The 57671-nt window shown below is 35.1% G+C and carries 58 protein-coding genes, 2 pseudogenes and 1 riboswitch (1 of these 61 running past the window's edge); of the genes and pseudogenes, 37 read left to right on the forward strand and 23 right to left on the reverse strand.

What is annotated here, in order from left to right; genetic code table 11:
* The first annotated feature begins 667 nt into the window (after positions 1–667).
* From ACTYBU_RS19410 to sufB, 10 genes are all read left to right on the forward strand, one after another.
* Positions 668–994 (forward strand): hypothetical protein, encoded by a 327-nt coding sequence (locus tag ACTYBU_RS19410; protein ID WP_445492296.1) that lies wholly within the window; start codon positions 668–670, stop codon positions 992–994.
* A 406-nt stretch (positions 995–1400) separates the two neighbouring features.
* Positions 1401–1508: riboswitch (SAM riboswitch) on the forward strand.
* 168 nt (positions 1509–1676) lie between these two features.
* Positions 1677–2699, forward strand: coding sequence for a methionine ABC transporter ATP-binding protein (locus ACTYBU_RS19415; RefSeq protein ID WP_445492298.1), 1023 nt, complete (start codon positions 1677–1679; stop codon positions 2697–2699).
* The gene (locus tag ACTYBU_RS19420) at positions 2696–3364 is read left to right on the forward strand and encodes a methionine ABC transporter permease (RefSeq protein ID WP_445492299.1); all 669 of its coding nucleotides are present in this window, start codon (positions 2696–2698) and stop codon (positions 3362–3364) included. The genes ACTYBU_RS19415 and ACTYBU_RS19420 overlap by 4 nt, the downstream gene beginning before the upstream one ends.
* 14 nt (positions 3365–3378) lie before the next feature.
* Positions 3379–4203, forward strand: a complete 825-nt coding sequence (locus ACTYBU_RS19425) for a MetQ/NlpA family ABC transporter substrate-binding protein (protein ID WP_445492300.1) — start codon at positions 3379–3381, stop codon at positions 4201–4203.
* A 120-nt stretch (positions 4204–4323) separates the two neighbouring features.
* Positions 4324–4689: a carboxymuconolactone decarboxylase family protein gene (locus ACTYBU_RS19430; RefSeq protein ID WP_445492302.1), complete on the forward strand. Its 366-nt coding sequence runs from the start codon at positions 4324–4326 to the stop codon at positions 4687–4689.
* Positions 4690–5310: 621 nt separating this feature from the next.
* Positions 5311–6096 carry a Fe-S cluster assembly ATPase SufC gene (gene sufC, locus ACTYBU_RS19435; protein ID WP_445492304.1) on the forward strand — a complete coding sequence of 262 codons (786 nt, stop codon included), beginning with the start codon at positions 5311–5313 and terminating at the stop codon, positions 6094–6096.
* Positions 6097–6113: 17 nt separating this feature from the next.
* Positions 6114–7421: a Fe-S cluster assembly protein SufD gene (gene sufD, locus ACTYBU_RS19440; RefSeq protein ID WP_445492305.1), complete on the forward strand. Its 1308-nt coding sequence runs from the start codon at positions 6114–6116 to the stop codon at positions 7419–7421.
* Positions 7421–8650 (forward strand): cysteine desulfurase, encoded by a 1230-nt coding sequence (locus ACTYBU_RS19445; protein WP_445492307.1) that lies wholly within the window; start codon positions 7421–7423, stop codon positions 8648–8650. Before sufD ends, ACTYBU_RS19445 begins: the two co-directional genes overlap by 1 nt.
* Positions 8640–9071, forward strand: a complete 432-nt coding sequence (gene sufU / locus ACTYBU_RS19450) for a Fe-S cluster assembly sulfur transfer protein SufU (protein ID WP_445492309.1) — start codon at positions 8640–8642, stop codon at positions 9069–9071. Before ACTYBU_RS19445 ends, sufU begins: the two co-directional genes overlap by 11 nt.
* Positions 9072–9139: 68 nt before the next feature.
* Positions 9140–10537 carry a Fe-S cluster assembly protein SufB gene (gene sufB, locus ACTYBU_RS19455; protein ID WP_445492310.1) on the forward strand — a complete coding sequence of 466 codons (1398 nt, stop codon included), beginning with the start codon at positions 9140–9142 and terminating at the stop codon, positions 10535–10537.
* A 173-nt stretch (positions 10538–10710) separates the two neighbouring features.
* Here sufB and ACTYBU_RS19460 read toward each other — a convergent pair whose 3' ends face one another.
* Positions 10711–10860 carry a tyrosine-type recombinase/integrase gene (locus tag ACTYBU_RS19460; RefSeq protein WP_445492457.1) on the reverse strand — a complete coding sequence of 50 codons (150 nt, stop codon included), beginning with the start codon at positions 10858–10860 and terminating at the stop codon, positions 10711–10713.
* Between the two features lie 293 nt (positions 10861–11153).
* On the opposite strand from ACTYBU_RS19460, the pseudogene ACTYBU_RS19465 reads away from it, so the two are divergent.
* From ACTYBU_RS19465 to yunB, 8 genes and pseudogenes are all read left to right on the forward strand, one after another.
* Positions 11154–11524, forward strand: a pseudogene (locus ACTYBU_RS19465) (iron chaperone).
* Positions 11525–11809: 285 nt separating this feature from the next.
* Entirely contained in the window at positions 11810–12001 is a 192-nt protein-coding gene (locus ACTYBU_RS19470; protein WP_445492459.1) for a GrpB family protein, read from the forward strand.
* A 182-nt stretch (positions 12002–12183) separates the two neighbouring features.
* Positions 12184–12840, forward strand: a complete 657-nt coding sequence (locus ACTYBU_RS19475; protein ID WP_445492312.1) for a DUF1801 domain-containing protein — start codon at positions 12184–12186, stop codon at positions 12838–12840.
* A gap of 545 nt (positions 12841–13385) precedes the next feature.
* Positions 13386–14231, forward strand: a complete 846-nt coding sequence (locus tag ACTYBU_RS19480; protein WP_445492460.1) for a DUF72 domain-containing protein — start codon at positions 13386–13388, stop codon at positions 14229–14231.
* A gap of 75 nt (positions 14232–14306) precedes the next feature.
* A complete protein-coding gene (locus tag ACTYBU_RS19485) occupies positions 14307–15668 on the forward strand; it encodes a bifunctional metallophosphatase/5'-nucleotidase (protein WP_445492314.1) in 1362 nt (453 codons plus the stop codon).
* A 57-nt stretch (positions 15669–15725) separates the two neighbouring features.
* The gene (locus ACTYBU_RS19490; RefSeq protein ID WP_445492316.1) at positions 15726–16028 is read left to right on the forward strand and encodes a YunC family protein; all 303 of its coding nucleotides are present in this window, start codon (positions 15726–15728) and stop codon (positions 16026–16028) included.
* Between the two features lie 186 nt (positions 16029–16214).
* Positions 16215–17300 carry an HD-GYP domain-containing protein gene (locus ACTYBU_RS19495; RefSeq protein WP_445492318.1) on the forward strand — a complete coding sequence of 362 codons (1086 nt, stop codon included), beginning with the start codon at positions 16215–16217 and terminating at the stop codon, positions 17298–17300.
* A gap of 69 nt (positions 17301–17369) precedes the next feature.
* Positions 17370–18122: a sporulation protein YunB gene (gene yunB / locus ACTYBU_RS19500; RefSeq protein WP_445492320.1), complete on the forward strand. Its 753-nt coding sequence runs from the start codon at positions 17370–17372 to the stop codon at positions 18120–18122.
* A 462-nt stretch (positions 18123–18584) separates the two neighbouring features.
* Here yunB and ACTYBU_RS19505 read toward each other — a convergent pair whose 3' ends face one another.
* Entirely contained in the window at positions 18585–19565 is a 981-nt protein-coding gene (locus ACTYBU_RS19505) for a M23 family metallopeptidase (RefSeq protein ID WP_445492322.1), read from the reverse strand.
* 273 nt (positions 19566–19838) lie between these two features.
* Between ACTYBU_RS19505 and lipA the strand changes: the two genes are divergently transcribed.
* The 5 genes from lipA (at position 19839) to ACTYBU_RS19530 (ending at position 24478) form a co-directional block, all read left to right on the forward strand.
* Positions 19839–20753, forward strand: a complete 915-nt coding sequence (gene lipA, locus ACTYBU_RS19510; protein ID WP_445492323.1) for a lipoyl synthase — start codon at positions 19839–19841, stop codon at positions 20751–20753.
* A gap of 590 nt (positions 20754–21343) precedes the next feature.
* Positions 21344–21622 (forward strand): YutD family protein, encoded by a 279-nt coding sequence (locus tag ACTYBU_RS19515; RefSeq protein ID WP_445492325.1) that lies wholly within the window; start codon positions 21344–21346, stop codon positions 21620–21622.
* Between the two features lie 280 nt (positions 21623–21902).
* Positions 21903–23192: an EAL domain-containing protein gene (locus ACTYBU_RS19520; RefSeq protein WP_445492327.1), complete on the forward strand. Its 1290-nt coding sequence runs from the start codon at positions 21903–21905 to the stop codon at positions 23190–23192.
* A gap of 19 nt (positions 23193–23211) precedes the next feature.
* The gene (locus tag ACTYBU_RS19525) at positions 23212–23649 is read left to right on the forward strand and encodes a DUF86 domain-containing protein (RefSeq protein WP_445492329.1); all 438 of its coding nucleotides are present in this window, start codon (positions 23212–23214) and stop codon (positions 23647–23649) included.
* Positions 23650–23701: 52 nt separating this feature from the next.
* Entirely contained in the window at positions 23702–24478 is a 777-nt protein-coding gene (locus tag ACTYBU_RS19530) for a TIGR01457 family HAD-type hydrolase (RefSeq protein ID WP_445492331.1), read from the forward strand.
* Positions 24479–24988: 510 nt separating this feature from the next.
* On the opposite strand, the gene ACTYBU_RS19535 is transcribed toward ACTYBU_RS19530, so the two are convergent.
* The gene (locus tag ACTYBU_RS19535; RefSeq protein WP_445492332.1) at positions 24989–25480 is read right to left on the reverse strand and encodes a phosphatidylglycerophosphatase A family protein; all 492 of its coding nucleotides are present in this window, start codon (positions 25478–25480) and stop codon (positions 24989–24991) included.
* Positions 25481–25862: 382 nt separating this feature from the next.
* Here ACTYBU_RS19535 and yutH point away from each other — a divergent pair, with 382 nt between their 5' ends.
* The 4 genes from yutH (at position 25863) to thrB (ending at position 31045) form a co-directional block, all read left to right on the forward strand.
* Positions 25863–26870, forward strand: coding sequence for a spore coat putative kinase YutH (gene yutH / locus ACTYBU_RS19540; protein WP_445492333.1), 1008 nt, complete (start codon positions 25863–25865; stop codon positions 26868–26870).
* Positions 26871–27783: 913 nt separating this feature from the next.
* Complete coding sequence (locus tag ACTYBU_RS19545) at positions 27784–29073, forward strand: homoserine dehydrogenase (RefSeq protein WP_445492335.1); 1290 nt, start codon at positions 27784–27786, stop codon at positions 29071–29073.
* Complete coding sequence (thrC, locus tag ACTYBU_RS19550; RefSeq protein WP_445492336.1) at positions 29073–30134, forward strand: threonine synthase; 1062 nt, start codon at positions 29073–29075, stop codon at positions 30132–30134. The genes ACTYBU_RS19545 and thrC overlap by 1 nt, the downstream gene beginning before the upstream one ends.
* Positions 30131–31045 (forward strand): homoserine kinase, encoded by a 915-nt coding sequence (thrB, locus tag ACTYBU_RS19555; RefSeq protein WP_445492338.1) that lies wholly within the window; start codon positions 30131–30133, stop codon positions 31043–31045. Before thrC ends, thrB begins: the two co-directional genes overlap by 4 nt.
* Positions 31046–31167: 122 nt before the next feature.
* Here the strand turns inward: thrB and ACTYBU_RS19560 are convergent.
* A pseudogene (locus ACTYBU_RS19560) lies at positions 31168–31496 on the reverse strand (NifU family protein).
* Between the two features lie 83 nt (positions 31497–31579).
* Between ACTYBU_RS19560 and ACTYBU_RS19565 the strand changes: the two are divergent.
* On the forward strand, positions 31580–31903 hold the full coding sequence (locus tag ACTYBU_RS19565; RefSeq protein ID WP_445492340.1) for a YuzD family protein: 324 nt from the start codon (positions 31580–31582) through the stop codon (positions 31901–31903).
* Between the two features lie 530 nt (positions 31904–32433).
* On the opposite strand, the gene ACTYBU_RS19570 is transcribed toward ACTYBU_RS19565, so the two are convergent.
* Positions 32434–33510: an NAD(P)/FAD-dependent oxidoreductase gene (locus ACTYBU_RS19570; RefSeq protein WP_445492341.1), complete on the reverse strand. Its 1077-nt coding sequence runs from the start codon at positions 33508–33510 to the stop codon at positions 32434–32436.
* 238 nt (positions 33511–33748) lie between these two features.
* On the opposite strand from ACTYBU_RS19570, the gene ACTYBU_RS19575 reads away from it, so the two are divergent.
* Positions 33749–33988 (forward strand): YuzB family protein, encoded by a 240-nt coding sequence (locus ACTYBU_RS19575; RefSeq protein ID WP_445492343.1) that lies wholly within the window; start codon positions 33749–33751, stop codon positions 33986–33988.
* Positions 33989–34184: 196 nt separating this feature from the next.
* On the opposite strand, the gene ACTYBU_RS19580 is transcribed toward ACTYBU_RS19575, so the two are convergent.
* On the reverse strand, positions 34185–34865 hold the full coding sequence (locus ACTYBU_RS19580; RefSeq protein ID WP_445492345.1) for a DUF2225 domain-containing protein: 681 nt from the start codon (positions 34863–34865) through the stop codon (positions 34185–34187).
* A 234-nt stretch (positions 34866–35099) separates the two neighbouring features.
* Here ACTYBU_RS19580 and ACTYBU_RS19585 point away from each other — a divergent pair, with 234 nt between their 5' ends.
* Together ACTYBU_RS19585 and ACTYBU_RS19590 are read left to right on the forward strand one after the other, a co-directional pair.
* A complete protein-coding gene (locus ACTYBU_RS19585; RefSeq protein ID WP_445492347.1) occupies positions 35100–35465 on the forward strand; it encodes a HesB/IscA family protein in 366 nt (121 codons plus the stop codon).
* A gap of 136 nt (positions 35466–35601) precedes the next feature.
* Positions 35602–36408 carry a hypothetical protein gene (locus tag ACTYBU_RS19590; RefSeq protein WP_445492349.1) on the forward strand — a complete coding sequence of 269 codons (807 nt, stop codon included), beginning with the start codon at positions 35602–35604 and terminating at the stop codon, positions 36406–36408.
* 498 nt (positions 36409–36906) lie between these two features.
* Here ACTYBU_RS19590 and ACTYBU_RS19595 read toward each other — a convergent pair whose 3' ends face one another.
* A complete protein-coding gene (locus tag ACTYBU_RS19595; protein WP_445492351.1) occupies positions 36907–37902 on the reverse strand; it encodes an NAD(P)/FAD-dependent oxidoreductase in 996 nt (331 codons plus the stop codon).
* A 333-nt stretch (positions 37903–38235) separates the two neighbouring features.
* Here ACTYBU_RS19595 and ACTYBU_RS19600 point away from each other — a divergent pair, with 333 nt between their 5' ends.
* Positions 38236–38937, forward strand: a complete 702-nt coding sequence (locus ACTYBU_RS19600) for a 3D domain-containing protein (protein WP_445492353.1) — start codon at positions 38236–38238, stop codon at positions 38935–38937.
* A 243-nt stretch (positions 38938–39180) separates the two neighbouring features.
* On the opposite strand, the gene ACTYBU_RS19605 is transcribed toward ACTYBU_RS19600, so the two are convergent.
* A complete protein-coding gene (locus ACTYBU_RS19605; RefSeq protein ID WP_445492355.1) occupies positions 39181–39660 on the reverse strand; it encodes a divergent PAP2 family protein in 480 nt (159 codons plus the stop codon).
* Positions 39661–40194: 534 nt separating this feature from the next.
* Here ACTYBU_RS19605 and ACTYBU_RS19610 point away from each other — a divergent pair.
* Positions 40195–41700, forward strand: coding sequence for a leucyl aminopeptidase (locus ACTYBU_RS19610; protein WP_445492357.1), 1506 nt, complete (start codon positions 40195–40197; stop codon positions 41698–41700).
* Between the two features lie 340 nt (positions 41701–42040).
* On the opposite strand, the gene ACTYBU_RS19615 is transcribed toward ACTYBU_RS19610, so the two are convergent.
* From ACTYBU_RS19615 to ACTYBU_RS19625, 3 genes are read right to left on the reverse strand one after another with little or no spacing between them, the layout of a single operon-like run.
* Entirely contained in the window at positions 42041–43057 is a 1017-nt protein-coding gene (locus tag ACTYBU_RS19615; RefSeq protein ID WP_445492359.1) for an alpha/beta fold hydrolase, read from the reverse strand.
* A 5-nt stretch (positions 43058–43062) separates the two neighbouring features.
* Positions 43063–43551: a hypothetical protein gene (locus ACTYBU_RS19620; protein ID WP_445492361.1), complete on the reverse strand. Its 489-nt coding sequence runs from the start codon at positions 43549–43551 to the stop codon at positions 43063–43065.
* Between the two features lie 29 nt (positions 43552–43580).
* Positions 43581–44354 (reverse strand): SDR family oxidoreductase, encoded by a 774-nt coding sequence (locus ACTYBU_RS19625; protein ID WP_445492462.1) that lies wholly within the window; start codon positions 44352–44354, stop codon positions 43581–43583.
* Positions 44355–44616: 262 nt separating this feature from the next.
* Here ACTYBU_RS19625 and ACTYBU_RS19630 point away from each other — a divergent pair, with 262 nt between their 5' ends.
* On the forward strand, positions 44617–44802 hold the full coding sequence (locus ACTYBU_RS19630) for a hypothetical protein (protein WP_445492363.1): 186 nt from the start codon (positions 44617–44619) through the stop codon (positions 44800–44802).
* A gap of 117 nt (positions 44803–44919) precedes the next feature.
* Here the strand turns inward: ACTYBU_RS19630 and ACTYBU_RS19635 are convergent, their stop codons facing one another.
* From ACTYBU_RS19635 to ACTYBU_RS19675, 9 genes are all read right to left on the reverse strand, one after another.
* On the reverse strand, positions 44920–45303 hold the full coding sequence (locus ACTYBU_RS19635; RefSeq protein WP_445492365.1) for a hypothetical protein: 384 nt from the start codon (positions 45301–45303) through the stop codon (positions 44920–44922).
* Positions 45304–45585: 282 nt separating this feature from the next.
* A complete protein-coding gene (locus tag ACTYBU_RS19640) occupies positions 45586–45768 on the reverse strand; it encodes an asparagine synthase (RefSeq protein ID WP_445492367.1) in 183 nt (60 codons plus the stop codon).
* Between the two features lie 219 nt (positions 45769–45987).
* Positions 45988–46350, reverse strand: a complete 363-nt coding sequence (gene mnhG / locus ACTYBU_RS19645) for a monovalent cation/H(+) antiporter subunit G (RefSeq protein WP_445492464.1) — start codon at positions 46348–46350, stop codon at positions 45988–45990.
* On the reverse strand, positions 46334–46621 hold the full coding sequence (locus ACTYBU_RS19650; protein ID WP_445492368.1) for a Na(+)/H(+) antiporter subunit F1: 288 nt from the start codon (positions 46619–46621) through the stop codon (positions 46334–46336). Before ACTYBU_RS19650 ends, mnhG begins: the two co-directional genes overlap by 17 nt.
* On the reverse strand, positions 46621–47097 hold the full coding sequence (locus ACTYBU_RS19655; RefSeq protein WP_445492370.1) for a Na+/H+ antiporter subunit E: 477 nt from the start codon (positions 47095–47097) through the stop codon (positions 46621–46623). Before ACTYBU_RS19655 ends, ACTYBU_RS19650 begins: the two co-directional genes overlap by 1 nt.
* A 5-nt stretch (positions 47098–47102) precedes the next feature.
* Positions 47103–48572 (reverse strand): Na+/H+ antiporter subunit D, encoded by a 1470-nt coding sequence (locus ACTYBU_RS19660; protein ID WP_445492372.1) that lies wholly within the window; start codon positions 48570–48572, stop codon positions 47103–47105.
* Positions 48565–48906 carry a Na(+)/H(+) antiporter subunit C gene (locus ACTYBU_RS19665; RefSeq protein ID WP_445492373.1) on the reverse strand — a complete coding sequence of 114 codons (342 nt, stop codon included), beginning with the start codon at positions 48904–48906 and terminating at the stop codon, positions 48565–48567. The genes ACTYBU_RS19660 and ACTYBU_RS19665 overlap by 8 nt, the downstream gene beginning before the upstream one ends.
* Complete coding sequence (locus tag ACTYBU_RS19670; protein ID WP_445492375.1) at positions 48906–49331, reverse strand: Na(+)/H(+) antiporter subunit B; 426 nt, start codon at positions 49329–49331, stop codon at positions 48906–48908. Before ACTYBU_RS19670 ends, ACTYBU_RS19665 begins: the two co-directional genes overlap by 1 nt.
* Complete coding sequence (locus tag ACTYBU_RS19675; protein WP_445492377.1) at positions 49318–51711, reverse strand: Na+/H+ antiporter subunit A; 2394 nt, start codon at positions 51709–51711, stop codon at positions 49318–49320. The genes ACTYBU_RS19670 and ACTYBU_RS19675 overlap by 14 nt, the downstream gene beginning before the upstream one ends.
* Positions 51712–52268: 557 nt before the next feature.
* Between ACTYBU_RS19675 and kapD the strand changes: the two genes are divergently transcribed.
* The gene (kapD, locus tag ACTYBU_RS19680) at positions 52269–52886 is read left to right on the forward strand and encodes a 3'-5' exonuclease KapD (RefSeq protein WP_445492379.1); all 618 of its coding nucleotides are present in this window, start codon (positions 52269–52271) and stop codon (positions 52884–52886) included.
* A 62-nt stretch (positions 52887–52948) separates the two neighbouring features.
* Here the strand turns inward: kapD and ACTYBU_RS19685 are convergent, their stop codons facing one another.
* On the reverse strand, positions 52949–53329 hold the full coding sequence (locus ACTYBU_RS19685; RefSeq protein ID WP_445492380.1) for a kinase-associated lipoprotein B: 381 nt from the start codon (positions 53327–53329) through the stop codon (positions 52949–52951).
* A gap of 135 nt (positions 53330–53464) precedes the next feature.
* Here ACTYBU_RS19685 and ACTYBU_RS19690 point away from each other — a divergent pair, with 135 nt between their 5' ends.
* A complete protein-coding gene (locus tag ACTYBU_RS19690; protein ID WP_445492382.1) occupies positions 53465–53977 on the forward strand; it encodes a superoxide dismutase family protein in 513 nt (170 codons plus the stop codon).
* Between the two features lie 184 nt (positions 53978–54161).
* On the opposite strand, the gene ACTYBU_RS19695 is transcribed toward ACTYBU_RS19690, so the two are convergent.
* Positions 54162–55433: an Nramp family divalent metal transporter gene (locus ACTYBU_RS19695; protein WP_445492384.1), complete on the reverse strand. Its 1272-nt coding sequence runs from the start codon at positions 55431–55433 to the stop codon at positions 54162–54164.
* 556 nt (positions 55434–55989) lie between these two features.
* Complete coding sequence (locus tag ACTYBU_RS19700; RefSeq protein ID WP_445492386.1) at positions 55990–57078, reverse strand: iron-containing alcohol dehydrogenase family protein; 1089 nt, start codon at positions 57076–57078, stop codon at positions 55990–55992.
* Positions 57079–57615: 537 nt separating this feature from the next.
* Between ACTYBU_RS19700 and ACTYBU_RS19705 the strand changes: the two genes are divergently transcribed.
* On the forward strand, positions 57616–57671 hold the start of the coding sequence (locus ACTYBU_RS19705) for a DUF1871 family protein (RefSeq protein WP_445492388.1). 205 nt of this gene lie beyond the right edge of the window; the window shows 56 of its 261 coding nt (coding positions 1–56); the start codon lies at positions 57616–57618; its stop codon lies beyond the right edge, outside the window.

Genomic DNA, 57671 nt, shown 5'->3' on the forward strand with positions numbered 1-57671 from the left:
ACTCGGCGCTCGCCCCGTGGAAAGCGAGCGGTAAGCCTCGGAGAACAGAACGAAAATCCTTACTTCCTATTCAGTTGCTAATTTTCCTTTTTTTGAAGTTTAGCTTGATAACATTGGGGTTCATCCCCCACTGATGGTTATTGAACTTATCGGATCTTTACGGGCAGTTATCCCCAATCTAGCTTCCTCGATTTCTCAGCAACTTGAGGTGGGGTTTTTACTGCCCGTTAAGTGTGGGATAAATATGATTAAGGGTTCCCTTATAAATTTTCTGAGATGAATAACATAAGTTGTTGATTTTGGAATCTTGACAAATGGAACCCTTTTTTTTGTTTATATAAATTATGAATATAAGTGCTTATATCTTCTTTATTATTTAAGAGGGTAATAGATAGAAAATGAATAATAGAAAAAAATCGACAAAGTTAGAACTATTATGACATTTCTCGGGAAATAATTGACGAATGAAAAATTAGGAGGTTTTTGTAAACAGAAAGGGTTTTAATAAGAAGAAAAGAATACATAATTTAGGGGAAAACAATTTTAGAAGAGACTTTCTGCATATTAGATAGAAGCCTTAATATGTTTGCCATGGCTGCACCTGGATTTAGTAGAGATTTTTTTAAAAGGGTAAATAAAGGAGCAAAGTTAGAAAGTAGGGAAAAGGATGCGGCAAGTTGTAATAGATTTATTAGATAATTTAAACAAAAGCAATGTTGTAAAACCTCTGATAAAAGATGAAACATTCATAATCAAAATAACATGTGACACAGAGGAATATTATATTGAATTAAAAGATATTCAATTTTTTCTATTAACAAAGGATCCACCAAAATCTGATATCGTTTTGGAAGGAAGCGAAAATTGCCTGCGATCCATTTTACTTGGGAAAACCCTGCTACGCAACGTAATCAGCGAAAAAAAAATAATTGTTCACTCTACTTTACGGAAATTATTGAAGTTGGAATCCCTGCTATATTTAGTAAATATATAAACGAAGTTATTTAAATGAGAAAAGGTTTTTACTAGCATATTTAGCCCCTTTCATAGAAATGAGGGCTTTTTTGCATCTTTCTATTAAAAAAGTTGAATAATCATTACAAAGTAAGAAACAGATGTCCCCATCAGAAGGAGACGATTCTTTATTAGGGATTGATGAGAAAAAAGCCGCTGATTTAGAGAACAACTAAAAAAACAGCTTGAAACGGTCAAATTCTACATAAAAATATACATTCCTACAGAAAGATACTACGTCAAAAAATCTGACAAAATTAACGAAAAATTCAGAAAAAATATTATATTAAAAATATAATATTAAGCATTGACACCTCGTTGATAGCCATGTTACATTACGTCTATCAACAATAACGACTTATTTATCCATAAATTTAAAATAGTTGCTCTTATCAAGAGAGGTGGAGGGATGTGCCCGATGAAACCCGGCAACCGTTAGTTTTATACTGACATGGTGCCAATTCACACAAAGCAGATGCTTTGATAGATGAGAGGAAGGTTCCGAATATTATTCAGCCTTTCTGCTCATGCGATGCAGAAAGGTTTTTTTGTACTTAAAATAAGTATGAATCTTATTATCTCTCCAAAAGATATAGGAGAATAATAAAATCAAGGTGGATTGTTACTAATAGAATCATTGAACAAAAAGCAGGTGAAGAAAATTGATTAACATAAATAATGCAAACAAAGTTTTTGCTTCAAAAAAAAGAAAAATTGTTGCAGTCGATAATGTAAATTTAACGATTGAACAAGGAGAAATATTTGGAGTAATCGGCTATAGTGGAGCAGGAAAAAGTACCTTAATCAGAATGCTGAATGGCCTTGAGATACCGAATGAAGGAAGTATAACGGTTGCAGGTTATGAGGTATCGAAAATAAAAGGAAGCAAACTCAGAAAAGCTCGCCAAGAAATCAGCATGATTTTTCAGCATTTTAACTTGCTTTGGTCTAGAACGGTTGAACAAAATATCAGCTTCCCCCTTGAAATAGCTGGAGTTAAAAAAGCAATGAGGGAAAAAAAAGTAGCTGAATTAATAAAGCTTGTGGGGCTGGAAGGAAGGGAACATGCCTATCCTTCCCAGTTAAGTGGAGGTCAAAAACAAAGAGTTGGAATAGCGAGAGCACTTGCTAATGAACCGAAAGTACTTCTATGTGATGAAGCAACCTCTGCCCTTGATCCTCAAACAACAGATGCAATACTTGATCTTTTAGTAGATATTAACAAGCGTCTAGGTTTAACGATTGTACTGATCACGCATGAAATGCATGTTATTCGAAAAATATGCCATCGTGTTGCAGTAATGGAAAGCGGAAAAGTGGTCGAAACGGGACCTGTAATAGATGTATTTAAGAAACCGCAGCAAGAGATAACAAAACGATTTGTGCAGCAGGTAATCGAACCAAATGAAGCAAAAGATACGATCGAACATATCGCTGCTCAATATACTTCAGGAAAAATCGTTGTTTTAGGATTTGTTGGTGAAAATGCAGAACAACCTGTAATAACGAAATTAATTCGTTCCTTTCCAATATCGGTAAATATTATTCAGGGGAAAATCAGTTCAACGCAAAATGGATCGTATGGCACTTTATACATCCATATCGACGGGGAAAAAGCGGAAACGGAAAAAGCCCTTCAATTTCTACAGTCACAAGAAATTAGCGTGGAGGTGATACAGCTATGATAACACGTTTTTTTCCAAATGTAGATTGGGACAAGATGTGGCTGGCAACACAAGAAACACTATATATGACAGCCTTCTCTGTAGTAGTTACATTTATTTTAGGAATAGTATTAGGAATTACCTTGTTTTTGACAGCAAAAGGCAATATGTGGAGCAACTCTTTCTTAAATAAGATTATTAGTGCAGTGGTGAACGTTTTTCGTTCTATTCCATTCATTATATTAATAGTTCTATTAATTCCATTTACAAAATTATTAGTTGGAAGCATGATAGGTGCAGAAGCAGCGCTGCCTGCCCTCATAATAGGAGCAGCTCCTTTTTATGCAAGACTTGTGGAAATAGGATTAAGAGAAGTGGACAAAGGGGTTGTGGAAGCAGCAAAATCAATGGGGGCAAAACCATTTACCATTATTTTCAAAGTGTTATTACCTGAATCCATGCCAGCACTAGTTTCAGGGATTACGGTAACCACTATTGCTTTAGTTGGATCCACTGCAATGGCAGGAGTTATAGGAGCTGGCGGATTAGGGAACTTGGCCTACTTAGAAGGGTTTCAAAGAAACCGGGCAGACGTCACATTAATGGCAACCATTATTATTCTTATTATCGTATTTATTATCCAATTTATTGGAGATTATATAACAACTAAATTAGACAAAAGGTAAAGGAGCAGAAAAAAATGAAAAAGATATTATCCTTAATACTAGCAATTACTTTTGTGTTTGCTCTAGCAGCATGCGGAACTTCAAAAGAAGGTTCTAACGGAGACAGTAAAAAATTAGTCGTTGGTGCATCGAATGTACCGCATGCTGAAATATTAGAAAAAGCAAAACCAATTTTAGCGGAAAAAGGCATTGATTTAGAGATTCAAACATTTCAAGATTATATATTGCCAAATAAATCATTAGAATCTAAAGAATTAGATGCAAACTATTTTCAGCATATTCCATATTTAGAGCAGCAAATTAAAGAAAACGGGTATGATTTTGTAAATGTTGGAGCTATTCATATTGAACCAATGGCTGTTTTTTCTAAAAAATATAAAAGCTTAGATGAGTTGCCAAAAGGCGCTACTATTATTTTCAGTAATTCTGTTTCAGAACAAGGGCGAATCCTTTCTTTATTGGAAAAAGGCGGACTTATTAAATTAAAAGACGGCATCAATAAAGTAAATGCAACAGTAAAAGATATTGTTGGAAATCCAAAAAATGTTAAATTTAAACCTGATTATGAGCCATCCTTATTACCGCAAATTTATAATAATAATGAAGGAGATGCTGTAGTAATCAATGCAAACTTTGCATTGGATGCTGGACTAAATCCTGTAAAAGATTCAATCGAAATTGAAGGCAGCGAATCTCCATATGCCAACATTATTGTAGTGCGAAAAGAAGATGAAAAGAAAGAATCAATTAAAACATTAGTAGAAGTATTGCAATCTAAAGAAATTCAAGATTTTATTTCGAAAGAATACAAAGGCGCCGTGCTGCCAGTATCTAAATAATCCTAAAAAGGAAATCTGTTAACGAAACAGGTTTCTTTTTTCGTTTAATTAAAGAATAGAATACAGGGGAATAATGAATAATAAAGAGGTGTTGCATAAGGATAAGAGGAGTGAAAAAAGTTGGATGCTCAAACAGGTCATACAGTAGAAAATGCTTTACAACATTATAAACAGGGTTTAGGGTCTTTTACACAGAAAATGCCTAAACTGACCGAGGCTTTTCATACATTTACTGAAATTTGTTTTGAGGAAGGAACGTTGACTAAAAAGCAAAAACAGTTAATTGCATTGGGAATCAGTTTATACTCGCAAGATGAATATTGCATAATTTATCATGTGAAAGGTTGTCTGGATCAAGGAGCTTCTGAAGAGGAAATAATGGAAACTATAGGAGTTACAGCAGCTTTTGGCGGTGGTGCCGTCATGAGTCAAGCTGTTACATTGGTACAAGAAGCAGTCACAGAGTTGAACTCTTTGAAACACTAAGCAGCAGTTGCTTATCAGGCGTTGTAAAATCTTGCTTTTTGTTCGTTTCCCTGAAAGCTAGCTGACATTTCGACAAGTCTTAAAAAATCTTCAGTGTTATACTTTGTCTACACGGAAGAACCAGGATTTAATCTGGTTCTTCTTAAGTTAGAGCAAGAATACTTTGTCTACATTCAGATATATAATAAGGTAGATTTCTGCCATGAAAAGAAAAAACAATGAGAATTTTCAGTTAATTTCGAAAGTTTTGCGAACAAATCAATAAAAATAAAAAAATAGATAAAAAATAAGGTAATATAAGATTATTATCTTTTAGGCTGTTAAAACGATGATTTCTCCGTTGTTCGACCTCATTACCCAATACGAGTAACTCTGCTCCTCCCAAGGATTCACGCCTCGAAATACAATCGTTTTCGATCTGCCTGCAGTTTCTGCAAATAATACTTTGTCTACGTTCTATAAGATAATTATCTTTTATATATAAGTCTGAAATCTTAAAGTGTGTTCCTATAGGTTGCGATGAGTTTTTATTTGTTATAATATAATAATGAGAATAAATTGATAATGAAGTTTTAACAATACGAAGAACTAAACTTCTTTTATTATGGGGGTATATAAATAATGGGTCAATCTAAATTAGTTATTAATGATTTACATGTAGCAATCGAAGAAAAGGAAATTGTTAAAGGTCTTAACCTTGAAATTAAGGGAGGGGAAATCCACGCAATCATGGGTCCTAACGGAACTGGGAAATCTACCCTTTCTTCTGCTATTATGGGTCATCCAAAATATGAAGTAACAAGTGGTTCTGTATTTCTAGATGATGAAGATGTACTAGAAATGGAAGTGGATGAGCGTGCTCGCGCAGGTCTTTTCCTTGCTATGCAATATCCAAGTGAAATTAGTGGTGTAACAAACGCCGACTTTTTGCGTTCTGCAATAAACAGCCGTCTTGAAGAAGGCAATGAAATTTCATTAATGAAATTCATTCGTAAAATGGACAGCAACATGGAATACCTTGAAATGGATCCTGATATGGCACAAAGGTATTTAAATGAAGGCTTCTCAGGCGGAGAGAAAAAACGAAATGAAATCCTTCAGTTAATGATGATAGAACCAAAATTTGCTATCTTAGATGAAATTGATTCTGGGTTGGATATAGATGCACTAAAAGTTGTTTCAAAAGGCATTAACAAAATGCGTGGAGAAGACTTCGGCTGCTTAATTATCACGCATTACCAAAGATTGCTGAATTATATTACACCTGATTTTGTTCATGTTATGATGCAAGGTAAGATTGTAAAATCCGGAGGTCCAGAACTTGCTCAACGCTTAGAATCAGAAGGTTACGATTGGATTAAGCAAGAGCTTGGCATTGAAGACGAAACAGTTGAACAAGAAGCGTAAGAGTTAGGGGGATCGACATGACAACTGATATTAAATTGCCATTTGACAAGGAATATATAGCATCCTTTTCCAAGGATATGGGTGAACCAGCTTGGTTGGCGGAACTGCGTGTACAAGCGTTAGAAAGTGCTGAAACGCTGCCAATGCCAAGACCTGATAAAACAAAAATAACAAATTGGAATTTAACACAAATTAATAAACATATAGTAAGCAGCGAAGATTTTACGAATGTAAATGACTTGCCAGATGAGGTAAAAGCACTTATTGACTTAGAAAAAAATAAAACACTTTATATTCAACGGAATAATCGACCAACTTTTTTGGCTGTGTCTAATGAGTTAAAAGAAAAAGGTGTTGTTTTTACGGATATTTTTACAGCTGCAAGAGAGTATAGTGATCTTTTGCAAAAGTATTTTATGAAAGACGCTGTAAAAGCTGATGAGCACCGTTTGACGGCTCTTCATGCTGCATTGCTAAATGGCGGAGTATTCTTATATGTTCCGAAAAATGTTGAATTAGAAGAACCAATTCAAGCAATTTTCCTGCATGATGACAAAGAGGCTAATTTGTTTAATCACGTATTAGTAGTTGCAGAAGATAATAGTTCTGTTGTTTATGTTGAAAACTATGTATCAACAGTGGAGCCGGAAAATGCTGTCTTTAATATTGTTACCGAAGTGGTTGCAAATGCAAATGCAAAAGTTCAATATGGTGCAGTTGACAATTTGGCTAAAGGAATTACAACATATGTAAACCGCCGTGGGATTGCAAATCGGGATGCAAAAATAGAATGGGCATTAGGCTTTATGAATGATGGAAATACTATTTCTGAAAATACTACGAATTTAATCGGCGATGGATCATTTGGTGATACGAAATCGGTTGTAGTCGGCCGTGGAGAACAAAAACAAAACTTTACAACTAAAGTTGTTCATTTTGGGAAAAACTCCGAAGGGTATATTCTAAAGCATGGTGTAATGAAAGATAGTGCATCATCCATCTTTAACGGAATTGGAAAGATTGAACACGGTGCAGCAAAATCAAATGCTGAACAAGAATCTCGTGTATTAATGCTAAGTGAAAAAGCAAGAGGAGATGCAAATCCAATCTTGCTAATTGATGAAGATGATGTTACAGCAGGCCATGCTGCATCTGTAGGGAGAGTTGACCCATTGCAGCTGTATTATTTAATGAGTCGTGGAATTCCTAAACAAGAAGCTGAGAGATTAGTTATCCATGGATTCTTGGCGCCAGTTGTTGAACAGCTTCCGATCGAAGGAGTAAAAAAACAACTTGTTGAAATAATTGAAAGGAAAGTAAAATAATGAATATCCAAGATATCCGTCAATGCTTCCCAATATTAAATCAAGAAGTTAATGGCCATCCATTGGTTTATCTTGATAGTGCTGCAACATCTCAAAAGCCGATTCAAGTTATCGAGGCTATAGATAAATACTATCGAGAGTATAATTCAAACGTTCACCGCGGTGTTCATACATTAGGAACGAAAGCAACAGACGGATACGAAGGTGCAAGAGATAAAGTAAAGAATTTTATTAATGCCAAGTCAGTAGAGGAAATCATTTTTACAAGAGGAACAACAACGGCTTTAAATACGGTTGCGCAAAGTTATGCTATGGCAAACCTGAAAGAGGGAGACGAAATCATCATCACTCCAATGGAACACCATAGCAATATTATCCCTTGGCAGCAAGTGGCGAAGAAAACAGGAGCCACTTTAAAGTATTTTCCGTTACAAAATGATGGAACATTAGCTTTAACAGACGTTGAGGAAACCATTACAAGCGCAACTAAACTTGTATCTGTTACTTGTGTTTCCAATGTATTAGGTGTTATAAACCCAGTCAAAGAAATAGCTGCTATTGCACATAAGCACGGAGCAGTATTAGTTGTTGATGCAGCTCAAGGGGCTCCACATATGAAAATTGATGTCCAAGACATTGATTGCGATTTTCTTGGTTTTTCAGGTCATAAAATGTGTGGACCGACTGGAATTGGGGTATTATATGGAAAAAAACATCTATTAGAAAAAATGGATCCTATTGAGTTCGGTGGAGAAATGATTGACTTTGTTGGATTATATGAATCTACTTGGAAAGAACTTCCTTGGAAATTCGAAGGAGGAACACCGATTATTGCAGGGGCAATTGGTTTAGGTGCTGCAATTGATTTTCTCCAAGAAGTTGGTTTAGATAATATCATAGAACATGAACATAAGCTTGCTGCCTATGCATTAGAAAAAATGTCGATAATAAACGGCTTAACGATCTATGGTCCTAATAATGCACAAAATCGTGCAGGTGTGATCACGTTTAATATAGAGGATGTACACCCGCACGATGTTGCCACTGTTTTAGATGCAGAAGGAATTGCGGTTCGTGCAGGACATCATTGTGCACAGCCGTTAATGAAATGGCTTAAAGTGTCTGCCACAGCCAGAGCAAGTTTTTACCTCTATAATTCTGAAGACGAAATTGATATGCTTGTTGAAGGAATTAGTAAAACAAAGGAGTATTTTAGCGATGTCTTTTAATAATTTAGATACACTTTATAGAAGTGTTATCATGGATCATTATAAAAACCCTAGAAATAAAGGGGTTTTGGAAGGCAGTCTGACTGTTAATATGAATAATCCAACATGTGGTGATCGCATCTTGCTAACATTGCAGGTAGAAGATGGAATTGTAAAAGACGCAAAGTTTGAAGGTGAAGGCTGTTCCATTAGTATGTCTTCTGCTTCCATGATGACACAGGCAATTAAAGGGAAATCGGTAGAGGAAGCATTTAAACTTTCTAAAGTCTTTTCGGAAATGATGCAAGGAAAAGAATACAGTGATGATATAGATTTAGGAGATATAGAGGCACTTCAAGGTGTTTGTAAATTTCCAGCAAGAATTAAGTGCGCAACATTAGCTTGGAAAGCTATGGAAAAAGGGTTTAATGAGGGAAACTAACTCAATAAATTAAGTGTATTTCGGGTTTATATAGGGAAAAATATGCGCATAGAATGGAGGAAAAAGAAATGGCAAAAAAAATGCCCGATATTGGGGATTATAAGTATGGATTTTCGGATAAAGACGTTTCTATTTTTCGTTCTAAACGTGGTTTAACGAAAGAAATCGTAGAAGAAATTTCTAAATTGAAGGATGAGCCTCAATGGATGTTGGATTATCGATTGAAGTCGCTTGAGCATTTCTACAATATGCCAATGCCGCAATGGGGTGGAGATCTAGCTTCTTTAAACTTTGATGAAATTACTTATTATGTAAAACCATCAGAAAAAACAGAGCGTTCATGGGATGAAGTACCTGAGGAAATTAAACAAACATTTGATAAATTAGGTATTCCAGAAGCTGAACAAAAATACTTGGCTGGTGTATCTGCACAATACGAATCAGAAGTTGTTTATCATAATATGCAAGAAGATTTAGAGGCAATGGGTATTGTATTTAAAGATACAGATTCAGCCTTAAGGGAAAATGAAGATATCTTCCGTGAGCATTGGGCAACTGTTATACCAGCAACAGACAATAAATTTGCAGCTTTGAATTCGGCTGTATGGTCAGGTGGATCCTTTATTTATGTACCAAAGGGTATCAAAGTAGATACTCCGCTTCAAGCATATTTCCGAATTAACTCAGAGAATATGGGGCAATTTGAGCGCACATTAATTATTGTTGATGAGGGAGCACATGTTCACTATGTAGAAGGATGTACAGCACCTGTTTACACAACTAACTCTCTTCACAGTGCAGTTGTTGAAATTATTATTAAAAAGGATGCTTATTGTCGCTATACAACGATCCAAAACTGGGCAAACAATGTGTTTAACCTAGTAACAAAACGAGCGGTTTGTGAAGCAAACGCAACGATGGAATGGATTGACGGAAATATCGGATCCAAATTAACAATGAAGTACCCGGCTGTCATTTTAAAAGGGGAAGGCGCAAGAGGAATGACATTATCCATTGCTCTTGCTGGTAAAGGACAACATCAGGATGCAGGTGCAAAAATGATTCATTTAGCGCCAAATACTTCTTCTACCATTGTTTCGAAATCTATTTCAAAACAAGGTGGAAAAGTAACTTACCGTGGGATCGTCCATTTCGGCCGTAAAGCTGATGGAGCACGCGCAAATATTGAGTGCGATACATTAATTATGGATAATAAATCAACTTCCGATACTATTCCTTATAATGAAATTTTAAATGACAATATCTCATTAGAGCATGAAGCGAAAGTTTCTAAGGTATCAGAAGAACAATTGTTCTACTTAATGAGTAGAGGTATTTCTGAAGAAGAAGCAACAGAAATGATTGTAATGGGATTCATCGAACCATTTACAAAAGAATTACCGATGGAATATGCAGTAGAAATGAACCGTCTAATCAAGTTCGAGATGGAAGGGTCTATTGGATAAAAAAGAAATAACCTTTTTATATCAAGGGTTTGAGAGATTTTTATAAAGTGTGATATTATCGGTGTGCCGATTTCATGCCGATTTGATTTTATCTTTTAGTGTAGGAGGCGAACTTTTTAAGTTCGTCTTCTTCTATTTTTTCGGTGATATCAAGATAAGTATCCGCTGTTGTTTTAATGGTTTTGCCCCAAACGGTCAGAAACAAATTTCAAGCTTACACCTGATTCAAGAAGCAGAACAGCGTGTGTATGTCTGAAAACATGTGTGCCTTTATATTCAACACCGGCTTTTTTACAATAATCTTGCAGTGTCTCACGAATGATAGAAGGGGTTAAATAATGACCGTAATAATTTTGGAGATAATGCCATCTTCATTTTTACGGAACCGTGGATTCCCTAAAATTAATTCATTTTGCTTCATTTTGAACTTCTTCAATTCACGTAATAATTCATTATTAATTTTGATTATGCGATATGATGAAGAATTGCACTTAAACTAACAGGGCAGTTTTATGGAAGCAGGAGTTTGTATATTATTTGTAGAAGTTAAAAAGTTACAAACGAATGGGTTTGAGGAATTTCTCTGAAGACATAAATTTTTTTAGGAGGGAACAACATGGAAGTTTTTGCAGAATATTTAGCGCATATTGATAACCCGCAACATCGGGCCAGAACGGAAGAAGTTTTGGCTTGGGTAACTAAGAATTTTCAAATTTAATGCCAAAAATTGCGTGGAATCAGCCTATGTTTACCGTTCACGGCACATTTATTATTGGCTTTAGCGTAGCCAAACATCATTTGGCTGTTGCCCCAGAAAGGGCAGGGATTAATCATTTTTCTGATGAAATAGTACAGGCTGGCTATGATCACACCAAACAGTTGGTACGTATCCAGTGGGATAGTCCGGTTGATTTTTCATTACTTGAGAAAATGATCGAGTTTAATATTTTGGAGAAGGAAGACTGTTCAACTTTTTGGCGGAAATAATTATGAGCGTATAAGCAACCACTTTTTTGGTTGCTTTGGTTTTAGGATTTGATTTTAAAAATGTTCTCGAAGCAAATTAAATTTATCGGGATTCGGATTATTAAGGGTGGCGATCGCTACATTTTTTTATTTTTTTCGGCAAAGTCAAATGTGCAGCAGAAAGAAAAACGTGGCATTCGTCAACGGTAAATGTCTGACCGAAGGGAATTTAAGGAGTTGATGAATTCGCTCATTCTAAACCAACTTCCACAATTAGTTCCGTGGGATGGTAGTAATACAAACTGGATGGAACATCATTTATACGTGTATGATAATCATAGAGAAGATTTAGCTAAACATATAGCATTTAGAAATTATTTACGTACCAATTCAGAGGCGGTCGCTGAGTACACAAAGTTAAAAAAGAGATGGCAAAGGCCTCAAAAGAACGTTCAACTAATATTAATAGTAAAACTAAATTTGTTAGTAAGATATTAGAGAAAGAGATGAAGTAAATTCTAAACGCTTGAGCCCAATGATTGCAGCGGCGATCTATTTTCTAATTCAACTATCGGAGCAGATTAGCGACATAAGCTTCAGTGACAGAAAGAATTGGAGAAATTGAGAATAATCATTCTGGACTGTAAGCTGATCGAAAAATTGAAGAGGGGTGTTCCTTGATGACGAATAGTAGAATGAATCCTAAGGTTGATGAATTTTTAAGTGAAGCCAAAAAATGGAAGGGAGAATATGAGAAGTTGAGAAATATCGTTCTTGACTGTGAGCTGACCGAAGAATTTAAGTGGATGCATCCTTGTTACACGTTTGAGAAAAAAAACATCGTTTTAATACACGGATTTAAAGAATATTGTGCGCTTCTGTTTCACAAAGGTGCCCTGTTACAGGATGCTCATGGGGTTTTAATCCAACAAACGGAGAATGTACAGGCGGCGCGCCAGATTCGGTTCACCAATGTTCAAGAAATAGTTGAAATGGAACCCATCTTGAAAGCCTATATTCATGAAGCCATTGAAGTTGAAAAAGCCGGTTTGGAAGTGAATTTTAAAAAGAAAACAGAAGAATTCATAATTCCTGAAGAACTTCAAAATAAATTCAATGAAATCCCTGCCTTGAAAACTGCTTTTAAAAGCTTGACGCCGGGAAGGCAAAGAGCATACATTCTTCATTTTTCGAGTCCAAAACAATCCAAAACTCGGGTGTCAAGGGTTGAAAAATGTATGGATAAAATTCTCAATGGAAAGGGACTAAATGATTGCACTTGTGGACTATCACAAAAGATGCCCAACTGTGACGGCTCGCACAAGAACATTCGATAAGAAAATAATTTAGTCAAACTTTAAGATATTACCTCACTTTGCGTTCATTCGAACTCCTTTTTGGATCGCAGATAACACTCAATCAATAATTTAAAATGGAAAAAAACAAAAAAGTGATCCGTAGAGTATAAGCAAACCACTGTGCATTTCGTATCTAATAAATCATTTCAAGCTGTTTTACGCATAATTAATCAAATTCGAGATGGAAGAATCTATTGGATAAATGCTAAAAAAATCGTGTCCCATTTGGGATGCGATTTTTTTTCGAAAACCCGTTTCTAAGAGGAGCAAATAAAATCACCACGATATGTGGAACGTTTGTGTATTTGCACATCCTGTAAAATGCAACTAACCAACAATGGTAGATGAATGGCCATCATCCTGTTTGAGTTTCACTTTTTGGTAAATGTGTTATGATAATTATAAATGGAACCATATTTGGAAATAAAAAGATTATCTTACTAAATAATTTGATATTATTATAGGTATAATCCCTTGTTCTCTACTTTTTGTAGAGGGAAAAGCTTATCAATAAAGGTGATATGATGATTAATATAGGATTAACCGGTTGGGGAGATCATGACAGTTTATATGGAACGCGCACAGCATCTCGTAATAAACTAGTGGAGTATGCAAGCTATTTCCCAATTGTTGAATTAGACGCGTCGTTTTATGCGATACAGCCAATCAAAAATGTTGAAAAATGGGTGGCGGATACGCCAGCCGGTTTTCAATTTATCGTAAAAGCATATCAAGGAATGACGGGGCATCAAAGGGGAGAGTCGTCGTTTGCAACGATAGAGGATATGTTTTCGCTTTTCAAAGCGTCCCTTGAACCATATCAAAAGGCAAATAAATTAGGAATGGTATTATTTCAATTTCCACCTTGGTTTGACTGTACAAAAGCAAATGTCCTCTATTTACGAAAATGTAAGGAAATCATGGGTGATATTCCATGTGCTTTGGAATTCCGCCATCAATCTTGGTTTGAAGCAAAGTTTCGAGATAAAACGTTAACATTTATGCAAAAAGAAAAATGGATTCATAGTATTTGTGATGAGCCGCAGGCTGGAAAAGGCTCGATTCCAATTGTATTAGAGCCCTCAAATAAGAATAATGTTTTAATTCGTTTTCATGGGAGAAATTTTCATGGATGGCAGCAGAAAAACAATCCCAATTGGAGAGAAGTGCGATATTTATATCGATACAACCAAAAAGAACTGGAAGATTGGGCAGATCGTATCAACTATTTACATACTGTTTGTAGTAATATTAATATTCTTTTTAATAATAATTCAGGTGGAGATGCAGCTGATAATGCAAAGCATCTTATTGATCTTTTAAAAATAGAATATTCTAATTTAGCTTCAAGGCAATTAGATTTATTTTGACATCAAGGTATAATTCCTAATTAGCAAAAGAGCGACATATACTTTTATTAATCATCGAAAAAGGAAGGCGAAAGAATGGAATTCATCCATATTTATCATACAAATGATTTACATAGTCATTTTGAAAATTGGCCGAAAATTTTCGAACTACTACGAGAAAGAAAACAGTGGCATGAAGAGGCTGGAGATCCTGTTTATTTTTTTGATATTGGAGACCATTTAGATTTATGGCATCCATATACGGAAGCGACAAAAGGAAAAATCAATACTACATTAATAGAAGAAGAAAGTTATACTGCTGTGACAATCGGAAACAATGAAGGCATTACATTAGCCTTTGAAGCGCTTGATTCCTTATATAAAGAAGCTTCCTTCGATGTTATTTTGGCTAATTTATACAGGGAAAATGGAAAACGTCCGGAATGGGCAATACCTAGTCAGATTTATAAGACAAATACAGGAACTAAAATCGGAGTGATTGGGCTGACGGCAAATTTTGCCCATTTATATGGTTTATTAGGCTGGAAACTAACAGATCCCATGGAAGAGTTGGAACAGCAGCTTTTGCAGCTGAAAGAAAAGACAAATATTATTATTGTTTTATCCCATTTAGGAATTAATGAAGATGAAGAAATGGCTGCACGTTTTCCAGAAATTGATTTGATTTTGGGCGCGCATACACATCATATTCTTCGTCAAGGAAAACTGATTAATAATTGTCTGTTAGGAGCTGCTGGGAAATTTGGCTATTTTGTAGGTCATATTGTTTTAACAGTTGATGAAAACAGCAAAATGATTATGGATAAAAAGGCAGAATTGTATGAAACAAGTCAGTTGAAAGCTCCAGAAGAAGAAGCTGTATTTATAAATAATCTGTACGAGCAAGGAAAATTAGCTCTTTCCGATGAGGTAGCAGCCTTATCGGAAAAATGGTCTAAAGAAGAGATTGCTGCATTTTTATGTAAAGAAATTCAATTATGGTGCAAGGCGGATTGTGCCATCTTGAATGAAGGGTTAATTTTAAATAATTTACAAGCAGGACCAGTATCCTATTTTGATTTACTTTCAATCTGCCCTCACCCAATTAATCCATGTAAAGTAACATTAACTGGAGCAGAATTAAAAGAAATTATTTTGGATATGGAAGACAATAAGTGGGAGCATTTTCATTTAAAAGGACTCGGCTTTCGTGGAACGTTAGTAGGAAAAATGATTTCCCACGGAATTAAATCAGCAACACATGGAGAAATAACTACCTATTACTTGCGGGATAAAGAGCTTGCTGCCAATGAAAAATATACAGTGGCTATACCGGATATGTTTACTTTCGGAAACTTCTTCCCAGCAATTTATCGGGCGAAAGAAAAGCAATATTTCCTTCCTGAATTTATGCGGAATATTCTAGCAGAAAAAATTAAGCAATACTATTCAATATAATACACGGCCATTCTTCTCTTTGAATATATTGTTAGGAAAAGAGAGGAGTGGCTTGTAGTGGTTGAAGTATTTCCAATTACAATTGAAAACCAACACTTTATAGCAATAAGTGTACAACTGCCAAAAACTACTTTACTTGTTGTGAAAAATGAAAAAGGGTACATTATGTGTGGTGCACTAGATATTTCTTTATTGAATGAAAAATTAAAAGACCGCAAAATAATTGCTGGAAGAGCAGTAGGAGTAAAAACGATAGAACAATTATTAAATGCACCCTTAGAATCGGTAACATTTGAAGCGGAATCTTATGGCATTTATAAAGGAATGATCGGTAAAGATGCTTTGTTAAAAATGAACTAAAACAAGTTTGGAGAGATAAAGGAGATAAGAGGCATAATAAAGCGGAAAACCAGATGGAAACGCTGCAAACACTCTGTCTGGTTTTAATTATGTTTTAAAAAGTTTTGTGAAAATAAAGAATTATCTTTTTAATCCAGTTATTTAAGATATAATGTACATATATTTATAATGGAATGGGAGCTATGGATGAGATTAGTCGGAACGAATAATATTACTGAAGGAGTAATATTAGCGAAACCAATTTTTAATGAAAGAGGAAAAATCTTAATTAATCGTGGCGTAATGCTTGATAATAAAATGATTAAACGATTAATGGATCTAGGAATTTCTTATTTATATATTGAAGATAAAAGAACAGATGATATTTATCCAATTTCATCCATCTCGGATGAATTAAAAAAAGATGCCATGCATAAAATTGAAAAAAATTTCTCCGACATGAAAGAAGCTGTAAATAATTCGAAATTTATTATGATGGAAAAAGCTACCACATCCTTTAAACAGTTAATAACAAAAGTTATGGAGGAGCTTCGTGATCATCAAGAATTATTTTCGATGATGTCAGATGTGTTTTTATATGATGATTATATATTTTCTCATAGTTTAAATGTTACTGTTTATTCATTAGCATTAGGAAAAGAGTTAAAATTATCTACCAAACAATTAGAAGTATTAGGTCTTGGTGCTATACTGCATGATGTAGGAAAAATCAATATTCCACTGAACATCCTTCTGAAACAAGGGAAGTTAACGGAACAAGAATTCGAGCAAATAAAAACTCATGCTGAAATAGGTTATCGAATGTTAAAAGATATCCCCAATTTGTCACTTTTAGTTGCGCATTGTGCTTATCAGCATCATGAAAGGATAAATGGCTCTGGTTATCCTCGAGGAATAACTGGTGATGAAATCCATTTATTTGGAAAAATTATAGCAGTTGCTGATGTTTTTGATGCCATTACATCAAATCGAGTGTATAGGAAAGCGATGCTGCCGCATGAGGCGCTCGAAATACTATATGCTGGGATTAATAAGCTGTATGATGCAAAAATTGTCGAAGCTTTTCGAAAAGCAATTATATTATATCCAAATGGAATGAGTGTTTCTTTAAGCAGCGGAGAAAAAGGGATAGTAAGCAGACAAAACAAAGGATTAAATGAAAGACCTATTATCCGGATTATTAAAAAAAATGGAAAAGAAATTACCCCTTATGAAATAGATTTAAAGGAAAGTTTATCCATTGTAATAGTAGAATGTGATGCCATCATTTAAGTCATACATAAATAACAACTTCTACATGTCCTTTTTTTTGCATATAAATGCATTAAGGGGGGGATGAGTTTGAGAAAATACTATTTTCGTCGAATAATGCCTCGAAAAGGTTCTTTAACTTTTCAACAAGTTTTTTTCATAACAGCTTTATTTTTTATATTTTCTACTTTTTTTAGTTTGTGGTTGATTAATAAAGGACTAAAGCCTACATTAGTGAATTACGCAGAACATCAAACAAAGAAATTGGCATCATTAGTAATTAATGATGCCTTAAAAGATGAAGAATTGAAAAAAAATGATAACTTAACTATAAATGGAAATAACTTCGTTTTTGATACGGATCAAATGGTCAAAAAACAACAGGAAATTGTAAATATTGTGCAGCAGAATATGTTGGAAATGGAAAAAGGGAATATTTCAGAAGCAGCACTACTAACAGATGTACAATTTGATAAAGAAAAAACCGCAAACCAAGAAGGAATTGTGTACAGCATACCGATTGGTCAAGCTACTAATAATGCATTATTAGGGAATCTTGGACCAAATGTTCCTATTAAATTTAATGTAGTGGGGAGTGTGAAATCAGATTTAAAAACAAAAATGGAAGATGTAGGAATCAACTATGTCGTTGTTAAGGCATATGTAGAGCTTACCGTAGATATACAAATCATTATTCCCTTTGCAACAAAAGTTACAAGCGTGAAACAGGATATTTTAATTGCAATGGCAGGTTTTGAAGGAGAGGTTCCACAATATTATAATGGAAGCAATAAAGGAACGTCTCCAGCAGTAGAGCTGCCAAAAGATAGCGATGGGAAATAGGAAAAAAGGAATGTTTGTTCATCATCTTTATTTGAAGATATGAACAAGCAATTCCTTTTATTTAACTGTGCCGATACAGGAAGCTAGTAAATTGCTCCTTTTTAAAAGTCGGCCAGTCCGTTCGGCAATAATTAAGGAGCATTCGCTTTTCATTGTCTAGCTTCAGCACCTATTGCCTACCGTACTTCAGATCTCCTCTCTACGATAAATCAACATCGAATCGCTAACGCTCTTCGTGTTTCCTTTATCTTAGTAGAAGCTCTTCAGTCCGTTCGGCAATAATCAAGGCGCATTCGCTTTTCTTATTTGCGTGATTTTATCCCACTCTTAACGGGCAGTAAGACCCCCACCTGAAGATGCCGAGAAATCGAGGAAACTAGGTGTTGAAACTTGCCCGTAAAGGTCCGATAAGTGCAACTAACCATCAGTGGGGGATGAGGAAAAATCCCCACTGATGGAAGTTTACTTTATTCTTTCTAATCGTTCCCATAGCCTTAAATGGGCATAAGGATCAAACGACCATTCCGTATATCCATTATCTTTATATAGTCCGTAGTGTAAATGAGGCGGAAATTTTCCGGATGTTCCAGGAGGTCCATATCCTGAACTTCCTACACCGCCAATCAACATGCCCGGTTCAACAATTTTGCCAACTTTTAAATCTTTAGCAAAGCCGCTTAAGTGGGCGAAGTAATGGTAATTATTATTAATATCTCGAATGCCTATACGCCATCCTCCATATCTATTCCAACCTTTCATTTCTACTATTCCATATGAAGTGGCTCTAACTGGAACGCTGTAGTCGGCAAAAATATCTGTTCCTTCATGGATTCTTTTTCCTCCCCATCCTCGAGCATCTCCCCATGTACTTCGATAACTATAGTTGCTCCTTAATGGCACAGGGAAAGCATGGGAATCAAGACCAAGTTTAGCGAAATGTTTATATATAGCCGCTTTTCCCATTATAATGCTCACTGTTTTATCTCGTTTATAATAATTCCATAAACCAATTTTAAAATTTTCCTCGTCTACTCCATACTGGAGAATATAATTTGTAAAGGCATAGAGAATATCTTCATCATTTTTACTATCCGCTTTTCCATCCCCATTTCCATCTACCCCATAGCCTCCAAAGAGTTCAATCGTAACTGGGTTTGTATCCTCCATATTTGGATTAATAAACCCAGACCATTTTTCATTAGAAAAGTAAATGCCACTCAAACCTGTTGCTTTTGGAAGATCTCTTCTTGCTGAACGGATATTTCTTTCATATTGATCTACAGCAGCAATATAATACCATGGAAGCTGAGAAATCCCCTCTATTTTTTTATATAAATCCATTCTTTTTCGGTAAATAGTGTCTTCTGTATTAACTGCAGCATAAGCAGGTATATTTGTTGCAGTTAATACAAATAACAATGCAAATACGATAATTTTATACAAAATGAAAACATCCCTTCTAAAGCATTGTTCTATTATTTTGTGAGAAAAATGATGTTTCATTTATATCAATTAATGGTAAATATGCAAGCCTTCAACTTGTAGCAAGAAGTTCATTATGTTAAAGTGACAAAGAAGAGTGTAGATTAGAATGCTTTGTATATTATACATGTTCTAAAATATAGCTGTGTTATAGTATAGAGGATGAGAAATCTTACTAATCAGCTGTCATTATACAAATACGTAAAAATTTGTAGAAGCTAGGAGATGGTATTCATGTCAGATGAAAAACAGGAATATTTACGTAAACCTGAATGGTTAAAAATAAAATTGAATACAAATGAAAACTATACAGGTTTGAAAAAAATGATGAAAGAAAAAAATCTTCATACAGTATGTGAGGAAGCTAAATGTCCGAATATTCATGAGTGCTGGGCTGTAAGAAGAACAGCTACATTTATGATTCTTGGAGATACTTGTACAAGAGCTTGCAGATTCTGTGCAGTAAAAACAGGATTGCCGACAGAACTGGATTTGCAAGAACCAGAAAGAGTTGCGGATTCTGTGTTTAGCATGAATTTAAAACATGCAGTAATTACTGCTGTTGCTCGAGATGATTTAAAAGACGGAGGTGCTGCTGTTTTTGCTGAAACAGTTCGAGCAATCCGAAGAAAGAGCCCTTTTACAAGTATAGAAGTACTCCCTTCCGATATGGGTGGGATAGAGGAAAACCTGCGTACGCTGATGGATGCAAAGCCAGATATCTTAAACCATAATATTGAAACAGTGGAACGCTTGACTCCAAGAGTCCGCGCAAGAGCTAAATATGAGAGATCATTGGAATTTTTAAGAAGAGCAAAAGAGATGTATCCATCTATTCCAACTAAATCAAGTTTAATGATTGGTCTAGGGGAAACGAAAGAAGAAATTATTGCTACAATGGATGATTTAAGAAAAAATAATGTAGATATTATGACAATTGGACAATATTTGCAACCAACGAAAAAGCATTTAAAAGTCCAAAAATACTATCATCCGGATGAATTTAAAGAATTGAAAAAAATTGCTTTAAGCAAAGGATTTAGCCATTGTGAAGCAGGTCCACTAGTTCGTTCTTCTTACCATGCAGATGAACAAGTAAATGAAGCGAAAAAAAATCAAATGCGTGGAGGACATGCACAAGAAGCATAAAGTGAACCTTCCATCAGTGGGGGTTTTACTGCCCGTTAAGAGTGGGATAATAAAAAAGGTGGGGAATAGCTCTTGCTAATTCCTACCTTTTTTATTTTCTAGGAAATTATAAACGAAATAGAGTGGTGGATAACTTAGTAGTTTGGTCCGCGTCCAGCTCCGACGTACAGGAAGTACTAGTGCCGATGTTGCAACAGGACGTTGCGTAGTTAATCGGCCAGTTTGTACGGCGATGATCAAGGCGCTTGCGCTTTTGTTCTTTTTGTTCAATACTCTGCCAGTCTTACAGCCGTTTAGAAGAAGCCTGTGTATTTCTTAAATGAATAAAAAGTTTTACAACTTTTTAAAAATATGGCGGAAAGGAATAATAAATCCGTGTTTTTCCATAATCATGCCTATGTAAATACCTTTTCACAGGTTATAATGAAAGGGATAGGCAATAGATAAACACCATAAAAATGCATAATAAAGTGTAGACAAATTATTATTTGCATAAACTTCAGGCAGATAAAAATGGATGTGTATCAAGCGTCTGTTTACAGCCTTTAAAAGTACATACTATAACATTAAACAAATAAGGAGGTGTTCTTGTGGTTTGTATCAATAATCACTGTTATGAAATTGTGGAAGAGAGAAAAGATGGTTTCAATGAAGAAGCTTTTAAAAATAGATATAGCGATATTTTAACAAAATATGACTACATAGTTGGAGACTGGGGATATGGACAACTGCGCCTCCGTGGGTTTTTTGAAGATCAAAATCAAAAATCAAGCTTTGATACGAAAATAAGCACACTCACAGAATATTTATATGAATACTGTAATTTTGGCTGTGCCTATTTTGTTGTCAAAAAAGTGCCGAAAGGTTGATTGATTTTTGACAGCTTTTAAAAGATAAAATGCAGCGAAAACATTATTTTAATAAACTTTTATGGCTAGTTGGAAACGTTATTCTCTCATCGCGTGAAATATAGAAAGTAGTTTTATACTAAAAACTATTTTAAATACTGCGGGAAATGAGACGAAAAAATGCAGCGTTTTCAACAGCATACAGAATAACAGCTGATGATGGATCTTACATACAAAAAACGATCTAAACAAATCGTAATGTTGACTTGCTGAGAGGAATGGAGCTATGGTGAATTATTACATGAAAAAAGTAGCAGGATTAATAAATTGGGGAAAAGTTTTTTTTCCTACAGCTTCTTTAAAATATTATCCCCCAAAATTTGTTTTAAGAGATCCTATAAAGCAAGGGGTTAGTAAAGCTATTAGAAATGGCTATGAAGTTGCTGTCATTGTTTATCATATAGAAAATATCCATGAAATTCATCAGCAATTGGAACCTAATTCATATCAACAGTTTATACATACACTAAAACAGGCTTTTCATCAGTCCGGGAAAACACTAAAGTATTCAAAAGCCATTATTTCCTTGCATGATTATTATCAAGATGGTGTAACCATGTTGATACGAATTGATCATCATTTAGATTGTGTAGCGGAAACCGAAACCACCATCAAAGTTGTCCTACAAAATGTAGAAAAATATATGAAAGAAGCGGAAGCAGAGGTGCCAATAATTTTTCATACTGGTTATATGTTTCTGGAGAATAAGTATATTAGCATCAATGAGTCTATATATAATGCGCATCAGCAGGCGTTAATAATGGCAATGAAGCGCAAGAAATCTGAATTTAATGAAATGGTCTATGCCTTAAGCAAAATCGTAGAACAGAAAGCTATTTGTTTGTTGGCTCAACCAATTTTGGACGTCGAAACAAATGAGGTTCGTGCTTGTGAAATGTTGACAAGAGGTCCAAGAGGAACTCCTTTAGAAAGTCCGTTGAATCTATTTTCAGTTGCAAGACAAACGAGATTTTTATATGACTTAGAAATGATTGTCTTAGAAAAAACATTAGAGCAAATAAAGCTGACAAGATGGCAGCAGGATATATTTATTAATTTTACGCCTCTGACTATCGGCAATCCACGTTTTGTTCGGGATTTAAAAGGGTTATTGAATAATAATAAAAATATTGCGCCGAATAAAATAATTATTGAAGTAACGGAGAGAGACTCGATTGAAGGTTTAGAATACTTTATCTCTAATTTGAGAATTCTTCGAACATTAGGATTTCGTATTGCAGTAGATGATACTGGAGCGGGATATGCAAGCTTAAATTCTATTAGCGAGATTATGCCAGATATAATAAAAATTGATCGATCTGTTATTCAAAATATTGATAAAAATTCTGTAAAAGAGTCTATGTTAAAAGGTCTATTATTAATTGCAAATGAAGTTGGAAGTATTGTAGTAGCTGAAGGGATTGAAAGTGCTGAAGAGGCTTCCGTTCTTTTACGCAATAAAGTGGATCTTGCACAAGGCTACTTTTATGCGAGACCAACTAGTTTAAGCAATAGTCTGCAAACTCTATAATGGGGGAAGGGATTAGACAATGTATTTCGTTGATCGGAGCAAAATGGAGTGTCAATTGCAGTATTTGCAAACAAATATTGATTTGTTAGGGAAACAATCAATATGGAAAACCCCTTTGGAAAAAGCTGCTTTGGAAAGAATTTCCCACATGATGATAGAAGTAGTTTTAGATGTAGGAAATAGCATGATTGATGGATTCATTATGAGAGACCCAGGAAGCTATGATGATATTATCGATATTTTAACAGATGAAAAAGTATTTTCGAGTACTATCGGCGATGATTTAAAGCTGCTGTTAGCTTATAGAAAACAATTAGTTCAAGATTACACAAATATTAAACATAATGAGCTTTATGCAGCTTTTTCAAAGCATCTATCTTCATTACGAGAGTTTGTAACCGCAATAGATAACTATTTAATTCATGAACTAGGACCAGTTAGTGCTTTTAAAAATTAAAGGAGGAGCAGGAAGACCAAACTGTTGCATTTTTTAAAAAGGAGTTATTAGCATGAAAAAGTATAACGGATACTTAATTGATTTAGATGGAACAATGTATAAAGGAACAGAAGTTATTCAGGAAGCTGCTGACTTCGTAAAAAGACTAATAGCTGAAAATATTCCCTATTTATATGTCACAAATAATTCTACTAAAACACCGGAACAAGTTGCACAAAAATTAAGGGAGTTTCAAATACCGGCAAAAAAAGAAGATGTATTTACATCTGCAATGGCAGCTGCCAATTATATAAGCTTGGAAAATGCAAAGGCAAGTGTATTTATGATTGGAGAAGAAGGATTAAAAAATGCGCTGCTTGATAAGAAATTGACGTTATCTGATGGAAATGCAGAAGTAGATTATGTAGTGGTAGGAATGGATCAGCAAATAAATTATGAGAAATTAACGATTGCATGTTTAGCGGTACGTCAAGGTGCTTCCTATATTATCACCAATGGAGATACAGCGTTACCGACAGAAAGAGGATTGCTGCCAGGAAATGGTGCATTATCTTCGGTAATAACTGTTTCTACACAATCAAAGCCGCTTGTAATTGGAAAACCTGAATCAATAATAGTAGATCAAGCAATTAAAATTCTCGGTTTGGCTAAAGAAGAAGTGGCCATGGTTGGCGATAATTATCATACGGATATACTAGCAGGAATTCATGCTGATATTGACACGATTTTAGTACATACTGGTGTTACAACACAAGTGCAATTAGCAGCAATTGAACAAAAACCTACCTTTACTGTCAACAGTTTAGAGGAATGGGAGTTAATTAAATAATTGCTTGCTTAATAAAGGCAATTATTTAATAGGACATTTATATCGTCTTATAGTAAACAATTCTCTCCTAGTATAGAAAATGATTAACACAAAAAGAATGCTGAGTTTAAATGACTTAGCATTCTTTTATTTATTTGCAGGAAATTAAAAACTTTTAGTGCCTGTGGTTTATATAATGAATGTGTTTAGCTTCATTTAGTCCCTTTTTGTCTTTAAATAAAAATTGGTTTGAAATAAATTGGTAGTAAAAAGAAGTATGTTGTTTATTGGAGTAAACCTATTTTCAGCGTTTTTGTATAATGGAAACATAAAAAGAGAATGGGCTAAAATGAATTATACATCTTTATGTACATAAAAAAAGATGTATAATAACCGCAAAGAATATTTAGAGATTCTTTACGGTTATTATTGTTGATTAATGTGTATTATGAATGGCTCGCCTTATTTTTTTCTAATATTAAAGGGCAGGGTGGAGTTCTGTTGAAGTTTTAGGGGCCATAGATTGTCTATTTATTCTTCCCCTACTGCTCGATGAGCAAGCCTGCTTGAGGCTGCTGCTGCAATTGCGCCGACAATATCATCTAAAAAAGTATGGCATTCTCCTGTGGATTTATCGTTTAATTTTTTCAAAATGCCTGGCTTTAATTTATCAACATACCCATAATTTGTGAATCCGATAGAACCATATACGTTAACAATAGAAAATGCTAATACTTCATCTACTCCATATAAGCTTTCATCGCTTTCCACAATGGATTGCAGCGGAGCTTCGAGCATTTTCTTTTCTGCAAGTATGTCCAGCTGAATTCCTGTTAAAATGGCATTCTGTACTTCTCTTTTAGAAAGTACACGTTCGACATTTTCTAAGCAATCAGACATTTTTAAGTTTTTATGATATTTTTCCTGTAAAACATATACAAGATCTGCAATATCCTGTATGTGTACTCCTCGTTCAGTTAACCATTTTCTGGCTGTTTGTTCTGTAATATCTTTATAAGTCATATACTTCACCTTTTCTTCTATTGTAAGCACTATATATACGTAGTGCTTATTATTTTATGCTTAAAATCAATAAGTGCTATCTTTTATCCTTTCCAACTTTAAAAATCAAGGCAATGGTAAATTTTCTCATAATTATTTATCCCACTCTTAACGGGCAGTAAGGCTCCCACCTCAAGATGCTGAGAAATCGAGGAAGCTAGGTGGGAGATAACTGGAGGTGCACAAACTAAGGTCGTCACTTCCTGTGGATCGCAAGCTTTCCATCAGTGGGGAGGAAGAAAACCTTCACTGATGGAAGGTTCACTTTATAAATAGAAGAAAAAAACAAGTTTTTTCAACGACATCATATACTTTTATAACAGAATCAATAAGGAGGGATAAAATGATTCGACAGATCTTAATAAGCAAGTATGGAATAGAAGTAAATGATGAAATGAGACTGGGTGATTATGAAGCGTGTGTAGATAAGGACAAATTGTATACATTAGTGCCAATCGCTCAAAAGAAAGTGGAGGAGCTAGCAGAATTAGAGAGGTTATCCGAACATTTACTGAGTCGTGGAGATCGACAGGTAGGAACATTTTTACAATCAAAGGATGGGGATACCAAAGTAGAAGTAGAGAAGCAGAGCTATTGTGTTATTGTAAATGAAAATGTAAGCAGCTTCACATTCAAACAAATAGGCAGAAAGCTTGGGAAATTTCATTATAGAGGAAGAACGGTTCCTTTCAATGTAGAAAATATTAGTCGGATTGGACAATGGAAAGGACTATGGGAAAAACGTATAGATCAAATAGAAGCGTTTTGGAACACGATGCTTTATAAACAGCCAGAAAGTGAATTTGATCGTATGTTTCTTGAGTCCTTTCCTTATTATATGGGAATGGCTGAAAATGCCATTCAATATTTGGTAGATACAGAATTAGATGATGAACCAGATGCAGTAGACAGCGGCACCATTTGTCACAATCGCTTTGTGAAAGAAACATGGATGGGGAATTATTATATGAAGAATCCTTTTGATTGGGTATTTGATCATTGTGGAAGAGATTTGGCAGAATGGTCGAGAGAAAGATATTTTCGCAATATAAAAACATATCATCGGGACGTAAAGAAATTTTTTGCGGACTACCAAACCATAATGCCCTTAAGTTCATTTTCATGGAGACTAGTTTATGCTAGATTAATGTTTCCCCTTCATTATGTAGAATGTATTGAGGACTTTTATTCAGCAGTTCATGAAGAAGACCGTTTATTTTTGGAAGATCGGATGAAAAAATATTTAAGCCATTCAAAGGAATCGGAACAGTTTTTACGAGAGTTTTTTGAAAATGTAGAAGTTCCTGTGAGAAAAATGAAAATTCCGACAGTAGATTGGCTGACAAATTAAATAGAAGGTATAGAGCAGTTTAATGGGAGTATTTCTCACATGTAAAATCTGCTCCCTTTTCTTATAGAAATAATAGAATGTTTTATAAAAGATAAGAAAAAGGATGGTTGAAATCAACTGCTGTTCCTATATAATGAAGAAAAGCAAAGGAATAGCAGGAAAATAAAGTAAACTTCCATCAGTGGGGGTTTTTCCTCATCCCCCACTGATGGTTAGTTGCACTTATCCCACTCTTAACGGGCAGTTATCCTCTACCTAGCTTCCTCGATTTCTCGGCATCTTGAGGTGGGGGTCTTACTCAAGTCATCAAGCTGAACTTCAATATATTGGAAATCGAATAAAAAATGGGAGTATGCGTAAGTTTTCCGAGGCTTACCGCTCGCTTTCCATGGGGCTACGCTTGAGCCTCCTCGTCGCAGACCCTCCTGTGGGGGTCTCACCTGTCTCGCAATTCCCATAGGAGTCGAGCAGACGCCTCTCCAAACCAATCACTTTTAAAGTATTACAATTTATGGAATCTTAAGTTGATGACATTGGGGTCTTACTTCCCGTTAAGAGTGGGATAAAAGCGCAAGCGCCCTTGCTCATAGTCGGAATGACTGCCGATTAAAGCATTCAGATGAAGGATAATTGACTGACTTGCTTTCTTTGAGTCTGTTGGAACATTGCAATTGTATATCTTATACTTTGGAGCTAGAAAGTTATCTAATTTTAGGATAGATATACTGTATAGATAATAAAGAAAAATTTATGCTTGTGAAATGTCATACTATTCGATAAAAGAAACCAGTTGGAAAGATTTAATAAAAGATTCTAAAAAACACCCCTTGTAAAAAAAGTAAACTAACACTATAATGTCTACTATAGGTAGACAGTTGTTCATTTATAGAGAACATCTTTAGGGGGAAAACAGATGGAAACAATCTCAATCGGATTGCTTGGACTAGGAACAGTTGGCTCAGGTGTTGTTAAAATTATTGAAAATCATCAAGATAAGATTATGCACCAAGTAGGCTGTCCAGTAAAAGTAAAGAAAATACTTGTAAAAAATACAAATAAAGAAAGAGATATTTCTCAAGATTTATTGACGACAGATCTAGATGAAATATTAAATGATCCTGATATAGATGTTATTATTGAGGTAATGGGCGGTGTAGAAGAAACAAAAGAATGCTTAATAAAAGCATTAAATAATAAAAAACATGTAGTAACCGCAAATAAAGATTTAATGGCAGTATATGGAGCAAAATTATTGCAGCAGGCAAGCCAAAATAATTGTGATCTTTTTTATGAAGCAAGTGTTGCTGGCGGAATTCCTATTCTCCGAGGTCTTGTAGATGGATTGGCATCAGATCGCATTGTTAAATTGATGGGTATCGTAAATGGAACTACCAATTTTATCCTAACTAAAATGAGCAAGCAAGGCAGTGCGTATGCAGAGGTTCTTAAAGAAGCACAAGAATTGGGATATGCTGAAAGTGATCCAACCTCAGATGTGGAAGGATTAGATGCCGCTCGCAAAATGACGATTCTTGCTACACTAGGGTTTTCCATGAATATTAGCTTAGACGATGTAAAAGTAGAAGGAATTTCAAATGTTACAGAAGAAGATATTCGATATGGAAAACAACTAGGCTATACGATGAAACTTATCGGGGTGGCGCAGCGCCATGAAGAGAAGGTAGAAGTGAGTGTCCAGCCAACTTTTTTAATCGACAGTCATCCTCTTGCTGCTGTTAATGATGAGTTTAATGCAGTATATGTTTATGGAGAAGCAGTTGGTGAAACGATGTTTTATGGACCGGGAGCAGGCAGCTTGCCAACAGCAACTGCAGTTGTTTCTGACCTAGTGAATGTCCTAAAAAACATGAGACTTGGTGTAAATGGAAAAGGTGCGGTAGCTCCGCAATATAAGAAAAAGCTAAAAGAAGCGAATGAAATATTTTCAAAATACTTCCTTCGATTGCAAGTGGAAGATGAGGTTGGAGTCTTTGCAGAAATCACCTCCATATTCTCCCAGCACAGTGTGAGTTTTGAGAAAATTTTACAATTGCCTGTTAAAGAAAAAGGATTAGCAGAAATCGTTGTAGTAACACATGATGCTTCGTTATCAAACTATGAAAATATTCTAAATCAATTAAGAGACTTAAAAACTGTTCGAACAGTGAAAAGCTCGTACCGTGTAGAAGGAGGAACAAAGTAATGAGATGGAAAGGCCTTTTAGAAGAGTATAAAGAATTTTTGCCAATTAATGATTCAACTCCTATGTTAACGTTAAATGAGGGAAACACGCCATTAATTAAGTTGGATAAGCTTTCTGAAGAATGGGGAGTTGAACTTTATGTAAAAACAGAAGGTACTAACCCAACAGGGTCGTTTAAAGATAGAGGTATGGTAATGGCAGTAGCTAAAGCGAAAGAGGAAGGAAATTCTACTGTTATTTGTGCATCAACTGGTAATACTTCAGCAGCAGCTGCAGCATATGCTACTCGCGCTGGTATGCGTTGTATTGTGGTTATTCCAGAAGGCAAAATCGCGATGGGGAAATTAGCGCAGGCAGTTATGTATGGAGCTGAAATTATTTCTATCGAGGGAAATTTTGATCAGGCATTGCAAATGGTGCGAAAGATCAGTGAGACAGAACCAGTGGCACTGGTTAATTCAGTTAACCCTTATCGTTTAGAAGGGCAAAAAACGGCTGCATTTGAAGTTTGTGATCAGCTTGGAGGAGCACCAGATATTTTAGCTATCCCAGTAGGAAATGCAGGTAATATTAGTGCATACTGGAAAGGTTTTAAAGAATATCATGCAGCGAAGCAGACTGGCCTTCCAAAAATTCATGGATTTGAAGCTGCAGGAGCTGCAGCAATCGTGCATAATAAAGTATTTGAAAATCCTGAGACAATTGCAACAGCGATTCGCATTGGAAATCCTGCCAGCTGGAAATTGGCAGTACAAGCACAAGAAGAATCAAAAGGAATTATCGATGAAGTTACAGATGAAGAAATTGTAGCAGCTTATCGAAAAATAGCTGCCACAGAAGGCGTATTTGCAGAGCCAGGTTCTTGTGCATCTATTGCAGGTCTATATAAACATATTCAAAATGGCAAAATTCCAAAAGGAAGCAAAATTGTTGCTATTTTAACAGGGAACGGGTTGAAAGATCCAAATACTGCTATTGATGTGAGTCCAATTAAACCTGTGCTTCTTCCAAATGATGGGAAAGCGGTGGCTGAACACATCAAGGGAGTAGTTCATATATGAACGAAAGCGATATGCTTCAAATAAAGGTGCCTGCTAGTTCTGCAAATTTAGGACCAGGCTTCGATAGTATTGGATTAGCGCTTGATTTGTACTTAACTTTGGAAGTTTCGCCTGCAGATAAATGGGAAGTTATTTCATTAACAAAAGATTTGGAACAATTTCCAAAGGATGAAACAAATTTTATTGTACAAACTGCTGCTGCCGTTGCTGAGAAATATAATAAGGAACTGCCAGTTTGCAAAATAAAAGTGGCAAGTGATATCCCCTTAGCTAGAGGATTAGGTTCTAGTGCTTCTGCGATTGTAGCTGGTATTGAGCTGGCCGATAGTCTATGTGAATTAAATCTGTCCAAAAAAGAAAAATTCCGCATAGCATCGAATATGGAAGGTCATCCAGATAATGTAGGTGCTAGTATATTTGGGGGCTTAATAGTCGGGTGTCAAATAGAAGAAGAAGTAGATGTTGAAGTGATTCATTCAGTTGATTTAGAACTGCTTGCAGTTGTTCCAACAGAAGAATTGCTGACAAAATCCTCTCGAGGCGTTTTGCCGGATACATGGACTTTTTCTGAAGCTGTTGCAGCAGGGGCTATATCCAATTTGTTAGTAGCAGCACTACTATCAGGAAATTATGAGCTTGCAGGTAAAATGATGATAAAAGATAAATACCATCAGCCTTACCGAAAAAGTATTGTCCCACATTTGCAAAAAATTGAAGACCACGCCATTGAGTTTGGTGCATATGGCGTGGCTTTGAGTGGTGCTGGTCCTACCGTCTTATGCTTTATAAAAAAGGGACAAACCTCTACGGTTATAAAGGGATTGAAAGAATTGCTGCCAAATATGGAATATTTGCCTTTGCAAGTTGATTTTACAGGCAGTGAAGTAGCAAAAAACGTTCTTCCAATCTAAAAAATAGAAGAAGGTACCTAAAAAATTAGATCCAGATCTGTTTTTTTCTTGTCTGCAACAGATAGAGAAAAAGATTAGATCGGGTCTTAATTTTTTTAGGTACCTTCTTCATTAGTCAGTATTTAAAATACTTGTTCTACTTCCATAACACCAGGCACTTCTTCTAATAATGCACGTTCAATACCTGCTTTTAATGTAATAGTAGAACTTGGGCAGCTGCCGCAAGCTCCTAGTAAACGTAGTTTTACGATACCATCTTCGACATCTACTAATTCACAGTCTCCACCATCTCTTAATAGGAAGGGACGTAATTTATCTAATACTTCCTGTACTTGTTCTTTCATTTCAACACTAGCCATACATATCGACTCCTTTCCTATTATTTATTATAATCACAATAAGGGAAAAAATCTATTCTAGAAATTCGAAAAACAATAAACAATAATTGGATACGACAAATAAAAAGTGGATTTTTTGCTAGCTAATTTATAAAAGAGATTGTGAATTCCACAAGTAAAAAGGGAGAACGGTAAAATGAAAAAGGAAATAGAAGTGAGTATATACGGGGCTGAACAACTATGCGCAAGCTGTGTTAATTTGCCTTCATCAAAAGATACGTATGAATGGCTGCAGGCTGCAATTGGACGAAAGTTCCCTGGACAAAAATTCACCATCCACTATTATGATATATTTCAACCACAACAAGATGACAAAAAAGATGCATTCTGTAAAAAAATAATTGATGAAGATTTATTTTACCCAGTTGTAGTCATCGAAGGGGAAATAGTCGGCGAAGGCAATCCACGATTAAAAAACATTTACGCTGAATTTGAAAAATACGGATATGTCAGCATGTAAATAGAAAGCGAAAGCGCCTGTTTAACGACACACGGACTGGAGCGCGCCGTATTAGATAAGTCGATCGGTCGTTTACGGACAGTTTCTTTATTAAGACTTGGCTTCTTACTTTGTAGCAGAATCTAACTGAAAAAGAGAAACTACTATCCGTTAACCGGTGGATAAAGGAAACACGATGAGCGTAAGCAAATCGATGTTGACTTATCGTAAGGAGGAGAGCGAAGTACGGAGTCGTTGGGTGCTGGTCGGCTAAGTTCGCAGAAAAAAGGAAAATCGACTAACTTCGCCACGGCCTTATGTCTTCGTAGATTGACTCGCATCCTTTTAGTCAGTGGCAACACCGACACTTGTACATCTGTACTTCGAAGCAAGACAATAGAAAAGCGGAAGCGTCTTGAACATTGCCGTACGGACTGGCAGATTATGTACGCCATGTCTTCCGCTGCAAATAATACATTCTGTATATCGAAGCTCGACACCAATGGATCTCCCGAATGTATAAATATGGAGATATATAATATAAGATGGATTTATTTGGAAAACTGTCTTTTTTTGGTTTTATCCTTCCATAGAACCCCTAGCTTTATTAAACGAGGCACTCTTCCTGTTAAAGGTTTATTTGCAACAAGGCCAAATCCGTGCTTTTTTCCTAACGAGCCTAAAATCCCTTTTAGTCTAATCTCAGGCATATATTCGGGCAGTTTTTCCCCCTTCCAGCGTGCGATTAATACACTTGCAATTTGTTCGGCCTGTCCTTCTGCAAGCTGGGCGCTTGGCGGTTTATTTAAGCTGGCACAATCTCCCACTACAAATACATGTTCATTATGATGCAAATGATGATATTTTGTTAAAAGAACCCTCCCCTTTTTGTCTTTTTCTACAGGTAATTTCTGTACGACACTATTTGGTTTTACACCTGCTGTCCAAACAATACAATCAAAAAAAATTGCTTCTGCATGGTTATATACGATATTTTTTTCGATCCTAGTTATATTGCTGTTACGGACTATCGCTACTCCATGGGTTTCAAACCATTTTTTTACATATCTGCTGACGCGAGCTGGATAAGAGGACAGAATCATTTTTCCACTATCAAATAAGGTGATCCTTAAATCAGATCTATTTTCCGTTAATTCAGCAGCTAATTCTACACCGCTTAATCCACCACCAATAATGGCAACGCATGAATTTGGCTCCAATTCATTTAAGTGATTATATGTTTTTTGTGATTTATTCACACTTTGAATGCTATGTGTATATGTATCTGCACCAGGTATATTATGGTAGTTATCCTCACATCCGAGGCCGATAATTAGATCATCAAAATGTATGGGTTCCTTATTTTTTAACAAAATCTTTTTCTTATCTAAATCAAGAGAGGAAACCTCACCATTTATCAATGAGACTTGTGGATGTTTAGGAAATGGGATGCGTATATGTTTATCTGAAACAGTTCCAGCTGCTAATGCATAATACTCTGTTTTTAAAAAATGGAATGGAGCTTTATCAATAAGGGTAACAAGTACATTGTATGGCAAGTTGGGAATAATACTCGTTAGAATTTTCATCCCACCATAGCCACCTCCGAGAATAACGAGATTTTTCATAACATTTCCCCTTTTAAATTAGATCCTATTTTTTTGTGAAAAGGTTGCTTTTTTTAGATGAAATATAAAATTGTTTTCCTAATAGTATATTATGAGTAGGAGGTTCTTTATTCTTGATTATTAAAATGAAAAAAGATACTATAAGTTTTAAAAGGATAAAAATTTTAAACCTAGAGCAGTGTCCCGTACGGCTAAGTGCAAGGCGCTTGCTCTTTTTTTACTTAAAGAGGTGAGAAACTTGTTAAAACCAATTATAGAGTTTTGTTTAAGCAACTTATCTTCTGGTTCTCAAGAGGCTAAAGAGATATTAGAACAAGATGAGGATTTGGATGTTTTGGATTATGGCTGTTTAGGATTATGCGGACAGTGCGGAGAATCATTATATGCATTAGTAAACGGAGAAGTTGTCACTGCAGAAACATCAGAACAGCTAGTAGCGAATGTATATCTGTTTCTAGAAGAAAATCCAATGTTGTAATAACTTTGAAGAAAGCCAATGCAAAATGATAAAGTAAACTTCCATCAGTGGGGGTTTTTCCTCATCCCCCACCTAGCTTCTTCGATTTCTCGGCATCTTGAGGTGGGGTCTTACTGCCCGTTAAGAGTGGGATAAATCTAAAAGCTTTAATGCAAAAAGGAGATCTAGGGCTTATAAAGCCCTTAGATCTCCTTTTCTATATTTGTTGAACTTCCCTTATTTTATGCCATCCATCTTTCGCTAGTTGAATAATGTTGGTCTCCGTTGTTTTGCTTTGCTTTTCAATCACTCTTGAGAAATATTTAGTTGCTTCGTTTATTTGGCCCATTCTTCTAAATAATTCGCCTATTAAATACATCGTTTGTAGTTCAGTAACTTTTGTTCCTTTAAAGTCACCGGTCATGTAAGAAGCTTCATATTCCTTTAATGCAAGCTTCATAAAACGCTTTTCTTGCTTCCTTTTTTTCTGCGAACGATACAACCAGGCTATTCTAATATACATTCCTGCAATGATTATATGTCGTTCTTTTCTTAAAAGAGCGCAGTATGCTGCAAGTTTGTAAGTGATCAAAGCGTCTTTTACAGTGCGGATGCTTCCGAATGAACGAGGTATCCATCTGCTGCATACCTTTTCAATCAACAGCATTTTTTCATTAAGTGAAAGGCTGGAAGATGTCTTTTCATGAAAAGAAAAACCGCAGTCTGGACATACATTTATATAGTAAAGAAGAGGGTTATGATCCGCATAAGTTGGAAAGAAATCTGTATCTAAATTAGTCATCTTTATAAAGCGCAAGCGAATTTTCTTTGTAGTAAAAGAAGTATTGCACAACGGACAAGTACATTTCTTATCATACAGAGGATCAATCGCGGTCATAATTACACCTTCTTTATCTAGGTAATATGGTACATTGTTTCGTATATTTATTATACAACATATCGTGAATATATACCTATTTTTTAAAAAAATAAGTAAAAAGTAGTGGTGGGAGGAAAGCGGATAAGACAGTATATATAGATTACAAAAAAATTTCCAAAATCGATTCAGTTGAGTAGATATAATTCGAAGTATATACTATAAGTAATGCGAGATAAGGGAGGAAATAGGACAATGACAGAAGATATTGTGATTCTTACAGAAGCTGCGGCTCTTCAAATAAAAGAAATGATGAAAGAAAGTGAAGAGGATACTACTTATTTAAGAGTAGCAGTTAGAGGCGGAGGATGCAGCGGTTTATCTTATGGTATGGGATTTGCAGCAGAACAAGAAGAAAATGATTTATTTTCAGAACAGCATGGCATTCAATTAATTGTAGACCAAAACGATTCAGCGATATTAAAAGGAACCAAAATTGATTATAAACAATCCATGATGGGCGGAGGGTTCACCATCGATAATCCAAATGCGATTGCATCATGCGGCTGCGGTTCTTCCTTTAAGACTGCTACGAATGCTGGTACTCCTGAAGAGTGTTAATTGAATAAAGACTTGATTTATGCCTTCTCATTCATAATATGGAAAAACATTATGATTTGAGGAGGTATTTTTTATCATTCTTAAATTATTGGAAGTGGAGAAAGGATACAGAATGTAATGGGAGTTGGTAGGAAGGATGATAACAGAAAATCGTCGATGGGCAGAAATAAGGATGGAAGAGGAATTTGTAATTGATCGTAATAAATTAGCGTTTAAAACAAATAGGAAAGGGGAGTTAGAAGGTACTTTTCTATTAACCGTTAATATGCCAGAAGAAGAGAAAATGATCCTTTATCCTGTTATGGAGAATCCTCAATCAACTTTGATAATGGAGTTTAACGGTGAAAAAGCAGCGTATCATATAATGGATGTGCCGAAAAACGGAAAGGTGAAGGTTCGGTTTACTTTAAAAGGGCTGCCAGCAGGAACACATACTGTTTACATTTTTTTAGAAAGATACTTTGTCTGGAAAGAAAAAGAAGAAAAAAATTCAAAACAACATGAAATTTTTGATCCGCTGTATTTTTCTTTAGAAGTTTATGATGATAAGGATTCATTATTTGCAAACAAATATTTTGAATCGGTTAAAAAAGTGGGAAATGCTGATGAAAAACACGATTTATTTTCTATTAAAATATTTGAGGATTCTATGTTCGCAAAAGAAGCTCGTATGGTTGGAAAAACCAATTATTTTCTACTAATTAACAATGCAAGTGTATACGAATGGAAAGGGTATGTAAAGCTTCTAGCAGATTATCAAACAGAGGAAATAAAACAAATAATTATCCCAGCAGATTCTATGGTGGGATTACCAGTTGAATTGAGAAATCATCAAGCCATGGAAAGCATTCGCATGATTTTTATTGGGGAGCCTACAAAAAAAATCGATGTCCCATTTCTACTTAGAAAGATTTTTAAAACGAAACGTTTGCCTATTTGCTGACAATAACTTTTCTTTTAGTTCGGCTGTTTTCGTATAGATTTTTGCTTTTAAACGCACAGCCTGCATACACTTCGTCCGTTTAGCGAGCGCCGAGCCTCCTCGTCGCATAAGCTCCTGTGCTGTGGGCGCCCGAGTCTTTTTCGCATTCCCACAGGAGTCCACGTGTATGCAGGCTGCTAAGAAATGCTTTTCCAAATGTTTTTTTATATAAAAAAACAACAAACTTTGAAATCAGCCTTTAGTTTGTGCTAAGTTTAAAGTTATTTTGAGCAAAAAAAGGATGAATGATTTCTACCATCCATCCTTTCTTTAGAGGTAAGAAAGATAAGTTTTCTTAAGTCAGATAGCTGTCTAGCTCCAGCGCCTATTGCCTATCGAACTTCAGGTCTCCTCCCTACGATAAGTCAACATCGATTCGCTAACGCTCATCGTGTTTCCTTTATCTCAGTCGAAGCCCTTCCAGTTCGTACGGCAATGAGCAAGGCGCTTGCGCTTTTCTTATTTAAACATTGATGTGCTGTGAAGTGGCTGAACACGTGCTTTTGGATCTAAATAGGCTTTTGCGTTATTTACCGAAGTTGGTGCTTCGCCGAATCCAGAGGCAATTAATTTTACTTTTCCATCATATGTGCAAATATCGCCTGCTGCATATATTCCTGGGATATTTGTTTCCATTTTACTGTTTACAACAATGGAATTTTTCTCAATTTCTAGACCCCAACCTTTAATCGGGCCTAATGAGGATACAAATCCGTAGTTAACGATAACAGCATCCACATCAACAATTTCTTTTTCTTGTGTTAATGCATTTTCTAAAACTACTTGCTTGATTCCTTCTTCATTCCCTACGAGTTCAGTTGGAACAAATGGAGTTTTTATCTTTACTTTCGAATTTTTTAAATTTTCTACACTGTGTTCATGTGCACGGAATTTGTCGCGTCTATGAGCCAGATAAACGGTATCAGCAATTGGCTCAAGCATTAAAGACCAGTCAACTGCAGAATCGCCGCCGCCAAAAATGATTACTTTTTTTCCGGCAAATTGATTTAAATCATTGATGAAATAATGAAGATTTTTTCCTTCGTAATTTTTTGCTTCTTCTAGTTCTAATCTACGAGGTTGAAAAGCTCCATTTCCAGCTGTAATGACAATCGTTTTAGAAAAGTGAACTTCTTTATCCGTTGTTAATTTAAAGATGCCATCGCCTTGCTTTTCTACTGTTTGAACAGCTTGCTCTAGCACAATATTTTGCTCGAATTTTGACATTTGCTCTTTTAAATTATCCACTAATTCTTGTGCGCGAATTTTAGGAAAAGCGGCAATATCATAGATATATTTTTCAGGATATAGTGCGGAAAGCTGACCACCTAATTGAGGAAGACTTTCAATAATTTTAACAGTAGCTTGTCTCATTCCACCATAAAATGCAGTGAACATGCCAACAGGCCCGCCACCTATAACCGTAATATCATAAATTGTTTGATCCTCTTTCAATGCCTGTAAACCTCCAATGTAAAATTATATTATTAATTACGATCTATCATATCATAGTATGCAGCATTAACCCACATGTAAATCCTGATTACATAATACTAAATATGAAAAACTTTATGCAGATAATTTATGGGGAAATGCGCCAAAAAAAGAATCTTATGAATCTATAATAAGGAAAAAATAGAAACTGTATTGGTAATAGTATATTCATTGAATAAAACAATGTTATTTTAGAGTTCACCCAATTAACTAGGTGAAAAGACCTCCTTTTCTACTATTTATGAATATTTCCTTTAAATATGGGAAATGAATAGGTTTGGGAGGAGTGAAAGAATGAATTTTTTTAAAAAGTATTTAAAAAGAGTAGGAATGCTAATGCTTTTTATTGCTGCATTATTAACAACATTCCAATCTATTTCAGGTGTAGAAGCAAGTTCCTATTCTCATTCGAATGATCAAGGTGCTATTGAAAGTAAAGAAGAATCACATTTGGATCATAAATTAAAGTCAATCGGTATAGCATTAAAGAATCTACAGCATATATTCTCAGAGAAGACACAGATTTCTTCCAGTAAAGAAGTAACAGGCGAACCTCCTTTATTAGAAAATAGAGATTGGTCACCTTACCCAAAGAAGAGGGTTGTAGCAACAGGATATACAGCAGGTTTTGAGTCCACAGGCAAAAATCCAAGCGATCCCCAATTTGGAATTACTTATTCAGGTGTAAAAGTAAAAAGAGATTTGTATAGTACAATTGCAGCTGATCCAAATGTATTTCCAATCGGTACCATTTTATTTATTCGAGGCTACGGTTTTGGTGTGGTAGCAGATACAGGTTCCGCTATAAAAGGTAACAAACTAGATTTATATTATCAATCGGTTGAAGATGTATATAACAATTGGGGCAAAAAAACATTGGATGTATACATACTGGAAATGGGAAATGGAACCTTAACAGAACAAACGTTAAAAAATTTAAACGAGAAAAAATCCATGCAAGTTTTCCGCCAACAATATACAAAATCCGAAAGTTAAAAAGAAAAGCTGTTTTCTCAAAGTTTGTTGTTTTTTATATGAAAATTTGGAGAAGAAGTATTCAGTCTGCGAATTTAAAAGCAAACAATCTATACGAAAACGAAAACAGCCAAAAGAAAAGCGAAGGAGCTTGTTAAGCGGCGTATGAACTAGATTATTTTTTATGTTAAGAATAATCTCATTCTCCGACAAAAGAGGATGCCAAAAATCATTTAATAATGAGACTTGGCATCCTCTTTTAATTTAAGAATGAATAATCATATCAAGAATAAGGGTCAGTGCAATTCCTGTTAAACCTCCAAAAAATACTTCAATTGGTTTATGACCAAGTAATTCCTTTAATTGTTTTCTTTTTTGTTGTTCTGGTTTATTTTGCCACCCTTTTGCATCCGTTAAAAATTTATTGAAATCAGTGACTAACTGATTTAAAACGATTGCTTGTTCACCAGCCTGCCTTCTTACGCCAGTTGCATCAAACATTGTAATAATGGCAAATATAGCTGCTACAGCAAATAATGGTGTATCAGCACCAGTTTCAAGAGCTACACCTGTAGTTAAAGCGGTAACAGCTGCAGAATGGGAGCTTGGCATGCCTCCAGTGCTCGTCAGTAAGGACCAATCAATTTTTTTTGTAATAAAAAATGTGATCGGAACTTTGACAAATTGAGCAAAGAAAATGGCAGCTAAGCTGGCAAGTAAGGGGAAATTAAATAATAATTCCAACTAAATCACCTCATATTTATGTAGTTTAAACAGTTTTGTAGTATATTTACCCTAATTTATCCCGAATTAACGAGCAGTAAACACCCATCTCTAAGATTAAGTTAGGGAAAAACGCCACGTTAAACCCTTCGATTTAGGGAACACAAATGAAAATCACCATGTCCTGTAGAAACATTTTTGTGTTTATCCTGTAAATAGCAACTTACCAACAGTTGGGATGAAGGAACCCCCTAGTATTGGTGTTTCACTTTATACATTCTTAAATCAGAAGGGATTAATTGCATGGAGTTAGGAAATTTAATAGAAGATATGCCAAATGCAAAAGAATATATGGGTGTATTCAATTGGAATCGTACATCATCATTTCAAAAGTAATTTATTTGGGGCTGTACTGGCTTATTTATTATAACATAACCAATATAGCTTTGTTTTACCTGCTAATAAGCTTTTTCCTCTTCTATGATTTTTAAAAATTAGCTATACGAAATATTGTTCTATTTGGGTATAATAATAGGGAAAGGATGGTTCATACAAATGTTTAACTATCAATCGGAATGGGATTTTTCTTATAAACAGGAAAGCATTATTATCGGTATCTTTGAGAAATCGATTAAATTAGCAGGAAAACTGGCTGAGTTGGATACGCACTTTCAAGGAGAACTGACAAATTTAGTGAAAAGCGGCGATATATCAGCCAAGCAAAAGAGTCTTGCTAAAATACATACATTTGGAAAAATTGGGACGAAAAGAATTATTTTTGTAGGTTTAGGCAAAGAGAAAGAATTAACATTTGATAAATTAAAAGAAGTGTTTGGAGCAGCATGGAAAGAAATTAAAAAAGACAAATGGAAGGAAACATCTGTTTACATTGATTCTTTTGTAACAGAAAAACTAAATGCATCAGAAGTATCGCATGCATTTAGTGAAGCATTTGCATTGTCAACATATGAATTTGCCGGCTATAAGCAAAAATCAAATGAACCAGAAAAAAGGATCGAAGCAATTACTGTCTTCAGTAAAGCAGATCAGCAAGAAGTTGAAGCATCATTGTATGTTGGATTTGTGTATGGAAGAGGTACAAATTCTGCTCGTGATTTAGTAAATCTGCCTGGCAATATGTTAAAGGCATCCGATTTGGCTGAATATGCTCAAAACCTTGCTGTTACATATGATTTTGATATCGAAATATTAGAAAAAGAAGATATGTTAAAGCTTGGAATGGGTGCGTTTTTAGCAGTAAATCAGGGGTCTGTTGAACCACCAAAAATGATTGTACTTAAATATCAAGGAAAAGAAAACTGGCAGGATGTTATTGGGTTAGTAGGTAAAGGAATCACATTTGATACTGGCGGTTATTCGATCAAACCAAAGACAGGCATTGTTGGAATGAAAACAGATATGGGTGGTGCAGCTGCTGTTCTTGGAGCGATGGAAATAATAGGTGAAATAAAACCAGAACAAAATGTTGTCGCTGTTATTCCATCTACTGATAATATGATCAGCGGTGCTGCATTTAAACCAGATGATGTGATTACTTCCATGAGCGGGAAAACAATCGAGGTATTAAATACAGATGCAGAAGGGCGCTTAGTATTAGCTGATGCCGTTACGTATGCTAAACATCATGGAGCAAACTACTTAGTGGATGTAGCGACATTAACAGGCGGCGTAATTGTTGCATTAGGGATGGAAACAACTGGCGCCATGACAAATAATGAGGAATTGTTCGAACAAGTATTGGAAGCATCTCAAGCAGCAGGAGAGCAAATTTGGAGGCTGCCAATATTTGAATGTCATAAAGAAAAAGTAAGAAGCAGCGCAGTTGCTGATTTGAATAATTCACCAACAAGAGATGGTCATGCTATTATGGGTGGTGCCTTTATCGGAGAATTTGCAGAAGGTACTCCTTGGGTTCATTTAGATATTGCCGGAACTTCAACAACAAGGAGCGCTTATCCCCTTGGAACAGCTGGAGCAACTGGAGCCATGACAAGAACACTGGCATTATTAGTCGAAAGGTTTAGAGGAGCTAGAAAGTAATAAAAAGAGGAGCTTGTGGGCTCCTCTCAGAGTGTAGAAAAAGTCATTTTTGCAGAAACCTCATGCTGATCGAAAACGGTTGTCGCATCACAGCGTGAAGTCTTGGGAGGAGCGGCGGGCAACTGGATGTTGGTCAGAACGACGTTATCACAGGATCGCAGGACGGTAGTCAATCGACGAAGACATAAGGACGTGGCGAAGTTAGTCGATTTCCCTTTAATACGCACTTAGTCGTTCATCCACTGTTCCTCAGTAATGAGGTGTAAGGAGAATAACGAAGAATCGAGCGTTTGTCTACAGCCTGAGGAGCTTTTGGAAAAGCTCCTTTTTTAGTAGTATCTTAAAGTAGTGTAGTATGGTTTCTAAGCCATTCTTCCATTGGATAGGGCATTGTTTCTTTAGCAACTAATGCCGCATGTCCGCCCTCAAACAAAGTAAATGTTTTATCCTTGCTTCCAACTAAGTCCATAATAGGCTCACATAAACTGCTGGGAACTAGTGGATCGCTTTTTGTTGAGAAAACGAGCAAGTTAGAGTGGATCTTTTTAAAATCAACTGGTTGACTATTAATAGTAAGTCCACCTTCGACTATTTTATTATCACGAATATAATCATTCTTTAATTGTTTAAAGGCTTCCCCAGATAAACCGATATGATCGAGAGTCCATTTATTCATTCTAGTCCATTTCTCCCGATATATAGGGTCTGTTGATCGACTTAATAAGGCTAAATAATGGGCATAAGACACAGGAGATACGATTAATCTAGTTCCATATTTAATAGCAGATGGCGGCACTATGCCGATCTTGTCGATTAATTCATCCATCTCAATATCTCCATTGCGAAGAGCATCTAGCCATAAATCATAAACAGGAAAAGTAGAAAAATCGATAGGGGAAACGGCGAGAATTAAGTTTTTTATATTGTATGGTGTAACGGCAGCAAAAACAGCAGCTAGCGTTCCACCTAGACAAAAACCAATTACAGTCATTTCGTCCGTTCCAGCATGTCTGATTGCACGACGGTAGCTTTGCTGAATATATTTAATGATATAATCGTCAATCGTAATATGGCGATCTTCAAATCCAGGAACGCCAAAGTCGATCAAATAGGTATCATACCCCGCATTGGTAAATGTTTCGATAAGACTGATAGAAGGAGCCAAATCTAATATATATGCTTTGTTAACTAAAGAATATATAAGAAAAATAGGTTCTTTAAATCGTTTATTTTTAGCTGGATAATACCATAAGGTTGCTTTGTTTTTTTTCCAAAGCGGATATTTTTCAGAAAGTCCAACTTCTGGGTCTGGAGATGATAATACTTCAATAAAGGAATGCAGTTTATTTTTTTTCATATATTTTACGCCTTATTGGATTGGTTGCTTGAATTTTGTATTTTAGCTAATTGTTTCTTTTGTTTAGAGACTGTCTGTTTAACGTCTTTAATTTCCTGTTGAAGGGCTGTTATAACTTCTTCTTGTTCGGAAAAATTACTAAAGGTGGTGGAATTGGAAGGAGATAGCCCTTGTAAAAGTTCTTTTATCTCTTTCATTTGCGTTTGCAATTTATAAAACTGTTCATCCAAATCATCAATTTTTTCTTCAGATTGCAGGATTAATTTTGTAGCATTTGTTAAATCGTTTTTTGTTGGAAGATTAATAATAGATGCAGTTCTTTCAACATAATTCTGAACCTGTTCAATTTTTTTCGTTAAACTGCCACTGTGACTGCCTGCAAAATGAATGGCTGCTGTTCGGTTTAATTGCTGCTGAATAAAATCATTTATACGAAATTGCAGTAAGCCCCCTCCTTTTTTAAGGATTTCATACAAATCAAATGTAACATTCATATTTTTCCATCCTTCCTTTTTCTATTTTGTTAAAGCATTGAAGATAAGCCGCCATCTACAGCAATTGTTTGTCCTGTAATATAATCTGATGCATGTCCTGATAAGAATAGTGTAATGCCTTTTATATCATCGGGTGTACCAAACCTGTTTGCAGGAATTTTGGCCAATATCGATTTTTGATATTTTTCTAAAGCTGTCGTGATTTTTGTTGGAAAAAAACCTGGGGCAATTGCATTGACTTGAATATTATGCGCTGAAAGTTTTACAGCTAATTCTTTTGTTAAGGTAAGAATAGCGCCTTTGCTTGTATTATAGGCAATTGCATCTAAATAGTGCGGGTGTGTTCCATATAATGCTGTGACAGAAGAGATGTTAATTATTTTTCCGCTTTTTTGCTCTGCCATTTTTTTTGCGGCTGCCTGTGAAAATAAAAAGGTGCCTTTTACATTAATGTTCATCACTTTATCCCATTTATCTTCTGGGTAATCAAGAATAGGAGCAATCCATGAAGTTCCGCTATTGTTAATTAAAATATCAATCTTACCGTAATGATCAATTGTTTGTTGAATAACGAAATCAATATCATTTTGCTCTGCTATATCACATGATAATGCGAGAGTCTGAATGCCTTTTTCTTTTAATATTTCTGCAGTTTTTAAACAATTGTCTATATTTCGAGAGCAAATAACAATATTAGCTCCAGCTTCTCCTAATGCAGCTGCCATTTGTTGTCCTAATCCACGGCCTCCACCCGTAATGATTGCTGTTTTGCCCTTCAGATTATATAAATCATTCATCTGTATAACCCTTCCCTCCTGTTCGTTCTATATTTCCCTTATAGTATAAACAAGCATTATGCGATGGGTGATTAATTTGATGAATTTGCCTTTGCCTAAATACATAAATGGGGAAAAGATGGAAATTCGATAAGAAAGCCCAAAATAAAATGATAGCGACAAAGGAAAGTATATTTCTAGGTAAAGGTTTTAGCCCAGTCCAAAATTGGGGCAATTGCATATGTAATAGAGTAGGGAGTAAATAGAAAAAGAGTGGAGGGAATTACCAATGATGTATGGATATAGACATCCGCAAGATTCAAGAATTTGGTTTGCGGCTCCATTTGTTGGAGGTTTATTAGGTGGGATAGTTGGTTCCGCATTAGTTAGACCGAGACCATATTATTACGGACCTGTACCATACGGACCAGTTCCTTATGGACCAGGACCATATGGACCATATCCTTATTATTAAGAGATGCTAATAAGTTAAGCTGGTATAACGCTTGTTTATTTACGTATCAGGTAAAGGAATAGAAAAAGGTGTTTCTTGTAAAAAAGCATAAATAAAGAAGGATTTTTAATCCTGTTGTTACTTCTCCATCCATTTCAACTGGATGGAAAAGTAACAACAATGTGGAGGTTGATTTTTATGGTCAAAATTAAAAGTAATTCCATCAGGGTTATACGAAATTCTTGGAAGGTTATTTAAGCCTAAGGATTGAATCAGTTTGTTTACTGCCTGGATTTGAGAAGCTTGGGCGGCACTCATTAATTGGCGGGAAAATTCACTTGATTGCGCTATTTTTGTCAAAATAATCTCGGCATCTTTAAGCAGGGATAAGGAATCTTGAGCGGACTGGATTAATTGGTTTGTATTTACATTTGGAAGCGTTCGGAACGTAATCGGATAATGCAGAAAAGGATGGGAGATACAAGCATACTGCATGATGTAAGGAAAAAAAGGTCGATACATATCGAAACAATCCTTTCTGTTACAAATACATACTGCTAAATATCATATTCAGGTCAAAAGGAATTATACCTAAAGAACATAGAAACTGGAACATGGAAAAGGCGAAGGTGGAAGAAATGTCTTTATCCCACTCTTACTGCCCGTAAAGGTCCGATAAGAGGTACACAAACTAAGGTCGCCACTTCCTTATGTCTTCGTTTGTGTGATTCACATCCTGTGGACCGCAAGCTTTCCATCAGTGGGGGATGAAGAAAACCCCCACTGATGGAAAGGTTCACTTTATTAAAATCTTTGACGGTGTTCAACTAAATCAATTGTTCCTAATACAATATGTGCAAGTCCAAAACCGAAAACAGTATCAGATATCATGGAATCTATTTTGCGGTTCTGCTTCATAACAAGACCAGCTGTAGTTACGGCAGTTCCTAATACGGCAGGAATTAATCCTTCACGAATATGCTCCATTAAGCTTCACTCCTGTTATCTTTTTTGTCCATTGAAGGACTTTTTTAGTATGGCTTTATGGATATATATAAATCGTGGCAATAGAAGGCGCAAAAGGCAATATAAGGTTCAAATAATGTGAGGCAAACGCAATTTCTTTGTTGCTGAATAAGATGTGGTGCCGATCTATATGTGTAGCTATACACCTGTAATCGGCATCACAAAAAGATGAGCATAAGATTAAACTTGATTGGATGATGATGTATTTTTGTTCGATTTTAAATCGTCTCTAATGGACTTTTCACACATGGGAACATGTGTATGATAAGCTGCTCTAGTAATAAGATGCCCAGCAACTGGAGATGTTAGAAAAATAAAGGCAATGGCCAGTATTAAACTAGCATGAAAAATTCCTTCTGCTTGTATGAAATAAAGACAAGTTCCCAAAAGAATACACATGACACCAAGTGTTGCTGATTTCGAAGCAGCGTGGTTTCTTGTATAAACATCAGGCAGTTTAATTACGCCAAATGCTGCAATTAAATTCAGCAATGCCCCCATACAAATAAGGATACAGATAATAATTTTAATTATGATTGTGATCACGCTCGATAATAACCCCCTTTTCTAAATACTTTGCAAACGCTACTGTTCCAATAAAGGAAAGAATTCCAATTAAAAGGATAATCTCAATAAAAGCATCTATTTTTAAAATAATAGAAAGAATACTAATCATGGCAACTAAATTGATGCCAAGTGCATCTAAAGCAACGACTCTGTCAGGGGTGGAAGGGCCTTTTATCACTCGATAAATAAATCCTGCCATTGATAATGTGATAATAAATAAGGAAATGTGCATCAGTATCATAAACATTATTTACTCACCTCTAGTATTGCTTTTTCAAAGCTGTTTTGAATACTTTTAATTGTTGCTGCTTTATCACGAATATCCATCGCATGAATATAAAGTATTCTATTGTCTTCTGAAATATCAACGACTAACGTTCCTGGCGTCAACGTAATTAAATTAGATAAGACAGTAATTTGCCAATCTTTTGTAAGCACTGTTTCCATTGCAAAGATCCCGGGAGTCAGTTTGGATGTTGGCTGTAGAATACTTTTTAATACCGCAAAATTTGCTGCTATCAATTCTTTTATAAAAATAATCAAAAGGTTAAAAATCGATAGAACACGGTACAAATAAAAGCGGCTTGAAAAAAAGCGTCTTGTCATAAAAATAACGATCAATCCAAGAATATAACCGATAAGAAAAGTATCTGTTGCAGCAGAACCTTTTAAAAACATCCAAACAATTGCTAAAAATACATTTAATAATAGTTGAAATGCCATTTTCACTACTCCTTTAAAACCGCTTTAATATAATGCTCTGGATGAAGCAATGAATCGGCTGCTAAAGAAATGTATGGATAGATTGCTTCAGAAAATAATCCCATTGCAAATGAAAGACATACAAGAATAATGGAAGGTAACAACCATCGTTTTATGGATATAGTGTCTTTTTTCCATTCGCTTCCCCAAAACACATTAATAAATATTTTCATGACAGAAAGTAATACAAACAAACTCGAAAATAAGACAAGCAAACTGCTTATATAATCATGATTTTCAAAACCGCCTTGGACAATCAACAATTTTCCAATAAATCCACTTAAAGGAGGAATTCCCCCTAAGGAAAGGGCAGCAATAAAAAATGTCCACGCTAAAGCAGGATAACTCTTTAATAACCCGCTTATATTTTTTAGATTATTAGAGCCTGAAATAACCATAATCACGCCAATTAATAAAAATAAGGCAGTTTTTATAATCATATCATGCAATAAATAATAAATAGAACCGATGATGGATGTTTCATTAAATGAAGCAACTCCATATAAAATAACACCAACAGCTGTTAAGATATTATAAATCATGATTTTTTTAAGATCATTATAAGCAATTGCTCCTATTACACCTAAGATAATGGTTATGATAGAAAGGACATTTAATAAGGAAAAAATATAACTTATATCCTGGAAAAATAATGTGAATGTTCTTGTGATCGAGTATACACCGACCTTAGTTAACAGTGCACCAAATAAAGCAAGTATGGGAATTGGTGCAGCATAGTAGGAGCCAGGCATCCAGAAAAATAATGGGAATATAGCGCCTTTTAAGCCAAAAACAATTAAAAATAAAACAGCTATAACGGTTAAGATGCCTGAATGTCCAACCACTGATATTCTTTCAGAGATATGGGCCATATTTAATGTTCCCACGACAGCATATAAATACGCCACTGTTGCAACAAAAAGGGCAGAAGAAATAATATTTACTAAAATATATTTTACCGTTTCCCTTAATTGAATCTTTGTCCCGCCTAGTACAAGCAAGACATAGGAAGACATAAGCATAACTTCGAAAAAGACAAATAAATTAAAGATATCTCCAGTTGAAAAAGCTCCAATTACTCCGACAAGTAAAAATTGAATAATGGAATAGTAAAAATAGCTTTCTCTTTCTTTGTCCATTCCTTTCATTGAATACAAGATACAAAATAGTACTACTATATTTGTCGTTAATACCAATAAAGCAGAAAACATATCCGATACAATAGTTATCCCGAATGGTGCATCCCAATTGCTAAGGTTGAGTGTTTGGATCCCATTTGTTTTAACTTCACCTATAATCAATAAGGCAATAATGATGGAACATAATAAACTAATAACCGATAAAATACGTTGTAATAACATTTTTTTATTGAAAAAAATCAATAGGATTCCTGTAATAAAAGGAATAATAATTGGTAATATAATCAGATTAATCATACTCTTTGTTTCCTCGCAATTTCTCCAGATTATCAGTGCCCAGCTCCTGATATGTTCGATAGGCGAGAACTAAGAAAAAGGAAGTTACACCAAAGCTAATAACAATTGCCGTAAGGATTAATGCCTGAGGCAGAGGGTCTGTATAAGCAGCTGCATGAAGACCCAGCAATGGAGCTGTCCCTTTTTTTAATCCTCCCATTGTTAAGAGAAGCAAATGGACCCCATGGCTTAACAAACCGGTGCCGATAATGATACTTAGCAAACTTTTAGACAACATTAGATAGGTGGCGCAAGTAAATAAAATTCCAATAATAATTGCCATTAAAATTTCCATTAATAATCCTCTCCAATCGTTTGAATAATTGTCATTGTAACGCCAACAACAACTAAATAAACACCAAAGTCAAATATGGCTGCAGTATGAAGAGCGGTTTCTCCTATAATTGGCAGATAGACATGTTTATTAAAAGCGTGTGTTAAAAAAGGTTTATTGCATAGGAGTGCACTCATTCCTGTTAATACAGCGATAAGCAAACCAGCAGCAGTAACGTAAATATAGTTGACTGGAAAAATATATTGAACAGTTTTTAAATCATAAGCTAATAATAGCAGCACAATTGCTGCACTTGTCATCAACCCGCCAATAAATCCTCCACCAGGTGTATAATGCCCTGCAAAAAAAATATGAATGGAAAAAAGGAAAATAAGGAAAACAACTGTTTTGGTTATAGTTTGTAAAATAAGATTATTTGTTTTCACTATTTTTCCCTCCTAATCTCAATTTAATTATCGTATAGATCCCGATAGAGGCAATCGCAAGAACTGCAATTTCAAATAATGTATCAAATCCTCGGAAATCTACTAAAATAACGTTCACCATATTTTCGCCAGCTGCTTTTTTATACGTATTTTCAATATAGTACTTAGAAATAGAGTCGAATAATTTTGTATTATAAGCTGAAATGGCAATAATGCTTGCAGTTATGCCAACCAGCAATGAAATAGAAGCATTTGTCAATTTAAAACCGATGCTTTTCTTTTTTCTTGCTTTTATTGGCAAATGGTAAAAGCATAATAAAAACAAAGAAACAGAAACGGTTTCAATCACTAGCTGTGTTAATGCTAAATCAGGAGCACTAAAAATAACAAAAAATAAAGAAACGGAATAACCTACTGCACCTAATAAAATAATGGAAGAAAGCCGTGATTTAACAAACAAAATGGATATCGCTGCACCTACTAATACCAATGAAAGCAAGAGTTCGTATATTCCAATCGATGCAATGTTTTTGTTTTGAAAATTAACAGCTTTTTCAACAGCAAGGGTATATCCTACTATAGCAACTAAAAAGGCAAATATATAAACAAGGTATGTTCGAATGGAACCGACCATATAACTATTTGTCATTTTTTTTGCAAATGAAATACTATTTTTCAAAAGTAACGTGTAGAAAGGGTTTAATAATTCAGGGAAAAAACGATAAAATTTTTTCCATTTTGAAAATGTTGCAGTTAAAAGCGATCCTAATAAAAATACACCTAGTGTCATAAAAAATTCTAATTTAAATCCATGCCAATGTTGGATATGAAATTCCAAAGGCTTTCCTCCATACACTGCAGATACTGCTGGCGATAAAATAGATTGAGAAAGCAAGTTAGGAAACAAACCAAATGCAACAACAAGCACAACAAGAATAAGCGGAGAAATCAGCATGCCAATTGGCGCTTCATGCGGTTTTTTTTCTAATTGATCTGGTTTATACGTTCCAGTAAATGTTTTAAATAAAAGCATCATACAGTAAACAAAAGTGAAAATACTGGCAATCCAAGCGAAAATAGGGAAAAGAGCCCCCCATGTGCCCAATTGCAGCAATTTAAAATTTTGGATATGAACCATAGCAGTGAAAAACATTTCTTTGCTTAGAAAACCATTCAATGGAGGCAATCCCGCCATTGAAAAACTGCCAATAACAGCAATAGTAAAGGTAACCGGCATTAATAGCATTAATCCGCCTAATTTCCGAATATCCCTTGTACCTGTTTCATGGTCTACAATTCCAACCATCATAAAAAGACTTCCTTTAAAAGTAGAATGGTTCACTAAATGAAACAACGCTGCTGCTGTGGCTGTAGAATAACTATTATCGATAAAATCAAAATGAACAGCGGCTGCTCCTATGCCTAATAAAGACATAATCATCCCAAGCTGACTGATAGTCGAGTATGCTAAAATCCCCTTCAAATCGGTTTGTTTTACTGCAAAAAAAGATCCATAAAGCAATGTAACTAGTCCGACTGCAGAAATAATCCAAAGCCAATAAAATGATTCTGCAAATATAGGACTTAATCTAGCTACAAGGTAGATTCCTGCTTTAACCATTGTTGCAGAATGCAAGTAAGCACTTACAGGTGTAGGAGCCTCCATTGCGTCTGGAAGCCAAATATGAAAGGGAAATTGTGCAGATTTAGTAAATGCTCCAATTAAGATACAAAACATTGCTCCTATAAATAATGGATCTGAAAGTGGGTGATTGTTTCGAACAAAAGAAATAATTTCAGAAATTTGAAAGGTTTCACTCATTAGATAAAGGAGTATAATTCCTCCCAATAAAGATAAACCGCCAAAAATAGTAATAATCATGGACTTCAAAGCACCATTGCGTGACTTGCTTCTTCCATTCCAGTATCCAATTAATAAAAAGGAAGACAAACTTGTTATTTCCCAAAATGTATAAAGAACAATCAGATTATCTGAAATAACAATGCCAAGCATTGCTCCCATAAATAATAATAGATAAAAATAAAAAAGATTTAGTTTTTCTTTCTTTTTATTTAAATAAAAAATGGAATAAAAAATCACTAAAGCACCGATTCCAGTAATAAGCAAAGCAAATAACAAAGCAAGACCATCCAGAAGAACAGTAAAATTAATAGAAAAAGACGGCATCCATAATACAGTCTCCATGAAAGTGTGATGATTTGAGATATAGGTTATCCTGCTTAGAAAATAAAGAAACAATAGGAGCGGCAGCGGGAGAATAAACCACCCGATATGCCTGTTTTTAAACCATTTGTGAAAAAATGGGATGAAAAGAGCATATAAGAATGGGGATAATACAACCCAATGTAATAATGTCAAAATAAAACCTCCTAAAGAAAACTATGATAATGAAAAAATGCTATTATTGTTATGACTTTTAAGCTTTTCATTCCAATTCAGTAAAATTATAACGTAAAAAAAAAGTGTGTGCACAAGGGAAGAAACATAAAAAGCATTTTTTAGTCATTTTTATTAAATAGGTAGAAACACGTAATATTTTTTAGAAAAATTTTTTTATTTTTTTTAACTAGGGTGAATAATAAAAGGAAAATCGGACATGAATATTCTAATTTAAGTAAATTTGTTTTTTGAGGTTGTTCTCTAATGTGTTTTTTGAAGCTTAACTCCTTTGTGTATAATTCGGCTAATTCCTTATTCATTTTCTTCGTAGGCTGATATCATTATCTTCAAAAAAAATTCAATTCCCTTATGAAAAAAATACAGAAAATTTAAAAGGTTAAAGAATATTCTGTTATAATAAAATTAAACATAAATCGTTTAACTGGGTTCATAATTTATTGAAAGAAGCTTTATTTTGATAGCATCTGTTTTATCATCTTGATTGTAAATTATTGTGAAAGAGAGAGGGTGAAGAGATGGAAAAAAAGCAGCATTTATTTATAGACTTTGAATTTACCATGCCTGAAAAAAGTGTGAAATTTAAAGGGTTTTATCCTGAAATAATTGAAGTAGGCATAGTAGCAGTTGTAAATAATGCGGTAAGAGAACAATTTTCGTCCTATGTAGTTCCCCGGAAATTTCCCATTCTTTCTGAAAGATGCAAATCCTTCTTACATATAGCACAAGAACAAGTCAATAAAGGCATTTCATTTTATGATTTAGTTAAGAAAATAGAGGAGATCGGGACTGGATTTGAAAATACGGTTGTAACATGGGGAAATATGGATATGCGGGTCCTTAGAAACAATTATCTAAAAGCGGGGATTCCTTTTTCTCTAAAAGGTTCAGAAATTGATTTATCGATGGAGTATAAACGCTTTTTTGGAGATCAAAATCAAACGGGATTATGGAAAGCAGTAAAGGAATACGGAAGAGAAGGAACAGGAAAGCACCACCGTGCATTAGATGATGCGTTAACAACGTATCATATTTTCCGATTGGTGGAACAAGATAAAAAATATTTAGAAAAGCCAGAGCCCACAACCATTGGGGATCTTATTGATGTATCAAAGCTTTTTAATAAGCTGGCTTAAAGAGTTGGCAGTATGTACCCAAATAAAAAGGATTATTTTTTATTTGGGTAAAGTTTTTAGTTTTATATTTTATATTCTTTTTTTAACTCTTTTAAATGAAACAAGCTTCGTCTTGCAAATTCTGAAGAATCTTCTATAAACTCATTCTCCATTTTCTCTACAGCTTGTTGCAGTGACTCTGCATAGGGCGGAATATCCCCTTCGTATTTTTTCACCATTTGTTTTGGTGCATTCATTTTCTCATTGAAGCCAAGAGCTTTCCGTTCGTGAAAGAAGACTCCCTCAGTTGCTTTAGGATGATGCAAGTCACCTTGCATTGGGTGTTTTAATACACCAATCACTTTAATTAAATAACTATGTGCTCGAATCTCCATTACTTCTCCAATATATTTACCTGTTTTATAAAAAGCTGTAACAATAGTTCCTGCTGTTAATTCCGACATGATTAAACCTCCCGTTCTCTATATGTCATATTATACTAATTTTACTTTTTAAAAACTATACGAAGGCATAATAAATTCATTTTAACAAACAATAAAGGAAAATGTCTTCGGAGGAAAAATGGGATGAAAAATGGGATGAAAAAAATATTCGCTAGCGTTGCATGTCTGGTTCTGCTGACAGGCTGTACACAAGCTGAAGTTAAAAAAGTAGATGTCAATATGATAAATGAAGTGGGAGACTCACTAGGAACGATTACCTTGACAGAAAAATCTACTGGAGTAATGTTAAATATTAATTTAAAAGGCTTGCCGCCCGGCGTACATGGAATTCATATCCACGATACAGGAAAGTGCAACAAGCCGGATTTCCAATCTGCAGGAAGTCACTTTAACCCGGATAAAAAAGAGCATGGACTACTTCATCCGAAAGGAGCACATGCGGGTGATTTGCCTAATATTATTGTTGAAGCTGATGGTTCAGTAAAAGCAGAAATACTGGCTCCTCAAATTACATTAAAAGACAAGAAAAATACTCTATTTACGAAAAATGGAACATCCATTGTGATTACAGAAAATCCTGATGATGGAATGTCACAGCCAGCAGGAAATTCAGGTGTAAGAATTTCCTGTGGTGTGATAAAAAAATAATCATGTAGAGTGGACTTAGCAATATATAACGTACTTCGTCTACTCTTTATAATACGCTCAGGTCTTTATGATCCTAGCGTATTTTTTTTAATCGCAACAACAGCTTGTTATCGAAAATACTATTAAATTCGGCTAAAACAATATCTTTTTCTATATAAAAAACCCGAAAACATCGGGTTTTGGTTTAAAAAGATTGAACAAGTAAAAATATATTCAGACAAATAATCAGAACAGCCATTATCCATGATAGTATGGTTATTATTTTTGTGTTTTTTAATGGTCCCATAATTCTGCTGTTGCTAGTAAATAAAATTAATGGAATCAAGGCAAAACCTATTCCGAATGAAAGAATTACTTGACTTAGCACTAATGCAGTTGTTGGATTAACGCCTGATGCGATGACAAGAATTGGTGGAATAATAGTGATCAATCGTCTTGTATATATGGGAATTCGATAACGAATAAACCCTTGCATAATAACATCACCTGACATTGTTCCAACAGAAGAACTGGAAAGACCAGCAATCAACAGCCCTAACCCAAACAATGTTGCGGAAAGTGGACTTACTAAATGGTTAAAATGATGAAAAGCAACCTCTAAATCCTCCACAAAAATTCCATTTTTATAAAATAAGGAACTGGAAACAATCAGCATAGAGGCATTGATAAATCCAGCTATTAGCATCGCAATAAGAATATCAATAAATTCAAATCGGTAAATCATTTTTTTCTCAGTCATTGTTTTGCCGATAATTCTTTTTTGTGTTAATGCGGAATGAAGATAAATGGCATGTGGCATAACCGTTGCTCCTAAAATACCAGCAGCAAGCAATATGCTGTCAGTGCCATGAAAAGCCGGTGTAAATAATCCGTGCAGTACGGATCCAGCATCTGGCTTTGCAAAAAACATTTGAACAATAAAGGAAAGTACAACAATAAACAACATAGCTGTTATTCCTGCTTCTAAAGAACGGTAGCCTCTTCTTTGCAATTCTAAAATAGCAAATGAGCCTAAAGCAGCAATGATGCTTGCTTCAATTAACGGTATCCCGAACAGTAAATAAATCCCAAGTGCAGCGCCGATAAATTCGGCTAAATCTGTTGCCATAATAACAAGCTCGCCTTGTATCCATAATCCGATCGAAACAGGCTTTGGAAATTCTTCTCTTGCTACTTCTGGCAAATTTTTTCCTGTAGCGATTCCGAGTTTGGCAGATAATGATTGTATAATAAGTGCCATTATATTAGAGAAAAAGATAACCCATAACAATAAATATCCATATTTAGATCCTGCAGCTATATTTGTTGCAAAATTTCCTGGATCAATATAAGCAATAGCTGCGATAAAGGCTGGCCCTAAGAATGGAAGGATTCTTTTAATCCCTTTTACTCTTCCATCCAGTGCAGCTTGTGCGGATGAATATTCTTCTTTTAAGTAGGAATTTTCATTATCCATGATGTCACCTTTTTCTTTTTGGATTTTTGCTCCGTGATAAAAAGTTTCCTGTATGCAAATTTATAGTAAATCATATTCCGAAATATCAAGATTGTCAATGAATTTGCAAACTATTTTCAAATAATGAAAAAGTTTCGTATTAATGAAGTTTAAACATTACAAAAAAATCAAATTAAGGAATACATATCACTTTCTTTCTAACGTCTCTGTATGTATACATCCTCTAACCCAGCACCTAGCCAAAAGTTAGGGAGGAACGAAAAACCCCATTTACATGTAGCTTCACTTTCTCCCACTCTTAACGGGCAGTAAAACCCCCACCTCGGGGATGCCTGAGGAATCGAAGAAGCTAGATGGGGGATAACTGCCCGTAAAGGTCCGATAAGTGCAACTAACCATCAGTGGGGGATGAAGAAAACCCCACTGATGGTTAGCTGCACTTTATCAATCAAACATAACTCCATTCCTGGACGGTATTATTGGTGAGTGTTTTCCAAAAGACAAAGAAAGAAGGGCATCCCATGTTGGGAAACCCTTATAAAAGCAGAACCATTAATTAGCTTTCAATAAATGCTTCTAAATCATAAATAGCTTGTAAGACTTTATCTGCTGTAATTTCGTCATTCATTAAATGAATGGACTCTTTTTGTATTGTTGCTGCTTCTGAAACCTTTTTCAATTCTTCACTTTGATTTTTATTAATTCCTAAGTCTTTTAATGTTAACGGTAATGACAAGGAGCGATAAAAGGTTTCTAAGCTTCTAATTTCATCCCAGTTATTTTCTAATGCCAATTGAACTAGTATTCCATACGCTACCTTTTCTCCATGCAGCAAATGATGTGTTTCTTCCAAAATAGTCAATGCATTATGGATAGAGTGGGCTCCTGCAATTCTACCGTATTTATCACCATAACCGCCAACCATTCCTCCTGCAACAATATTGGTTTCCATCACTTTTGTTAAGGCAGAAGTAAGATGGCCAATTTTTTGATCTTGTACGGCTTGTACGCCATGTTCGAGCAATACATCACGGCATAATTGTGCTGTTTGATGCGCAATGGTTACTGCAAGAGGTGTTTCCTCCAATTCCCGGATAATAACATCTGATTCATACCATTTTGCTAAAGTATCGGCAATCCCTGCAATAAAGAAATTTGTTGGTGAATCTAAAAGAACACGTGGTTCAAACAAGATCATTAATGTACTTTTCGGAAAAATGGAATAGTGGGTAAATGTTCCATCATCTGTATAAATAACACTTAATGGAGTCCAAGCAGCACATGTAGATGCTAGTGTTGGGATTAATACAGCATCTACATTAGAATCATTTCCAGCTGCTTTTGCCAAGTCTAATATTTTTCCGCCGCCAATGCCAATTATCGCATCAAATTTATTTTCTTTTATTAAGGCTGCAATACGATTTATTTCATTTAACGAGCATTCTCCATTATAAGGAATAAATGTTAATGATGAATACTGAAAGTTTTTGGGGAAAAATGGGGAAATCGCATCCCATGATTTATCTCCATGTACAACTAAGCAATTCTTTTTATTGTATCGCTGCAGCAATCCATCCAATTCATTTAAAACACCTGGTTCACATGCATAATAAACCGGTGCACCTCTTACTTCTATTTCAACCATCCTGTCACGTCCTTTATGCTTGATAAATATTTTAGGGTGTTCGCTATGGTGATTTTAACCATCTTTTTACTATAAAGTGAACCTTCCATCAGTGGGGGGGTTCTTCATCCCCTACTGATGGTTAGTTGAACTTATCGGATCTTTATGGGCAGTTCATCCTCCACCTAGCTTCCTCGATTTCTCAGCACCTTGAGGTGGGGTTTTACTGCCCGTTAAGTGTAGGATAAACTCTAAATGCAAATAATCTACATACTTTGCGTGTTTATTATAGAAAAAAGCTTCTTCCATTCGAAAGAAGCATCGCTTTTGTAAGCAGTGCTAATCTCTTCAAAATGAATGATATGGGACTTCACAAAACCCGATCCAACTGCTTTTCTAATACTAACTGAATCTTAAAACTTGTCTGATAGAATGTCAATTATTAGTCCATTGACAAAGTGAGTAGAATAAAGACATTCATAAAAAGTGGTTGTTCTGTATCGAAGGTTTTGTTTATGTTAAAATGGGTTCAGCAAAAAGGAAATAAGGGTGAAAAAAATGACGAATCAAGAAATGAATATAGAAATGGTAAGAATATTAAATGAATGGGATCC

This window comes from Niallia sp. 03133, assembly GCF_052663225.1.

Coding starts and splice junctions, on each gene's coding strand:
- ACTYBU_RS19410 (WP_445492296.1), top strand. CDS start 668: ATGCGGCAAGTTGTAATAGATTTATTAGATAATTTAAACAAAAGCAAT.
- ACTYBU_RS19420 (WP_445492299.1), top strand. CDS start 2,696: ATGATAACACGTTTTTTTCCAAATGTAGATTGGGACAAGATGTGGCTG.
- ACTYBU_RS19425 (WP_445492300.1), top strand. CDS start 3,379: ATGAAAAAGATATTATCCTTAATACTAGCAATTACTTTTGTGTTTGCT.
- sufC (WP_445492304.1), top strand. CDS start 5,311: ATGGGTCAATCTAAATTAGTTATTAATGATTTACATGTAGCAATCGAA.
- sufD (WP_445492305.1), top strand. CDS start 6,114: ATGACAACTGATATTAAATTGCCATTTGACAAGGAATATATAGCATCC.
- ACTYBU_RS19445 (WP_445492307.1), top strand. CDS start 7,421: ATGAATATCCAAGATATCCGTCAATGCTTCCCAATATTAAATCAAGAA.
- sufU (WP_445492309.1), top strand. CDS start 8,640: ATGTCTTTTAATAATTTAGATACACTTTATAGAAGTGTTATCATGGAT.
- sufB (WP_445492310.1), top strand. CDS start 9,140: ATGGCAAAAAAAATGCCCGATATTGGGGATTATAAGTATGGATTTTCG.
- ACTYBU_RS19470 (WP_445492459.1), top strand. CDS start 11,810: ATGGAACATCATTTATACGTGTATGATAATCATAGAGAAGATTTAGCT.
- ACTYBU_RS19475 (WP_445492312.1), top strand. CDS start 12,184: ATGACGAATAGTAGAATGAATCCTAAGGTTGATGAATTTTTAAGTGAA.
- ACTYBU_RS19480 (WP_445492460.1), top strand. CDS start 13,386: ATGATTAATATAGGATTAACCGGTTGGGGAGATCATGACAGTTTATAT.
- ACTYBU_RS19485 (WP_445492314.1), top strand. CDS start 14,307: ATGGAATTCATCCATATTTATCATACAAATGATTTACATAGTCATTTT.
- ACTYBU_RS19495 (WP_445492318.1), top strand. CDS start 16,215: ATGAGATTAGTCGGAACGAATAATATTACTGAAGGAGTAATATTAGCG.
- lipA (WP_445492323.1), top strand. CDS start 19,839: ATGTCAGATGAAAAACAGGAATATTTACGTAAACCTGAATGGTTAAAA.
- ACTYBU_RS19520 (WP_445492327.1), top strand. CDS start 21,903: ATGAAAAAAGTAGCAGGATTAATAAATTGGGGAAAAGTTTTTTTTCCT.
- ACTYBU_RS19525 (WP_445492329.1), top strand. CDS start 23,212: ATGTATTTCGTTGATCGGAGCAAAATGGAGTGTCAATTGCAGTATTTG.
- ACTYBU_RS19530 (WP_445492331.1), top strand. CDS start 23,702: ATGAAAAAGTATAACGGATACTTAATTGATTTAGATGGAACAATGTAT.
- ACTYBU_RS19535 (WP_445492332.1), bottom strand. CDS start 25,480: ATGACTTATAAAGATATTACAGAACAAACAGCCAGAAAATGGTTAACT.
- yutH (WP_445492333.1), top strand. CDS start 25,863: ATGATTCGACAGATCTTAATAAGCAAGTATGGAATAGAAGTAAATGAT.
- ACTYBU_RS19545 (WP_445492335.1), top strand. CDS start 27,784: ATGGAAACAATCTCAATCGGATTGCTTGGACTAGGAACAGTTGGCTCA.
- thrC (WP_445492336.1), top strand. CDS start 29,073: ATGAGATGGAAAGGCCTTTTAGAAGAGTATAAAGAATTTTTGCCAATT.
- thrB (WP_445492338.1), top strand. CDS start 30,131: ATGAACGAAAGCGATATGCTTCAAATAAAGGTGCCTGCTAGTTCTGCA.
- ACTYBU_RS19565 (WP_445492340.1), top strand. CDS start 31,580: ATGAAAAAGGAAATAGAAGTGAGTATATACGGGGCTGAACAACTATGC.
- ACTYBU_RS19570 (WP_445492341.1), bottom strand. CDS start 33,510: ATGAAAAATCTCGTTATTCTCGGAGGTGGCTATGGTGGGATGAAAATT.
- ACTYBU_RS19580 (WP_445492345.1), bottom strand. CDS start 34,865: ATGACCGCGATTGATCCTCTGTATGATAAGAAATGTACTTGTCCGTTG.
- ACTYBU_RS19585 (WP_445492347.1), top strand. CDS start 35,100: ATGACAGAAGATATTGTGATTCTTACAGAAGCTGCGGCTCTTCAAATA.
- ACTYBU_RS19590 (WP_445492349.1), top strand. CDS start 35,602: ATGATAACAGAAAATCGTCGATGGGCAGAAATAAGGATGGAAGAGGAA.
- ACTYBU_RS19600 (WP_445492353.1), top strand. CDS start 38,236: ATGAATTTTTTTAAAAAGTATTTAAAAAGAGTAGGAATGCTAATGCTT.
- ACTYBU_RS19610 (WP_445492357.1), top strand. CDS start 40,195: ATGTTTAACTATCAATCGGAATGGGATTTTTCTTATAAACAGGAAAGC.
- ACTYBU_RS19615 (WP_445492359.1), bottom strand. CDS start 43,057: ATGAAAAAAAATAAACTGCATTCCTTTATTGAAGTATTATCATCTCCA.
- ACTYBU_RS19620 (WP_445492361.1), bottom strand. CDS start 43,551: ATGAATGTTACATTTGATTTGTATGAAATCCTTAAAAAAGGAGGGGGC.
- ACTYBU_RS19630 (WP_445492363.1), top strand. CDS start 44,617: ATGATGTATGGATATAGACATCCGCAAGATTCAAGAATTTGGTTTGCG.
- ACTYBU_RS19635 (WP_445492365.1), bottom strand. CDS start 45,303: ATGTATCGACCTTTTTTTCCTTACATCATGCAGTATGCTTGTATCTCC.
- ACTYBU_RS19640 (WP_445492367.1), bottom strand. CDS start 45,768: ATGGAGCATATTCGTGAAGGATTAATTCCTGCCGTATTAGGAACTGCC.
- ACTYBU_RS19650 (WP_445492368.1), bottom strand. CDS start 46,621: ATGTTTATGATACTGATGCACATTTCCTTATTTATTATCACATTATCA.
- ACTYBU_RS19655 (WP_445492370.1), bottom strand. CDS start 47,097: ATGGCATTTCAACTATTATTAAATGTATTTTTAGCAATTGTTTGGATG.
- ACTYBU_RS19660 (WP_445492372.1), bottom strand. CDS start 48,572: ATGATTAATCTGATTATATTACCAATTATTATTCCTTTTATTACAGGA.
- ACTYBU_RS19665 (WP_445492373.1), bottom strand. CDS start 48,906: ATGGAAATTTTAATGGCAATTATTATTGGAATTTTATTTACTTGCGCC.
- kapD (WP_445492379.1), top strand. CDS start 52,269: ATGGAAAAAAAGCAGCATTTATTTATAGACTTTGAATTTACCATGCCT.
- ACTYBU_RS19685 (WP_445492380.1), bottom strand. CDS start 53,329: ATGTCGGAATTAACAGCAGGAACTATTGTTACAGCTTTTTATAAAACA.
- ACTYBU_RS19690 (WP_445492382.1), top strand. CDS start 53,465: ATGAAAAAAATATTCGCTAGCGTTGCATGTCTGGTTCTGCTGACAGGC.
- ACTYBU_RS19695 (WP_445492384.1), bottom strand. CDS start 55,433: ATGGATAATGAAAATTCCTACTTAAAAGAAGAATATTCATCCGCACAA.
- ACTYBU_RS19700 (WP_445492386.1), bottom strand. CDS start 57,078: ATGGTTGAAATAGAAGTAAGAGGTGCACCGGTTTATTATGCATGTGAA.